The sequence below is a fragment of the Pseudosporangium ferrugineum genome (genome assembly GCF_003002065.1).
Taxonomy (GTDB): domain Bacteria; phylum Actinomycetota; class Actinomycetes; order Mycobacteriales; family Micromonosporaceae; genus Actinoplanes; species Actinoplanes ferrugineus_A.
This window is the reverse complement of record NZ_PVZG01000015.1, coordinates 113,224-169,307: the sequence shown is the minus strand read 5'-3', so window position 1 is coordinate 169,307 and position 56,084 is coordinate 113,224. Positions and strand designations below refer to the sequence as shown.

At 72.2% G+C, this 56,084-nt stretch carries 54 protein-coding genes (2 of these 54 only partly in view); 27 read left to right on the top strand and 27 right to left on the bottom strand.

The features are described 5' to 3' along the window. The 4 genes in view from CLV70_RS28295 to CLV70_RS28280 are tightly spaced (at most 57 nt apart) and all read right to left on the bottom strand, a layout consistent with a single transcriptional unit that may run on beyond the window. Positions 1 to 61 carry the start of a ribose-phosphate diphosphokinase gene (locus CLV70_RS28295; protein WP_106129641.1) on the bottom strand. Its footprint begins 878 nt before the window's first position, so the window shows 61 of its 939 coding nt (coding positions 1-61); it begins with the start codon at positions 59 to 61; the stop codon falls past the left edge of the window. Between the two features lie 50 nt (positions 62 to 111). Beyond that, complete coding sequence (locus CLV70_RS28290) at positions 112 to 1,119, bottom strand: magnesium transporter CorA family protein (protein ID WP_106129640.1); 1,008 nt, start codon at positions 1,117 to 1,119, stop codon at positions 112 to 114. 25 nt (positions 1,120 to 1,144) lie between these two features. Further along, positions 1,145 to 2,005, bottom strand: coding sequence for a hypothetical protein (locus CLV70_RS28285; protein ID WP_106129639.1), 861 nt, complete (start codon positions 2,003 to 2,005; stop codon positions 1,145 to 1,147). Positions 2,006 to 2,062: 57 nt separating this feature from the next. Beyond that, positions 2,063 to 2,437 (bottom strand): DoxX family protein, encoded by a 375-nt coding sequence (locus CLV70_RS28280; protein ID WP_106129638.1) that lies wholly within the window; start codon positions 2,435 to 2,437, stop codon positions 2,063 to 2,065. A 141-nt stretch (positions 2,438 to 2,578) separates the two neighbouring features. Here CLV70_RS28280 and CLV70_RS28275 point away from each other — a divergent pair, with 141 nt between their 5' ends. The 6 genes from CLV70_RS28275 (at position 2,579) to CLV70_RS28250 (ending at position 9,447) form a co-directional block, all read left to right on the top strand. Further along, positions 2,579 to 3,070: a DUF4396 domain-containing protein gene (locus CLV70_RS28275; protein WP_106129637.1), complete on the top strand. Its 492-nt coding sequence runs from the start codon at positions 2,579 to 2,581 to the stop codon at positions 3,068 to 3,070. 44 nt (positions 3,071 to 3,114) lie between these two features. Beyond that, a complete protein-coding gene (locus tag CLV70_RS28270) occupies positions 3,115 to 4,014 on the top strand; it encodes a DNA-3-methyladenine glycosylase family protein (protein ID WP_106129636.1) in 900 nt (299 codons plus the stop codon). A gap of 237 nt (positions 4,015 to 4,251) precedes the next feature. Further along, on the top strand, positions 4,252 to 5,247 hold the full coding sequence (locus tag CLV70_RS28265; protein WP_106129635.1) for a glycoside hydrolase family 11 protein: 996 nt from the start codon (positions 4,252 to 4,254) through the stop codon (positions 5,245 to 5,247). A gap of 189 nt (positions 5,248 to 5,436) precedes the next feature. Continuing rightward, positions 5,437 to 8,307 carry a M36 family metallopeptidase gene (locus tag CLV70_RS28260; protein ID WP_106129634.1) on the top strand — a complete coding sequence of 957 codons (2,871 nt, stop codon included), beginning with the start codon at positions 5,437 to 5,439 and terminating at the stop codon, positions 8,305 to 8,307. 288 nt (positions 8,308 to 8,595) lie between these two features. Next, positions 8,596 to 9,003: a hypothetical protein gene (locus CLV70_RS28255; protein ID WP_211303915.1), complete on the top strand. Its 408-nt coding sequence runs from the start codon at positions 8,596 to 8,598 to the stop codon at positions 9,001 to 9,003. Positions 9,004 to 9,033: 30 nt separating this feature from the next. Next, positions 9,034 to 9,447, top strand: coding sequence for a spore-associated protein A (locus tag CLV70_RS28250; protein WP_106129633.1), 414 nt, complete (start codon positions 9,034 to 9,036; stop codon positions 9,445 to 9,447). A gap of 4 nt (positions 9,448 to 9,451) precedes the next feature. Here CLV70_RS28250 and CLV70_RS28245 read toward each other — a convergent pair whose 3' ends face one another. From CLV70_RS28245 to CLV70_RS28225, 6 genes are all read right to left on the bottom strand, one after another. Beyond that, complete coding sequence (locus CLV70_RS28245) at positions 9,452 to 10,327, bottom strand: NBR1-Ig-like domain-containing protein (RefSeq protein WP_211303914.1); 876 nt, start codon at positions 10,325 to 10,327, stop codon at positions 9,452 to 9,454. Between the two features lie 90 nt (positions 10,328 to 10,417). Beyond that, a complete protein-coding gene (locus tag CLV70_RS39845) occupies positions 10,418 to 10,570 on the bottom strand; it encodes a hypothetical protein (RefSeq protein ID WP_158277840.1) in 153 nt (50 codons plus the stop codon). A gap of 55 nt (positions 10,571 to 10,625) precedes the next feature. Further along, complete coding sequence (locus tag CLV70_RS28240; RefSeq protein ID WP_211303913.1) at positions 10,626 to 11,246, bottom strand: vitamin K epoxide reductase family protein; 621 nt, start codon at positions 11,244 to 11,246, stop codon at positions 10,626 to 10,628. Beyond that, complete coding sequence (locus tag CLV70_RS28235) at positions 11,243 to 11,992, bottom strand: DsbA family protein (RefSeq protein ID WP_106129632.1); 750 nt, start codon at positions 11,990 to 11,992, stop codon at positions 11,243 to 11,245. Before CLV70_RS28235 ends, CLV70_RS28240 begins: the two co-directional genes overlap by 4 nt. Before the next feature lie 120 nt (positions 11,993 to 12,112). Beyond that, positions 12,113 to 12,568, bottom strand: coding sequence for a YunG family protein (locus CLV70_RS28230; protein ID WP_211303912.1), 456 nt, complete (start codon positions 12,566 to 12,568; stop codon positions 12,113 to 12,115). An 85-nt stretch (positions 12,569 to 12,653) separates the two neighbouring features. After that, entirely contained in the window at positions 12,654 to 13,811 is a 1,158-nt protein-coding gene (locus CLV70_RS28225; protein WP_158277839.1) for a PQQ-binding-like beta-propeller repeat protein, read from the bottom strand. 177 nt (positions 13,812 to 13,988) lie between these two features. Here CLV70_RS28225 and CLV70_RS28220 point away from each other — a divergent pair, with 177 nt between their 5' ends. The 5 genes from CLV70_RS28220 to CLV70_RS28200 are packed head-to-tail and all read left to right on the top strand — an operon-like array spanning position 13,989 to position 17,890. Next, positions 13,989 to 14,549, top strand: a complete 561-nt coding sequence (locus tag CLV70_RS28220) for an RNA polymerase sigma factor (protein WP_106129630.1) — start codon at positions 13,989 to 13,991, stop codon at positions 14,547 to 14,549. Further along, on the top strand, positions 14,546 to 15,466 hold the full coding sequence (locus CLV70_RS28215; protein WP_106129629.1) for a zf-HC2 domain-containing protein: 921 nt from the start codon (positions 14,546 to 14,548) through the stop codon (positions 15,464 to 15,466). Before CLV70_RS28220 ends, CLV70_RS28215 begins: the two co-directional genes overlap by 4 nt. Beyond that, complete coding sequence (locus tag CLV70_RS28210; RefSeq protein WP_106129628.1) at positions 15,463 to 16,158, top strand: hypothetical protein; 696 nt, start codon at positions 15,463 to 15,465, stop codon at positions 16,156 to 16,158. Before CLV70_RS28215 ends, CLV70_RS28210 begins: the two co-directional genes overlap by 4 nt. Next, positions 16,155 to 16,985 (top strand): hypothetical protein, encoded by an 831-nt coding sequence (locus CLV70_RS28205; RefSeq protein WP_106129627.1) that lies wholly within the window; start codon positions 16,155 to 16,157, stop codon positions 16,983 to 16,985. The genes CLV70_RS28210 and CLV70_RS28205 overlap by 4 nt, the downstream gene beginning before the upstream one ends. Before the next feature lie 44 nt (positions 16,986 to 17,029). Beyond that, positions 17,030 to 17,890 carry an ABC transporter ATP-binding protein gene (locus tag CLV70_RS28200; RefSeq protein WP_106129626.1) on the top strand — a complete coding sequence of 287 codons (861 nt, stop codon included), beginning with the start codon at positions 17,030 to 17,032 and terminating at the stop codon, positions 17,888 to 17,890. 2 nt (positions 17,891 to 17,892) lie between these two features. On the opposite strand, the gene CLV70_RS28195 is transcribed toward CLV70_RS28200, so the two are convergent. Next, the gene (locus CLV70_RS28195) at positions 17,893 to 18,855 is read right to left on the bottom strand and encodes an NAD(P)-dependent alcohol dehydrogenase (RefSeq protein WP_211303911.1); all 963 of its coding nucleotides are present in this window, start codon (positions 18,853 to 18,855) and stop codon (positions 17,893 to 17,895) included. After that, complete coding sequence (locus CLV70_RS28190; RefSeq protein ID WP_106129624.1) at positions 18,852 to 19,553, bottom strand: SDR family oxidoreductase; 702 nt, start codon at positions 19,551 to 19,553, stop codon at positions 18,852 to 18,854. Before CLV70_RS28190 ends, CLV70_RS28195 begins: the two co-directional genes overlap by 4 nt. A gap of 61 nt (positions 19,554 to 19,614) precedes the next feature. Between CLV70_RS28190 and CLV70_RS28185 the strand changes: the two genes are divergently transcribed. Continuing rightward, positions 19,615 to 19,989, top strand: a complete 375-nt coding sequence (locus tag CLV70_RS28185; protein WP_106129702.1) for a MerR family transcriptional regulator — start codon at positions 19,615 to 19,617, stop codon at positions 19,987 to 19,989. Positions 19,990 to 19,993: 4 nt separating this feature from the next. Here the strand turns inward: CLV70_RS28185 and CLV70_RS28180 are convergent, their stop codons facing one another. Further along, entirely contained in the window at positions 19,994 to 20,776 is a 783-nt protein-coding gene (locus CLV70_RS28180; protein WP_106129701.1) for an alpha/beta fold hydrolase, read from the bottom strand. Positions 20,777 to 20,892: 116 nt separating this feature from the next. On the opposite strand from CLV70_RS28180, the gene CLV70_RS28175 reads away from it, so the two are divergent. Next, positions 20,893 to 21,615: a polysaccharide deacetylase family protein gene (locus CLV70_RS28175; RefSeq protein WP_245908507.1), complete on the top strand. Its 723-nt coding sequence runs from the start codon at positions 20,893 to 20,895 to the stop codon at positions 21,613 to 21,615. 158 nt (positions 21,616 to 21,773) lie between these two features. After that, a complete protein-coding gene (locus CLV70_RS28170; protein WP_106129623.1) occupies positions 21,774 to 24,989 on the top strand; it encodes a LamG-like jellyroll fold domain-containing protein in 3,216 nt (1,071 codons plus the stop codon). A 45-nt stretch (positions 24,990 to 25,034) separates the two neighbouring features. Here the strand turns inward: CLV70_RS28170 and CLV70_RS28165 are convergent, their stop codons facing one another. Continuing rightward, complete coding sequence (locus tag CLV70_RS28165; protein ID WP_106129622.1) at positions 25,035 to 25,277, bottom strand: hypothetical protein; 243 nt, start codon at positions 25,275 to 25,277, stop codon at positions 25,035 to 25,037. A 179-nt stretch (positions 25,278 to 25,456) separates the two neighbouring features. On the opposite strand from CLV70_RS28165, the gene CLV70_RS28160 reads away from it, so the two are divergent. The 3 genes from CLV70_RS28160 to CLV70_RS28150 are packed head-to-tail and all read left to right on the top strand — an operon-like array spanning position 25,457 to position 28,030. Then, positions 25,457 to 26,458 (top strand): ABC transporter ATP-binding protein, encoded by a 1,002-nt coding sequence (locus CLV70_RS28160; RefSeq protein WP_106129621.1) that lies wholly within the window; start codon positions 25,457 to 25,459, stop codon positions 26,456 to 26,458. After that, positions 26,455 to 27,240: an ABC transporter permease gene (locus CLV70_RS28155; RefSeq protein WP_106129620.1), complete on the top strand. Its 786-nt coding sequence runs from the start codon at positions 26,455 to 26,457 to the stop codon at positions 27,238 to 27,240. The genes CLV70_RS28160 and CLV70_RS28155 overlap by 4 nt, the downstream gene beginning before the upstream one ends. A 1-nt stretch (position 27,241) precedes the next feature. After that, positions 27,242 to 28,030 (top strand): ABC transporter permease, encoded by a 789-nt coding sequence (locus tag CLV70_RS28150; protein WP_106129619.1) that lies wholly within the window; start codon positions 27,242 to 27,244, stop codon positions 28,028 to 28,030. A 46-nt stretch (positions 28,031 to 28,076) separates the two neighbouring features. Here the strand turns inward: CLV70_RS28150 and CLV70_RS28145 are convergent, their stop codons facing one another. Together CLV70_RS28145 and CLV70_RS28140 are read right to left on the bottom strand one after the other, a co-directional pair. Then, entirely contained in the window at positions 28,077 to 29,027 is a 951-nt protein-coding gene (locus CLV70_RS28145; protein ID WP_106129618.1) for an NADP-dependent oxidoreductase, read from the bottom strand. Positions 29,028 to 29,111: 84 nt separating this feature from the next. Next, positions 29,112 to 31,097 (bottom strand): substrate-binding and GGDEF domain-containing protein, encoded by a 1,986-nt coding sequence (locus tag CLV70_RS28140; protein ID WP_106129617.1) that lies wholly within the window; start codon positions 31,095 to 31,097, stop codon positions 29,112 to 29,114. A 324-nt stretch (positions 31,098 to 31,421) separates the two neighbouring features. Here CLV70_RS28140 and CLV70_RS28135 point away from each other — a divergent pair, with 324 nt between their 5' ends. Beyond that, on the top strand, positions 31,422 to 32,825 hold the full coding sequence (locus tag CLV70_RS28135) for an MFS transporter (RefSeq protein WP_245908506.1): 1,404 nt from the start codon (positions 31,422 to 31,424) through the stop codon (positions 32,823 to 32,825). Continuing rightward, a complete protein-coding gene (locus CLV70_RS28130) occupies positions 32,822 to 34,003 on the top strand; it encodes an FAD-dependent monooxygenase (RefSeq protein ID WP_106129616.1) in 1,182 nt (393 codons plus the stop codon). The genes CLV70_RS28135 and CLV70_RS28130 overlap by 4 nt, the downstream gene beginning before the upstream one ends. Here CLV70_RS28130 and CLV70_RS28125 read toward each other — a convergent pair. Genes CLV70_RS28125 through CLV70_RS28115 form a run of 3 tightly spaced genes read right to left on the bottom strand, consistent with a single transcriptional unit; the run spans position 33,991 to position 38,065 of the window. Continuing rightward, positions 33,991 to 34,671, bottom strand: coding sequence for a response regulator transcription factor (locus tag CLV70_RS28125; RefSeq protein ID WP_106129615.1), 681 nt, complete (start codon positions 34,669 to 34,671; stop codon positions 33,991 to 33,993). The two genes, CLV70_RS28130 and CLV70_RS28125, sit on opposite strands and share 13 nt — an antisense overlap. Beyond that, positions 34,668 to 35,903, bottom strand: a complete 1,236-nt coding sequence (locus tag CLV70_RS28120; RefSeq protein WP_211303909.1) for a sensor histidine kinase — start codon at positions 35,901 to 35,903, stop codon at positions 34,668 to 34,670. The genes CLV70_RS28125 and CLV70_RS28120 overlap by 4 nt, the downstream gene beginning before the upstream one ends. 53 nt (positions 35,904 to 35,956) lie before the next feature. Beyond that, on the bottom strand, positions 35,957 to 38,065 hold the full coding sequence (locus CLV70_RS28115) for an nSTAND1 domain-containing NTPase (protein ID WP_146164189.1): 2,109 nt from the start codon (positions 38,063 to 38,065) through the stop codon (positions 35,957 to 35,959). A 151-nt stretch (positions 38,066 to 38,216) separates the two neighbouring features. Between CLV70_RS28115 and CLV70_RS28110 the strand changes: the two genes are divergently transcribed. From CLV70_RS28110 to CLV70_RS28100, 3 genes are all read left to right on the top strand, one after another. Next, positions 38,217 to 41,363 (top strand): carboxypeptidase-like regulatory domain-containing protein, encoded by a 3,147-nt coding sequence (locus CLV70_RS28110; protein WP_146164188.1) that lies wholly within the window; start codon positions 38,217 to 38,219, stop codon positions 41,361 to 41,363. 110 nt (positions 41,364 to 41,473) lie between these two features. Further along, complete coding sequence (locus CLV70_RS28105) at positions 41,474 to 42,292, top strand: S1 family peptidase (RefSeq protein WP_158277838.1); 819 nt, start codon at positions 41,474 to 41,476, stop codon at positions 42,290 to 42,292. Between the two features lie 467 nt (positions 42,293 to 42,759). Continuing rightward, positions 42,760 to 43,650, top strand: a complete 891-nt coding sequence (locus tag CLV70_RS28100) for a hypothetical protein (RefSeq protein WP_106129611.1) — start codon at positions 42,760 to 42,762, stop codon at positions 43,648 to 43,650. A gap of 58 nt (positions 43,651 to 43,708) precedes the next feature. Here the strand turns inward: CLV70_RS28100 and CLV70_RS28095 are convergent, their stop codons facing one another. The 4 genes from CLV70_RS28095 to CLV70_RS28080 form a co-directional block, all read right to left on the bottom strand. Beyond that, positions 43,709 to 44,512: a hypothetical protein gene (locus CLV70_RS28095; RefSeq protein WP_146164187.1), complete on the bottom strand. Its 804-nt coding sequence runs from the start codon at positions 44,510 to 44,512 to the stop codon at positions 43,709 to 43,711. A 104-nt stretch (positions 44,513 to 44,616) separates the two neighbouring features. Continuing rightward, the gene (locus CLV70_RS28090) at positions 44,617 to 45,285 is read right to left on the bottom strand and encodes a response regulator (protein ID WP_106129609.1); all 669 of its coding nucleotides are present in this window, start codon (positions 45,283 to 45,285) and stop codon (positions 44,617 to 44,619) included. Further along, the gene (locus CLV70_RS28085) at positions 45,282 to 46,820 is read right to left on the bottom strand and encodes a sensor histidine kinase (protein WP_158277837.1); all 1,539 of its coding nucleotides are present in this window, start codon (positions 46,818 to 46,820) and stop codon (positions 45,282 to 45,284) included. Before CLV70_RS28085 ends, CLV70_RS28090 begins: the two co-directional genes overlap by 4 nt. A 54-nt stretch (positions 46,821 to 46,874) precedes the next feature. Further along, on the bottom strand, positions 46,875 to 47,243 hold the full coding sequence (locus CLV70_RS28080) for a hypothetical protein (RefSeq protein WP_106129607.1): 369 nt from the start codon (positions 47,241 to 47,243) through the stop codon (positions 46,875 to 46,877). 246 nt (positions 47,244 to 47,489) lie between these two features. On the opposite strand from CLV70_RS28080, the gene CLV70_RS28075 reads away from it, so the two are divergent. Further along, positions 47,490 to 47,993: a hypothetical protein gene (locus CLV70_RS28075; RefSeq protein WP_106129606.1), complete on the top strand. Its 504-nt coding sequence runs from the start codon at positions 47,490 to 47,492 to the stop codon at positions 47,991 to 47,993. A gap of 77 nt (positions 47,994 to 48,070) precedes the next feature. Here CLV70_RS28075 and CLV70_RS28070 read toward each other — a convergent pair whose 3' ends face one another. Genes CLV70_RS28070 through CLV70_RS28060 form a run of 3 tightly spaced genes read right to left on the bottom strand, consistent with a single transcriptional unit; the run spans position 48,071 to position 50,808 of the window. Further along, a complete protein-coding gene (locus CLV70_RS28070; protein WP_106129605.1) occupies positions 48,071 to 48,751 on the bottom strand; it encodes a response regulator in 681 nt (226 codons plus the stop codon). 46 nt (positions 48,752 to 48,797) lie between these two features. Beyond that, a complete protein-coding gene (locus tag CLV70_RS28065) occupies positions 48,798 to 49,934 on the bottom strand; it encodes a sensor histidine kinase (protein ID WP_106129604.1) in 1,137 nt (378 codons plus the stop codon). A gap of 34 nt (positions 49,935 to 49,968) precedes the next feature. After that, positions 49,969 to 50,808 carry a CPBP family intramembrane glutamic endopeptidase gene (locus CLV70_RS28060; RefSeq protein ID WP_106129603.1) on the bottom strand — a complete coding sequence of 280 codons (840 nt, stop codon included), beginning with the start codon at positions 50,806 to 50,808 and terminating at the stop codon, positions 49,969 to 49,971. A gap of 176 nt (positions 50,809 to 50,984) precedes the next feature. Between CLV70_RS28060 and CLV70_RS28055 the strand changes: the two genes are divergently transcribed. Together CLV70_RS28055 and CLV70_RS41295 are read left to right on the top strand one after the other, a co-directional pair. Further along, complete coding sequence (locus tag CLV70_RS28055; protein ID WP_106129602.1) at positions 50,985 to 51,731, top strand: phosphotransferase family protein; 747 nt, start codon at positions 50,985 to 50,987, stop codon at positions 51,729 to 51,731. Between the two features lie 70 nt (positions 51,732 to 51,801). Beyond that, complete coding sequence (locus tag CLV70_RS41295; protein ID WP_245908505.1) at positions 51,802 to 53,721, top strand: alcohol dehydrogenase catalytic domain-containing protein; 1,920 nt, start codon at positions 51,802 to 51,804, stop codon at positions 53,719 to 53,721. 6 nt (positions 53,722 to 53,727) lie between these two features. Here CLV70_RS41295 and CLV70_RS28045 read toward each other — a convergent pair whose 3' ends face one another. After that, complete coding sequence (locus CLV70_RS28045) at positions 53,728 to 54,780, bottom strand: zinc-binding alcohol dehydrogenase family protein (RefSeq protein WP_106129601.1); 1,053 nt, start codon at positions 54,778 to 54,780, stop codon at positions 53,728 to 53,730. Between the two features lie 102 nt (positions 54,781 to 54,882). On the opposite strand from CLV70_RS28045, the gene CLV70_RS28040 reads away from it, so the two are divergent. Together CLV70_RS28040 and CLV70_RS28035 are read left to right on the top strand one after the other, a co-directional pair. Continuing rightward, on the top strand, positions 54,883 to 55,770 hold the full coding sequence (locus CLV70_RS28040) for a LysR family transcriptional regulator (protein WP_106129600.1): 888 nt from the start codon (positions 54,883 to 54,885) through the stop codon (positions 55,768 to 55,770). 65 nt (positions 55,771 to 55,835) lie between these two features. Then, positions 55,836 to 56,084, top strand: the start of a protein-coding gene (locus tag CLV70_RS28035) for a MerR family transcriptional regulator (RefSeq protein WP_106129599.1). It continues 708 nt past the right edge of the window; the window shows 249 of its 957 coding nt (coding positions 1-249); the start codon lies at positions 55,836 to 55,838; its stop codon lies beyond the right edge, outside the window.

The window sequence follows — 56,084 nt, the reverse complement described above, 5'->3', positions numbered from 1 at the left end:
CGCAGATCTCCGCCGCCAATGCGGGATGGGCACTTCCGGTGAACACGGCGATGTCACGCACGGGCCCACCCTAATGTCCCGCTCCGCGACACGTACGGGCGACCAAGGTCCTCAGAGCCAGCCGCGCCGCTTCAGATAGATGTAGAGCCCTCCCGCGGAGACGACCATCAGCACCAGGCTGGCCACGAACCCGGAGACCCGCTCGTAGCCCCAGTACGGCACGTTCTGCCCGAAGAAGCCGGTCAGCGCGGTCGGTACGGCGATGATCGCGGCCCACGCGGCGAGCTTGCGGGTCACGTCGTTGAGCGCGTTGCTCTGCTCGGTGAGGTCGGCCTCCAGCAGGCCGTTGATCCGGCCGAGGGCGTGGTCGATGGTCTCCGCGGCCCGCCGGGCGTGGTCGTCGACGTCCCGGTAGTACGGCGCCAGGTGCTCGTCGACGAGCCCCTCCTCCAGGCGCAGTACCTGGGCGATGAGCTCCGGCATGGGCGCCACCGCCCGGCGCAGGGCGGCGAGGGACTTGCGCAGGCCGAAGGCGTACATCCGGACCGGGCGCGGGGCGCCGCCCTCCTCCAGCATCGTGTCCTCGGCCCGGTCCATGGCCTCGTCGAGGGTGCGGGCGGCGGCGAACTGCCCGTCCACGACGACGTCGAGCAGGCCGTACACGAGAAAGGCGACGCCGCCGTGCCGCGCCAGCTCGGCGTCGGCGTCCCAGCGCCGGGCCAGGCGGGAGACGTCGCCGGCCGACTTGCGGACGGTGATCAGCGCCCGCCCGGTGAGGAAGGCGCTGATCTCCACCTTGTGCAGGTGCGGCACCGGGCCGTCGGCGGAGACCCGCACGTCGTACACGTTCATGAAGAGGTGGCCCGGATAGCGGTCGAGCTTGGGCCGCTGGTGGTCGTGCACCGCGTCCTCGACGGCGAGCGGGTGCAGCCCGAACTGGGCGGCGACGGTCCGCAAGGCGTTCTCGTCCGGGTCGAACAGGTCGAGCCAGACCACGGCGTCCGGGTGCTCGTCCAGGAGCCCGGGGATGTCCGCCACGGCGAACCCCTCGGCCACCACGCCGCCGCCCTCGTAGAGCCGGGTGGTGGTGGGGCAGGCGGGCGCCGGAGGTGAGGTCACGACACATCACTATGCACCAGGGGCGTCAGGCCCGCCCGTACGACCGCAGCGTGCGCAGCGCCTGGAGGGTCACGATGCCCCGCCACTCCTGCCGCGCGGCGACGCCCGGCGGCTCCCAGGTGATCGGCCAGCCGCCGTCCGGCTGCTGGTCCGCGGCGAGGCGGTCGAGGTGGCCGTCCAACTGCTCCGCGGTGAACAGCCTGCGCCACCGCGACCCGGCGGCCGGGGCCACCACCAGCGGCGACAGCCCGTAGCCGGAGGCCGCCGGGTCGAGGTGGAACATCTCCGAGGCGACCAGCCGCTCGAGGACCGCGGCGGCGTGGCGCTCGGCGCGGTCCCGGTCGGGCGCGTACTCGAGGAAGACGAGCGTCTCGGCGAGGGCGTGCACCTCCTCCGGAAGGGCGCCCGCCTCCAGCCGGTCCCAGCAGTAGCCGGCGGCCCGCTCGCGCCACGGGTGCGCGAACCCGAGCCGGTACAGCAGGCCGACGAGTCCCGCGGTGGGGTTGAGGCCGGGCTCGTACGTCCACTCCGACCAGTGCCCGGCCCGCGGGTACGCCTCGATGACGGGAAAGGCGAGCGGCACGGCCCCGCGCTCGTCGGCGACCCGCGCCAGGAAGTCGCAGGCCGGGCCCAGCAGCGCGGGATCGGCGGCCCCGGCGGCGGCGAGGGCCTGGAAGGCGGTCTCGACGTCGATGGGCAGGCTGTCCGGGGTGCGCTTGTCGGGCTCCAGGCCGTGCCCGAAGCCGCCGTCCGGGTTGCGGTACGCCCGCACCGCATCGATTACCGCCTCGGCTCCCCCGTTCGAGAAGCACACCTGGTAGAGGCGCCGTTCGAGCAGCCGGGCCTCGGCCATCAGGAATCGTTGCGCGTTCGCGATGTCGGTCATACCCGGATGCTAGGGAGCACCCGGGCCGCCGGTCTTGAAGAAAACGGACGCCCGCGTTCAGAACGCGTACGGCCCGAAGCGGCCCCAGGCCACGAAGGCGACGAGCAGGAGCAGCACCACGTTGACGCCGATCGCCTGGTTCTCCCCGCGGCGGGCGTGCGTGACGATCGCGCCGATCATGATCAGGACCAGCCCGAGCGCGGCGAGCGGGACGAGCACCGGCGCGATGTCCAGGGCCGCGGGCAGGATCAGCCCGATCGCGGCGAGCACCTCGAGGGCGCCGATGAGCTTGATCGTGCCGGGGCTGAAGCTTTCGGCCCAGCCCATGCCGGAGGCGGCGAGCTTCTCCTTCGGCTGCACCAGCTTCATCACGCCGGCGCCGAGGAAGGCGACGGCCAGCACCGCGGCGACGACCCACAGCACCACATTCATGGACGTACCCCCCACGATCGTTCGCATCACTTCAACAGTTAACCGAACCGTAGCGATCGGCACTTAAGGAAGCAAGTGATCGACGCGCTTGGCAATGATACCCCCTGGGGGTATGTTGACGGGGACTCGAGGAGGGTTCCCATGGACCACGAACCGCACACCCACCACCACCCGCCGGCCTCCGCGACCGGGACGACGACCTGGGCGGCGGCCGCGACCGCGACCCTGCACTGCCTCACCGGCTGCGCCATCGGCGAGGTCCTCGGCATGGTCATCGGCACGGCGGCCGGCCTGCACAACGCCGCCACGGTGCTCCTGTCGGTCACCCTGGCCTTCGTCTTCGGCTACGCGCTGACCATGCGCGGCGTGCTGCGCGCCGGCGTGGACCTCCGCACCGCGCTGAAGGTCGCCCTGGCCGCCGACACGGTCTCGATCGCCGTGATGGAGGTGCTGGACAACACCGTGATCGTGGCGGTGCCCGGCGCGATGGACGCCGGCCTCGGCAGCCTGCTCTTCTGGGGCTCGCTGGCGGGTTCGCTGGTGGTGGCATTCCTGCTCACCACGCCGCTCAACCGGTGGATGATCTCGCGGGGCAGGGGCCACGCGGTGGTCCACCGGTACCACGCACACTGATCGTGGCGGACCACCGCTCTTCCCGGACCACCACGAGAGGCGACATGGGCGACCACCGGTTCAGCATCGAGGCGCGGGGGCCGTTCGACCTCGCCCGCTCGATCGACTTCCTGGCACAGTGGCCGGCGGCGCGGAACCCGCCGGACGGCGCGGCGCTGAGGTTCGCGTTCTGCCCCGACGACGACTGGCGGCCGGTCGGCGTACGCCTGACCCAGGCCGGGCCCCGGATCGAGGGCGAGGCGACCGGGCCGGGCAGCGCCGCCCCGGACCTCGCCGCCCAGGTGTCCCGCATCCTCTCGCTCGACACCGACGGCACGCCGCTCGAGGCGATCGCACGGCGCGATCCGCGGGTGGCGGCGCTCGTGCGGGCGGCTCCCGGCCTGCGCCCGGTCTGCTTCTGGACGCCGTGGGAGGCGGCGTGCTGGGCGGTGCTGACCCAGCGCAGCTCGATGCGGACGGCGGCGGCGATCAAGGAACGGACGGCTCTCGCGTACGGGGACAGAATCGCCGTCGACGGCCGCGAGCTGACCGCCTTCCCGTCTCCGCGGGCGGTGCTGGAGGCGCCGGGCCTGCCCGGGGTGAACCCGGTGAAGCTGGAGCGGATCCGGGGCCTGGCGACGGCCGCGCTCGACGGCGTCCTCACCGCCCGGGCACTGCGCGCGGTGCCGGCCGGGGAGGCGCTCGCCACGCTGCTCCGGCTGCCGGGCATCGGCGCGTTCTCGGCGGCGCTCATCCTGATCCGCGGCGCGGGCGCCCCGGACGTCTTCACCATGAGCGAGCCGCGGCTGCTGGCGCGGATCCGCTCGGCGTACGGCCTGCCGGCCGACGCGACGGACGACGACTACCGCGCGATCGCCGGGCAATGGCGGCCGCTGCGGTCATGGGTGGGCTTCCTGATCCGGGCAATTTCTGAAACTTCCGAGGATTTATCCGGCCCTGGATGATCCACTGTTCGGCGCCTCCGACCTGCGAAAACCGGACCTTTCTGCGGATCTCGACTGCGACTGTTTCCGGAACATTTCCGAAAAGTGTTGACGTCCGTGCGCGGCCGATCGAATACTTGTCGCCATCGCCGGACGTCGATTTCGTCCGTCCCGCCGCCACCGCCACGCCGCCCGGCTCCCCGCCGGCGGCGGCCGAGCCGGCCCCCGCCGGCCGCAGAAGGAGGAGGAAGCATCCCCATGAACGACGACCACCCGGTACGCCCCAGGCGCGGCCGCCTCCGGCTGCTGCTCGGCAGTGCCCTCACCGTGGCGCTGGTCGCCGCCGCCGCACTGCTGCCCGGTACGGCCCAAGCGGCCGTCACGTCGAACCAGACCGGCACCAACAACGGCTACTTCTACTCGTTCTGGACCGACAGCTCCGGAACCGTCTCCATGGAGCTGGGCTCCGGAGGCAACTACAGCACCTCGTGGCGCAACACCGGCAACTTCGTCGCCGGCAAGGGCTGGAGCACGGGCGCCCGCCGCGCCGTCTCGTACTCCGGCAGCTTCAACCCGTCCGGCAACGCCTACCTGACCCTGTACGGCTGGACGAGGAACCCGCTCATCGAGTACTACATCGTCGACAACTGGGGCACCTACCGGCCGACCGGCGAGTACAAGGGCACCGTCACCTCCGACGGTGGCACGTACGACATCTACAAGACCACCCGGGTGAACCAGCCGTCCATCGAGGGCACCCGGACGTTCGACCAGTACTGGAGCGTCCGGCAGCAGAAGCGCACCGGCGGCACCATCAGCTCCGGCAACCACTTCGACGCGTGGGCCCGCAACGGCATGAACCTCGGCAGCCACGACTACCAGATCCTCGCCACCGAGGGCTACCAGAGCAGCGGCAACTCGAACATCACCATCGGCGGCACCTCGGGCGGCGACACCGGCAACCCGGGCGGCGGCGGCAGCGGCAGCGGCGGCTGCACCGCGACCCTCTCGGCGGGCGACCGCTGGAGCGACCGGTACAACCTCAACGTCGCGGTCAGCGGCTCCAGCAACTGGACCGTGACGATGAACGTACCGTCGCCGGAGAAGATCCTCTCCACCTGGAACACCAGCCCGAGCTGGGACTCCAGCGGCCAGGTGATGACCGCCCGGCCGAACGGCAACGGCAACAACTTCGGGGTGACCATCCAGGCCAACGGCACCTGGACCTGGCCGACGGTCTCCTGCTCCGGCTGATCCGGCAACCAGGCACACGACGATGCGGCGGCCCTCGGGCCGCCGCATTTTCGCATTCCGAGCAGGAACATCGGGCGGTTGTTTAGACGAACGTGTCATTGGCGTGACGTCTGGTTACATCGATCGATGTGAGTATGCTGATTCGCGGGATCCCGTCTATCCAAGGCTCGTATCGACCTAGGGAGCAGCGTGAAACCCGCCAACTTCCCTGCCCGTCGCTCGCTCAGTGGCGCCTTCGTCGCGGCACTGGGCATCGCCCTCATCCCCGGCCTGGCCACCGCCGCGCCCGGCGGTGATCCGCCTCCCCCGGCGCGGCTGCGCCACGAGGTCACCCCGAAGCCCTTCTTCGACGCCCGCCGTACGGCCACCCCGGCCGGGCGCTCGGGCCGGGCCGCCACGCCGGTGCCGGCGGCCGTGACCAGGCTGCACGACTCGCTCGGCCGGCAGGGCATCGTCGACATCGACCCGGTGACGCACACTGCGCGCCGGGTGGCGCGCCTCGACGGCTTTCTCACCGGCCCGAGCCGCAAGCCCGCCGAGACGATCGCCAGGGCGTACCTGACGGCGCATCCCGAGGTCTTCGGCCTCAGCGCCGAGGAGGTCGCCGCGCTGCGGCTGCGCAAGGACTACGTCGACGTCGAGGGCACCCATCACCTGAGCTTCCAGCAGCTGGCCGGCGGGGTCGTCGTCTTCGGCAACGGGGTCAAGGCGGACGTCGCCCGCGACGGCCGGCTGGTCCAGGTCACCGGGTCGCCGGTGGCCACCACCCCCGCGGCGCTGGGCGCGGGAAGGCTGTCCGCCGCGCAGGCCCGTGACGCCGCGGCGCGGGACGCCGGTGGCACGTCGAAGACCTCCGTCGCCTCGGCCGCGCGCGGTGCGGACAAGGCGACCGTCTTCGCCTCGGGCGACCGGGCGAAGCTCGTGGCCTTCGCCGCGCCGGGCGGCATGCGGCTCGCGTGGCAGGTCCTGACCCTCGGCGAGGGCTACCTGCACGTGGTCGACGCGGCCACCGGCCGGGTGCTCTACCGGCAGAGCCTGCGCGTCTCCGACAACGCTCCCTCCACGCTGGCCTGGCCGCACTACCCGGGGGCGCCGGCCGGCGGCACGCAGCAGGTGCGCTCGCTCGGGCGCTGGATGGCCCCGGGCGCCACCACGCTGACCGGCACCTCGTCGCACGTGTTCCTCGACGTCAACGACAACGACGTCGCCGACGCCGGCGAGGAGGTCGGTCCGCGGGCGCCCGGCGACTGGCGGTTCCCGTTCAAGGACTTCACGTCCCAGGTCGGCGCGCCCTGCACGCCCACGGCCCGATGCTCGTGGGACCCGGAGGTCGCCTACTCCTGGCGCGACAACGCGGCGCAGAACGCCGCCCAGCTGTTCTGGTTCACCAACACGTTCCACGACCACCTGGCGGCCCGCCCGATCGGCTTCACCCGGGCGGCCGGCAACTACGACCTGGCCGATGGCGACCCCATCGAGGTCAACGCGCTCGACGGCGCCGACACCGCCGAGGGCCTCCCGGACTTTTACCACACCGACAACGCCAACATGATGCCCACGCCGGACGGCGTCCCGGGCCGCATGCAGATGTACCTGTTCAAGGATCCGAGCTGGCCCGACGACCCGTTCCTGGCCGGCAACTCCGGCGACGAGGCCGACATCGTCTACCACGAGTACACCCACGGCGTGTCCCACCGGCTGGTGTCCGACGCCGACGGCAACTCGGCGCTGACCGGCCTCCAGGGCAACGCCATGGGCGAGGCGTGGAGCGACTGGTACGCGTTCGACTTCCTGGCCGCCCAGGGCCTGCAGCGGGACACGGCGGCGCCGGGCGAGGTGCTCGTCGGCCGCTACGTGGCCGTCGGCCAGAACCTGATCCGCACCCAGCCGCTGGACTGCACGGTGGGCGCGGACGCCGCGGTGTGCCCGGGCGCGGGTACGGCCGGGCCGGGCGGCTACACGTACGGCGACTTCGGCAAGATCCTCGGCTTCCCGGAGGTTCACGCCGACGGGGAGATCTGGGGCGAGACGCTGTGGGACCTGCGTACGGCGCTGGGGTCGAAGCTCGCCGAGTCGCTGGTGACCCGGGCGATGGAGTTGTCGCCGGGCAACCCGTCGTTCCTGGACATGCGCAACTCGATCCTGATGGCGGACCGGGTCGTGCATCGCGGCGTACACCAGGGCACGATCTGGAAGGTCTTCGCCGCCCGCGGCATGGGCTGGTTCGCGGCGGTCGCCGACGGCAACGACATCACCCCGATCGAGGACTTCTCCCTGCCGCCGGCCCCGAACGCGCCGCTGACCTCGGTCCACGGCACGGTCACCGACGCCGACTCGCACGCGCCGCTGCCGGGCGCGACCGTGGTCTTCCCGGGCCACGACTCGGGCTTCGGCGGCTCGTACTCGGCGGTGGCGGACAGCGCCGGCCGCTTCACGATCCGCAACGTGCTTCCGGGCACCTATCCCGAGGTCACCGCGTCGGGTCCGGGCTACGACCAGATCATCCGGGACCTTCCCGTACGCCGGGGACCGAACCGGGCCGACTGGTCGTTGCGCCGCAACTGGGCGACGGTCAGCGGCGGCAGCGAGGTCCTCGAGGCCAACGGCGACGACTACAGCCTCATCGGCTGCGGTCCGGACGCCGCGCTCGACGCCTCGCAGTCCACCGGCTGGAGCACCGACGCGACGGCCGCGGGTGACGGCATCGAGCCGAGGCACGTCGTGGTCCGGCTTCCGGCGGCGGTGGACGTGTCGTCGATCGCCATCAACCCCTCCGGTACGTGCGGCGACGACCCGACCTCGTCCACGGGCGACTACCGGCTGGAGACGTCGGCCGACGGCACCACCTGGACCGTGGCGTCGGAGGGCCACTTCGGCCCGGCCGACCGCGACCGGATGAACCCCCTGACCCTGGCGGGCACCACCACGGGCCTGCGCTACCTGCGCTACACGATGCTCGGCACACAGACGGCCGACGAGGGTGTGACGTGCCCGGACGGCTACAGCGGATGCTTCTACGTGGACACGGTGGAGATCGGCGTCTACGGCAACGCGCGCTGACCTCCGCCCGACGGCCCGCCCCCACCCGGAGGCGGGCCGTTTCCGCGTCGTTCACCCGACCGGTCCAGGTTCGCGCGGGTAGCCGAACGAGGGGCGCCCCGCATGCGCACACCGTCCATCACCCGAGCAACCACCGCGACGGCCGGTACGTCACCTTCACCCTCGGCTGACCTGCGGATGTTTTGTCCGAGCCGTCCATTGGACGAACCGCGGACGACGAGCGCCTGGTAGGGGGCCGGGCCGCCTGACAACGTCGGGACGGTCCCAATCCGACAGAAAGGCTTCCTCGTGCGCATCTCGAAGATCGCCGCGCTGGGCATCGCGACCGTCGCGGTCACGGCGGGAACCGTGGCCGTCGGCGCGCCGGCGCAGGCCGCGCTCTACGGCGGGCAGTGCGGCTCCGGCTACGGCGTCGTCAACCTCATCGATCTGCCCGACAACCGGGGGACGGTGTACCTGACGTACAGCTCGTCGTCGGGCCGGAACTGCGTCGTCACGCTCCGGGAGAACCCGGGGGCGGCCACGCTGATGGAGGCGTACGTCCGCCGCTCCGGCGCCTCCTCGTGGATCAAGGACAGCGGCAACTTCACCACGTACGCCGGACCGGTCTATGTGTCCGCGGCGGGTGCGTGCGTCGACTGGGGCGGAACGATCGGCACCGCCTCGAAGACCCGCTACGGCACCAACTGCGGCTGACCCCCCACCCCGACCCGGAAGGAACCTCTCATGAAGATCGTCAAGACCGCCGCCGCGACCGCCGCCGTCGCCGCCACCGTGGTGGCCGGAGCCCTGGCCGGCCCCAGCCCCGCGTTCGCCGCGAGCTACGGGGGCGAGTGCGGCAGCGGCTACGGCGTCGTGAACTCGGCCTCCATCGGCTCGAAGGGCACGGTGTTCCTCACCTACAGCGCGGCCACGGGCAAGAACTGCGTGGTGGCGAAGCGGAACAGCGCCGGCTCGGCGGTGCTGGTCGAGGCCGGCCTCGGGCTCAACCCGGTGGGCAGCCACTGGCCGGCGTACGACGGCGGCTACTTCACGTCGTACGCCGGTCCGATCTACCTGAACGCCGCGGACCGGTGCGTCGACTGGATGGGGCGCATCAGCGGCACCGAGGGCGGCAAGCGCGGCACCAACTGCGGCTGACGGCTCAGCCCTTGCCCACCCGTACGTCCAGGAAGATCGGCCGTTTCATCGGGAAGAGGGTGCGTCCCTGCTCGTCGGCCATCTTCCAGTAGATCTTGCACCGCCCGGGCCCGCCGGGGGTACGGACCGGCACCTCGATGTCCACCGTCTCCCCCGGCAGGGTCTGCGGCACCGGTACGGCCTGCGGCGCCTGGCACGGCGTCTCGTTGACCCGCGCGAGGAACCGGTTGGCCCACGCGACCGTGCCGGTGTTGCGCAGCCGCCAGATCTTCGTGAACGACGAGTCCGGCGGCACCAGCGTTCCGTCCGGATAGGTGATGTCGCCCTCGAACCGGGAGTCGTCGCGGTCGGGCAGGGCGGCGACCGCGGGCGTGGCACCGGCGTCGCCTCCGCCCGGCTTCCGGTCGAGCACCACGACCGTGAGCGCGGCGCCGGCCAGGGCCGCCGCCACGGCTGCCGCGGTGGCCGCTCCGAGGTGCCGGCGACTCCGCGGTTGCGGCGCCGGGGTCTCGGCCTCGGCCGGCGGCGCGACGGCGTCCTCCGCCTCGGCCGCCCGGGCCCGCGTCCAGTGTTCCCGCCATTCCTTCTCAACGTCGGCGGCGTCGCGGCCCAGCCGGTCGACGGCGAGCACCCGGACGAACTCCCACGTGGTCTCCCAGCTGGGCAGCGTCCGGCCCTGCGCCGCGGCGGCCAGCGACGACTTCGAGGCCGCGGCGCGCAGGCGGCCGGCCATCTCGCCGTACGAGGGGTCGCCCGCCTCCTGTCTGAGCCGCCACAGCCGGTCGGCGAAGGCACCCACCGGGCCGGATCCGGGGTCGGGCCGTGCCGGGCGCCGCCCCCGCCGTCGTACCCGCTGCTCAGCCCGCGTCTCGTCGGCCACGTCCCCCACCTCGTCAGCACCTGCCGTTCCGGTACGCCGGACAACCGGCGCACCGGGGCACAATATCGGCAGGTATCGACGCGGCCGGGGTCAGTCGGGGGGCTCGGCGCTCCCCGCCTCCGGCTCGTCCGACGTCTCGGGGCCGACCCGTACGTCGTCTCCTGCCGGAACGGGCGGCGCGGAGCCTTCGTCGGCCCGGGCCGCGGGCGGTGCCTCGTCGGCGGGTTCCTGCTCGGCACTCATGTGCTTCCCCCTTCGTCAGGGTCCGGATACCCGCGCGGCGGCGCGGTAAGCGGGGTCAGGAGAAGAGCTGGGAGCCGTACTTGGTGAGCACGAGCAGGGCCAGGACGAGCAGCCAGACGGTCACCGCGATGGCGTCGAGGTCGGCGTCGATCGCGGAGGCGAGCACCGGCCGCAGCCGGCCCGGCAGCGGCAGGTTGCCGTCGCGCAGGTTGACGTGGGTCAGGGTGGCGAATACGAGGGTGGTCGAGACCGTCACCAGCAGGCACCACGGGCAGAGCGCCCCGATGTGGACCATGGACTGGTAGAAGAGCCAGTACGCGAAGATCACGCCGAGGGTGTAGACGACCTGCGCGGAGAACATGAACCAGCGCGGGAACCGCACCCCGCCCAGGCTGGCGACGGCGATGGTGATCACCACCGGTTCGGCGATCAGGCCGAGGAACGCGTTGGGGAAGCCGAACAGCGAGGCCTGCCAGGACGTGGCGACCGTGCCGCAGCTGATCACCGCGTTGATGTTGCAGGACAGGGCGGTGTCCGGGTTCTCGGCCAGGCGCACCGCGTCGATCGACAGGACGAACGAGGCGAGCAGGCTCAGGCACGCCGAGAACAGCATCGTGCCGTAGATCCAGGCGTTCGAGTGCCGTACGCGGCGCAGCCCCGCGAGCGTCACGCTCACTGCCGGCCCTTCGCGGCGACGAGGGCCTGGGTCAGCGGGCCCGGGGCGTACAGATCGCCCTTGAAGACCTCGCCGTTGATCTTGACCGTGGGGGTTCCGGTGATCCCGGCGGCGAACACCGCCTCGGTGGACTTCGCGATCCACGGCTCGAAGATCCGGTCCCGGAACACGTCCACGACGTTCTGCGCGACGCCGGCCTGCGTGGCCAGCTCGGCGATCCGGTCGTCGGACAGCCCCTCGGTGCCCTCCTCCGGCTGGGCACCGAAGAGCGCCTCGTGGAACGCCATCGCCTTGCCCGGCTCCCGGTCGAACACGGTGACGACCGCGTTCGCCGCCCGGGTCGAATACCGCGAGCCCTGCGACATCCGGTCCAGGAACGCCAGCGGATAGAGCTCCAGCCGTACGGTGCCGTCCGCGAGGAGCTTGTCGATCTCCGCGCTGTTCGCCTGCTCGAACCGCCCGCAGTACGGGCACATGTAGTCGAGGTACACCTCGAGCCGGACCGGCGCGGCGGCCTGCCCGACGGCCAGCGCCCCGGCCGCGGTGGCACCCCGCGGCGTGACCAGCGCGCCGTTCCTGGCGTCCGACCCGCTCCCGCTCATCGCGTTGACCACGACCACCGCGATGGCGATCAGCAGCCCCACGATCACCACCACGCCACCGAGCACCAGCGGCCGGCGCCGATCGGCGATGGCCGCCTGCGCCTTACGCATCTCCCGGGACCGCTCCCGCGCCTGCTTCCCCACAACGCCACCCCTCGTGACCAGCGACTTCCTCGCTGTTCCAGCCTGCCGGAAATCGGCCATGCCAACAGGGCGAAAGGTCCATATCTGCCGGGACCTTGGGGGTGGGTCAGGCCCCGAGGATTACGACGGCCCGTACGTCGACCGCCCGATCCTCGCCTCTCCGGTGCTGCCCCGCTCGGTCGAGCCGGCCCCGGCCCCGCAGGGCGGCACGGCGCTCAGCACCCGGCGCCGGAGCAGCTCATATTGCTCCCGGCACCGCCGAGGAGCCCCCGGCGGCCGCTGCTGCACCGTCCCGCCCACCACGACCTCACCCGCAAAGAACTGGTCGACGGTGAAGTCGACGTCCCGGCCGCCCGGCAACCGGTTCCAGTAGTGGTAACCGACCTTGACGCCGTCGACCAGGACCTCGGCGAGGACGAGCTCCCCGCCGAGCAGGTCCTGAACGACAAGGGCGGTCACTCCGCACTGTCCGCGCCCGGGATTCTCCGGCCGCCACGTGTCCGCATCGTGCGGGTCACAGGTGTCGGCCCCCCAGGCGGCCCGCAGCACCGGCCGCAGCTGTTCCACATCAAGCACGTCCCCACCTCCGTAGCGTTGTCCTGCCGCCACGATGAGGCCTCGACCTGGTCGAGAGTCAACGCCACCTCGGATCCGGGGACGGTCAGGGCGCGTACGCCTCGATGGTGTCGCCGCGGACCATGAGCAGCCGGCCGCCGGCGACGACCACGGTGTCGTCCGGCGTCGCACCGAACGGCGAGCCGATGGCCGGCACGCCGGTGGCCGCACTGAGGATCCGCAGGCCCTGACCCTCGACCTCGGTGTAGAGGAGGCCGCCGGCGCGGACCGGCTGGTAGGCGCCCGACCCGAAGCGGTGGCTCCACTGGAGCTTTCCGGTGCGGTCATCGAGGGCCTGCATCGAGTTCGAGAAGCCGCGGTAGACGCGCTTGCCGTCCGTGGCGACCGCGCCACCCGTACCGTTGGCGCCCCAGACCTTCGCACCGTTGGCGGACTTCAGGCAGACCAGGCCGCCATCGTCGTCGGCGACGAGGAAGGTGCTGCCGTCCGGGTTCGCCGCGACAGCCGTGTAGAGGTACGGCTTGCTCCACAACCTCTTGCCGGTGGCGATCGCCAAGGCGGCGATGCCCTGGTCCCGGGTGCCCTCGACCAGCAGCCTGCCACCCGCCGAGACCCCGGCCGACCAGTAGTCCCGGACGGTCCAGCGGAGCTTGCCGTCGCTCACCCGGTAACCGCGGACGGCGGCCGGGGACGACTCGGACCAGCCGGCGACCGCGACGATGCCCTTGTCCACGACCAGCGACGCGACCGGTCCGTTCCCGCCGGCACTCCACTTCTTCCTGCCCGTGGCAACGTCCAGAGCGACGATCCCGCCGTGGGGATCGCTCTGCGACTGGCATTCCGTGTTGCCGGCGATCAGCAGCTTGCCGGACACCGCCAGGTGCGGCGTGCGCTCGTTGTCGGGCAGGTCGAAATCGTAGTGCCACAACGGCGCACCCGTGGTGAGCCGGTAGGCCCCGATCCCGGTCTCGTCGGTGACGAAGACCCGGCCCCCGGCGACCAGCGGCGCCGACGGTCCCGTACACGAGTCCTCTTCGATGGTCGGCAGCTCGGTGGCCCACCGCAGCCGGACCCCGGAGATGCTGCCGCCGTTGATGACCGTCTCGTGCGGGTTGTAGAAGGTGCGACCGGAGCCGTATCCAGGGTGGGTCCAGCCCGGATCGGCGGCGGCCCTGGCCGGGACGGCAACCGCGACGTTCAGCACCGTCAGCACCGCTCCCGCGGCGAGCACGCGCCTCCGCAAGCGTCGTACCATCTGGGTTCTCCTCTTCTCGGCGCGCGCCCGGCCCCGGCAGATTAAGCCCGGATGATCATCCGAACGCCGTTCCCCGGCACCGGCAGCGCGTACGGGTGACGCGAATCGGCGTGAACCGTGCGGGCGGGTGGTCGCTACTCACCTTGGTGGAGGGGTGGTGGGCGGATGGCGCGGCGGGTCGAGCCGGGCGGTGATGCGGAGTTGCTGCGGTTGGTCGCGGCCGGGGATGCGGCTGCGTTGGCCCGGTTGTACGAGCGGCACGCCGGGGCGCTGTTCGGGTATCTGCAGAGGCTTGCCGGGGATCGGATGACCGCCGAGGAGATCCTGCAGGACACCATGCTGGCCGTCTGGCGGTCGGCCGGGGCGTTCGAGGGGCGGGCGAAGGTGACCACGTGGCTCTTCGGGGTCGCCCGGCGGCAGGCGCACAACCGGCTGCGGGGGCGGGCCGCGCCGCTGCCCGCCGGGGCGGAGTTGCCGGACCGGCCGGACGGGGGTGCCGGGCCGGAGGAGCTGGCCATCGCCGCCGCCGGGGGCACTCCGGTGGCCGCCGCCATCGATCGGCTGCCCGAGCATCATCGGGAGGTGATCGCGCTGGTGTTCGTCGCCGGCCTTCCGCTCGCCGACGTCGCCGAGGTGCTCGCCGTTCCGGTCGGCACCGTCAAGAGCCGGCTGTTCCACGCCCGGGCCGCCGTCGCGGCGGCGCTCACCGAGAAGGTGGCCGAATGAAAGATCTGCTTCCCGCGTACGCGGCCGGCTCGCTGGCCGGTCCGGAGCGTGACCGGGTCGGCGCGCACCTGGTGGAGTGTGCGAGCTGCCGCGCCGAGCTCGCCGGCTGGCGGGCGATCGGGGACGCCGCGGCGCCCGCCGGTCCGCCGCCGGATCCGGCCCGGACGGTACGGGCGGCGCTGACCCGCAGCGCCCTCGAAGGCTCCCCCGCACCGTCGCGTGACGGGCGGCTGGTGCGCCGCCTGCGGCACCTCGGCTCGCTGCTGGTGGCCGAGGCGCGGCTCGTGCGGCCGGCCGTACCGCTGGCGTCCGCCCTGGTGCTGGCGCTCGGGGTGGCGCTCGTGCTGCTGCCGGGCGACGCCGCGCCCGACGGTGGCGCCGACCTGGTGCTGGCGCTGGTCACGCCGATGGTCGCGGCGGCCGGGATCGCGGGCACGTACCGGTCGCGGCGGGATCCGGCGGCCGAGCTCGTCGCCGCCACGCCGTTCTCGGGACGGCTGCTGCTGCTCGTACGGATGGTGCTCGTCTTCGGGGCCGACCTGGTCCTCGCCCTCGCCGCGTCCGCCACGCTGACCGCCCTCGGCGCCGCGGGGGCGACCGGCATGCACGAGCTGGTCAACTCGTGGCTGGGCCCGATGGCGTTGCTGTCCTCGCTCAGCCTGCTGATGGCCGTCTGGTTCGGACCGGACGCCGCGCTCGGCGCGGCGGCCGGGGTGTGGGCCGTCCGCGTGCTGGCGGGCGGCGTCCTCGTGCCCGACGAGTGGCCGTCCCGGCTGATCCTGGAGGCCTGGTCGACGAACGCGCCCGTCCTGACCGTCAGCGCCGCCGTCGCGGTCGCCGCGTTCGCGACGGCCGGGCGCACCGGCTCGTTCCGCGGTGAACCTCGCGCGGACCGGCGCGCTACTCACCGGATGTGAAACCACTGACCCTCTGGCGGTACGAGATGCGCCGGGCGGGCTGGGCGGCGCTGCTCGGCCCGCCCGTCGCCCTCGCCGTCGGCCTCGCCGCCGCCCTCGCCAATCCGCTGCCGGGCGAGGCGTCCACCGCCCGCATCCTGCTCGGCTCGCTCGAGATGGCGGTCCCGCTCGCCGCCGGTGTCGCCTGCGCGTCGCTCGTCGGCCGGGATCCCGCCGTGGAGCTCCAGCTCACCTCGCCGACGGCGTACCGCGTCACGCTGCTGCGCCGGATGGTGGTGACGCTCGGCTGGACCGCCGTGGTCGCCGCGCTGGCCGCCGTCGCGCTGATCGTGACCGGCTGGTGGGCCCGCTGGCCGGCCCACCACGGGGTGCTCGCCGGGCAGCTCACCTGGCTGGCGCCGACCCTCGGCCTGAGCAGCCTCGGCTTCGCGGCCGGCGCGGTGTTCCGCAGCCCCGCGGCGGCCGGCTCGCTGGTCACCACGCTCTGGGCGATCCAGCAGTTCTTCGCCGAGCTCAGCCAGCAGCACCTGCCCGGCCGGCTGCTCTACCTGTTCGCGACGACCCGGGGAGCGGTGCCGGGCGACTGGACCGCCAACCGGCTGACCCTGCTCGGCGCCGCCGCCGCACTCACCGCGCTCGCACTGGCCGTGCTGCGCCGCTCGGAACGCCTCATCGGCGAGGAGGACGAATGATCACCCAGGCGCTGCCGGTCTTCGGCGCGAGTCTCCGGTACGAGTTCCGGATGCAGATCCGCAAGCGGTCGGTGTGGCTCGTGCCCGCGCTGACGCTCGTGCTGTTCCTGCTGATCGGGGGCAGCCTGCTGCGGGACCTGTTCGACGCCGCCGAGCGGCCGGCCGAGGCGAGGGTCGCCGTGGCCGGGCTCGCGGTGCAGATCCACGTGCTGCTGACCATCGGCTTCGGCTGCCTGCTCGCCGACCGGCTCGTCCGCGACGACCGGCTGCGGGTGGCGCCGCTCCTGGACGCCACGCCGGCCTCGCCGGTCGCCCGGCTGCTCGGCAAGTATCTCGGCGCGGGTGCGGCCACCGCCGTGCCGATCCTGGTGGCGTACTTCGGCTTCACGCTCGCGTACGCCGGGTACGTCGGCGCCCCGGAGGCCGTCGGCTGGGCGCTGGCCACCTGCGCGGTGGTGCTCGTCCCCGGCATGCTGTTCGTGGCCGCGTTCGCGCTGGCCGTACCCCTGCTGATGCCGGCGCCGCTGTTCCGGGTCCTGTTCGTCGGCTACTGGCTGTGGGGCAACGTGGTCGCGCCGGTGATGATGCCGACGCTCGCGCAGACCCTGATCCACCCGCTCGGCGGCTACCCGCTCACCGCGCTGCTCGACTTCCACGGCATCGACGGGCACGACAACTGGGCCGGTCCCGAGCCCGGCGCGACCCTGAACTTCCTGCGGCCGGAGCCGACGCCCGCGATCGCCTGGCTGTCCATCGCCGTGCTGCTGGCGCTCGCGGCCGCCGCCCTCGCGGGCGGTCACGCACTGCGCGCCCGGCGGGCCCGATGACCCGCCCCGACCCGACCCGATTCGAGAGACGAGAAGGAAGCCCCATGCGGATCGAGATCTCCGGCCTGACGAAGACGTACCGTGGCGGGGTGGCGGCCCTCGACGGCCTGGACCTGGTCGTGCCGACCGGCATGTTCGGCCTGCTCGGCGCGAACGGCGCCGGCAAGACCACCCTGATGCGCATCCTGGCCGGCATCGTGCGCCCGACGTCCGGCCGGGTCACCGTCGGCCCGCACGACCTCGGTACGGGCGCGGGCCGCACCGCCGTGCAACGCGAACTCGGCTACCTGCCCCAGGATCTGGGCGTCTATCCCGACCTGACGGCCCGGCAGTTCCTCGACTACGTGGCGCTGCTCAAGGGAATGGACGACCGGTCGGCGCGGCGCCGGCGCGTCGGGGAGCTGCTGGAGATGGTGGCGCTGACCGCGCAGGCCGACCGCCGGCTGCGCGGCTTCTCCGGCGGCATGCGGCAGCGGGTCGGCATCGCCCAGGCGCTGCTCGCCGATCCCCAGCTGCTGATCGTCGACGAGCCGACCGCGGGCCTCGACCCGGAGGAGCGGATCCGCTTCCGCACCCTCCTCTCCCAGTTCGCCGGGTCCCGCACGGTGCTGCTGAGCACGCACATCGTGGACGACATCGCGCAGACCTGCCGGGAGGTCGCGGTGCTGGCGAGCGGCCGGCTGATCTACCGCGGCACGGTCGAGGAGCTGACCCGCCGCGCCGCGGGAAAGGTCTGGTCGCTGGTCACGGACGGGCCGCCGCCGGCCGAGGGCACGGTGGTGTCGGCGCTGCCGCACGAGACGGGCATGCGGTACCGGATCGTGGCGCCCACGCCGCCGGGCGCCGGGGCGCGCGCGGTGGAGCCCGGCCTGGAGGACGGCTACCTCGCCGTCACGACCCACTGAGGTCAGGCGGTCACGTCGATGACGTACCTGCCGCGGACTCCGCCCGCCTCGATGCGGCGGTGCGCCTCGGCGGTCCCCGCCATCGGGAGGACCGTGTCGACCACGGGCCGGACAGCTCCGGCGTCGACGTAGCGGGTCAGGTCGGCGAGCGTCCCGCGGTCCGGGTCGTTGCTGAAGCTGACGACCCGGCGCGACCGGCCGAGCGCGCCCCTGGCCAGGAACAGGACGTTCCTGGCCAGGCGCGCGGGGTCCAGGGCCAGCGCAATCATCCGGCCGTCGCGGGACAGCATCCGGCGGAAGGCCGGCAGGTCGGTGCCGACCAGGTCGAGGATGACGTCGTACGGGCCCAGCCCCGCGACCGCGTCGCCGCGGTAGTCCACCGCCTCGTCGGCGCCGAGGTCGCGTACCCGTTCGGCGGCACCGGTGCTGACGAGGGCGGTGACGTGCGCGCCGAGATGCTTGCCGAGCTGTACGGCGACGGTGCCGACGCCACCGCCGGCGCCGCGCACGAGCAGCCGCTGCCCCGCCCGCAGCCGTGTCCTGACGGTCAGCGCGGTCAGCACGGTGGTTCCCGCCGAGGGCAGCGCCGCGGCCTCGACCAGGTCGATCGTGCGGGGCGCCGGGGCCAGCAGCCGTTCGGGGACGGCCACGTACTCGGCGGTGCTGCCGAAGGTGAGGTGCGGCATCAGGCCCCAGACCGCCTCTCCCGCGCGCAGGCCGCTGACCCGGGCGCCCACCGACTCGACGTGGCCGGTGAACTCGTTGCCGACGCCCGCCGGTGGCCGGTGCCGCAGGACGCGCCGCAGCCTGCCGGCCCGGATCGCCGGCTCGCCGCCGCCGACGCCGGCCGCGCGGACCTTCACCAGGACCTCGCCCGGCTCGATGGCGGGTACCGGCACGTCGGCGACGTGGAGCACGTCCGCCGGCCCGAACTCGTCGTAGCGCACCGCACGCATCGTTCTCATGCCCCGATCGCGGAGTAGAAGGCCTGAGGGTCGCCCGCGAGCGATCCCTTCACCATCGCCGCCGTCTCGTCGGCGAGGACCTCCCACCGCCCGGCCTCCAGGCCGTCCAGGGCCGCCCCGACGACCGCCGCGGGATCGGCGAGCAGGTGTTCCGGCACGTCCTTGCCGGCCGTCATGTCGGTGGCGGCGGCGCCGAGGAACAAGCCGGTGACCTGGGTACGCTGCGCGGCGAGCTCCCCGCGTACGGCGTTGGTCAGGTTCCATTGCGCGGCCTTGGCCGAGGCGTACGCGCCGTTGCCCGGTGAGGCGAACCACGACAGCGCCGACAGCACGTTGAGGATCGCGCCGCCGGCGAGGCCCGGGGCGAAGGCGCGGATCACGGACAGCGTGCCCCAGAAGTGCGTGTCCATCTCGGCGCGGATCAGGTCGAGGTCGCCGCCGACGAGCTCGGCACCGGTGGCGATGCCCGCGTTGTTGACGAGCAGATTCACACCGGTGGCCGTCCGGGCGGCGGCGGCCACCGAGGCCGGGTCGGTGATGTCCAGCCGGACCACCTCGGCGCCCGGGACGTCGACGAGTTCCGGGCGCCGGGCGGCGGCGTACACCGTGGCGCCGCGCGCGAGGAGGTTCGTCGCGAAGTGCCGGCCGAGGCCGCGGTTGGCCCCGGTGACGAGGGCAGTTGCTCCTGAGATCCGCATGCCTCGTACGCTAGAACCTGACATTGATGGAAGATTCAAGACCGTTGTGGCGGAGGTCATCATGCGCATCGGCGAACTGGCCGCCCGCACCGGCGTGAGCGTGCGCTCGCTGCGCTACTACGAGGAGCAGCACCTGCTGCCCGCCGTCCGCAGCAGCGGCGGCCACCGCCACTACCCCGAGCCCGCCGTCCACCGGGTCGCACTGATCCAGCACCTGTTCTCGGCCGGACTGTCCAGCCGGACCATCGGGGAGCTGATGGTCCACATCGACGCCGGGGTCAGCACCCCGGAGGCACGCTCGCGGCTGATCGCCGAACGCGACCGGATCGAGCGGCAGATGACCGAGCTCGCCGAGGCCCGCGACCGCCTCAACGAGGTCATCGAGGTCTCCTACGACCCGGACGCCGGCTGCTCGTTCCGCCCCGGCCCGGCCTGAGCGCTCACCCTGTTCGCACCCTGCCCTTCTCGTCGAGGAAGCCGGCGATGAAGGGCAGGATGCGCCGGAGCGGACCGTCGCCGCCGGCCGCCGAGGCCAGTTCGCCGAGGTAGTCGCCGTGATTGCCGGGGACGATCAGCAGGCGGGCGCCGGGGATGAGCGAGGCCAGCTGCACCGCGTGCGCCGGCCGGACCACGTCCCGGTCCGCGGCGATCACGAGCGTCGGCGCGACGATCGAGGCGACCAGGGCCTCGGGCCAGTCCGTGAAGCCGGTGAGCATGAGGTCGCGGTCGAGCCGGAACATCTGCTCGGCGTGTGCCGGGTCGCCGCTGACCGCCAGGTCCGCCTCGCGGTAGGGCTGCGGGAGGTCGGCGTACGTGGCCGCGGCCATGCCGTCCCAGAATCCCTCGATCATCCCGTCGCGGCGGAAGGGCGCGGAGGCGACGACGAGCCGGCGCACCGCCCCGGGGTGCCGCGCGGCGAGTTGCATCGCGACCTGGCCGCCGTTGCTGAAGCCGAGCACGTCGACCGGGCCCACGGCGAGCTCCGTGAGCAGCCCCGCCACGTCGTCCGCCGACCCCTCGAACGACGCGGGCCCGTCGCCCGCCCCCGTACGCCCGTGCCCCTGCAACTCCACGGCGAGGATCCGGCGCGACTCCTCCAGCGCGGGGATCAACCGGCCCCAGTTGGATTCGATCGTCGAACCGCCACCGTGGATCAGGAGCAGCGGGAACGGCGAGGCGCCCGGTTTGCCGTGCCATTCGTAGTAGAGCCGCAGACCAGTCATGCGGGTCAGCATAGGCCGGAAGTTGCTGGAAGGTTTCCGGAAGTTCCGGTTGCTTCTATTGACGGGTTTCGGTGTTGCTCCTAGCGTACGAATCGCCCGCACCCCAAGGAGGAGCCATGACCGACCGTCTTCGTTCCCGGGTCACCGCCCTGCTGGCGGCCTCCACCCTCGCCGTCTTCGGCTTCACCGGCGCGTCGCCGGCCCAGCCCGCCGCCGCGCACCAGAAGCCGTGCCGCAACGGGTACGTCGGCCTGACCTACGACGACGGTCCGAGCGCGACGACCGATCAACTGCTGGCCGCGCTGCGCGCCCACCGCCTGCGGGCCACCTTCTTCAATCAGGGCAACAACTCCCTCGACCGGCCCGAACTGGTCCGCGCCGAGCAGCGGGCCGGGATGTGGATCGGCAACCACACCTTCAGCCACCCGCACCTGCCCCAGATCGGCGAGCCGGCGACCTTCCAGGAGATCGCCAGCACGCAGTGGGTGCTGCGCGACATCACCGGCCGCGAACCGACCCTGTTCCGGCCCCCGTACGGCGAGACCGACGACCAGGTGCGCGCCGACGCGGCCCGGATGGGCCTGCTCGAGGTCCTGTGGACGGTGGACTCGCGCGACTGGGCGGGAGTCACCGCCGAGGAGATCGCCGCGGCCGCACACACCCTCCAGCCGGGCGGCATCATCCTCATGCACGACTGGCCCCCGGCGACGATCGAGGCGGTGCCCCTGATCGCGAAGGACCTGGCCGCACGCGGCCTCTGCGCGGGCCGCATCGCCTACACCCCGACCGACATACCGTACGGCGACCAGGTGTTCCACGCCGTGGCCGTACGCCCCTAGCGCACCCGCCGACACCCGAGCCCGGTGGTCCGAAACGGACCGCCGGGCTTCGTCGTGCGCGCCGAGCGAATGTCCGTACTTGTTTCTTTGTGTTGACGTCATGCATGTGAATGGTTGATTGTGGTCGCAACCCATCGTTGATCGAAGGGAAACACTCGATGCCACGATCGCCCCTGCGACCACTGCTCCTCGCGGTCCTGCTGGTCGTCTCCGTTCTCGCGGTGCCCACCGGCGCCGCCTCCGCCGCCCCAGCGCCCGAAGCGGCAGTGACCGTGCACGGTCTCAAGGGCGAGTACTTCCGCATGTCCGCCCCCGGCGCCCGCGACTTCGCGGAGCTCGGCGGCACCCTGCTCGACTCCAACATCGACCTGCCCGGCCTGGTCGGCACGTTCCAGACGCTGACCGGGCGCTCGGAGCACACCACCGCCCGCTGGACCGGCAAGCTCACCGCGCCGGCCACCGGGGACTACACGTTCTCCATGATCGGTGACAACGGATTCCGCTTCCTGCTCGACGAGAAGCCGGTGATCGACCACTGGGTCGGCGACTGGGACGTCGAGCAGACCAGCGCGCCCGTGCGCCTGGAGGCGGGGGTGGCGCACACCGTACGCATCGAGATGTTCCAGGATGTCGGCGGCGCGAACCTCTTCCTGCGGTGGGCCGGGGCCGGCCTCGCCAAGCAGATCGTGCCGGAGTCGGCGTTCACCCCGCCGGACGGCTTCCAGGTGTACCCGGTCGCCTTCGAGGTCGGCGAGGACGGGAAGACCGTCGTCGCCGACTTCGACGGCCGGGTGAATGACCTCGCGCAGTTCGCGTCCCACCTCACGGTCGAGGTGGACACCACCCCGTTCCCGATCGCGTCCGCGCGGGTCGACCGGCGCGATCGCACCAGGATCGTGGTCACGCTGGCTGAGCCCGTACAGAAGAAGCAGAAGGTCCGGGTCAACTACGACGGCAACGGCGGCCTGATCGTGGGCGGGGAGGCCGTGCCGCAGGTCAGTCGCACCGCCACCAACCTCTCCACGCACCGGCTGACCACCCCGTGGGGCGACCGGCTGGACCGCCGGCACCCGCTGCCGGAATACCCCCGGCCGCAGCTCGTCCGCAAGGACTGGCTCAACCTGAACGGCCCGTGGGAGTTCGCCGGCGCCGAGGCCGGCGAGCAGCCGGTCTTCGGCAAGAAGCTCGGCGAGCGGATCATCGTGCCGTTCCCGGTCGAGTCGCAGCTGTCCGGCATCGAGCGGCGCGAGGACCACATGTTCTACCGCAAGGTGGTCACCGTCCCCAAGGGCTGGTGGAACAAGCGGGTCAAGCTGAACTTCGGCGCGGTCGACTACCAGGCGAAGGTCTGGGTCAACGGCAAGCTCGTCACCGAGCACACCGGCGGCTACAACGCCTTCACCGCCGACATCACCGGCGCGCTGCGCGGCCACGGCCCGCAGGAGATCATCGTCGGCGTCACCGACGTGACCGGCCCGAACCAGCCGAAGGGCAAGCAGTCGCTGAACCCGGGCGGCATCGTCTACGAGCCGTCGTCGGGCATCTGGCAGACCGTGTGGCTGGAGCCGGTCTCCGCCGCCTCGATCGACCAGGTCGTCAGCACCCCGGACGTGGCGACCGGCTCGGTCGTCGTGAAGGTCGCCTCGGCCACGGCCTCGCCGCGGGCCCGCGTCACCGTCACCGTCCTGGACAAGAAGGGCAAGAAGGCCGGCAGCGTCACCGGTACGGCCAACAGCGACCTCCGGCTGAAGATCGCCGGCCCGCGGCTGTGGAGCCCGGACGACCCGTACCTGTACGACCTGGACGTCAAGCTGACCGACGGGCGCAGCAGTGACAGCGCCCGCAGCTACTTCGGCCTGCGCTCGATCGCCGTACAGAAGGTGGGCGGTTTCCCGAAGCTCGTCCTCAACGGCAAGCCGATCTTCTCGCTGGCCACGCTGGACCAGGGTTTCTGGCCGGACGGCCTCTACACCCAGCCGAGCGACGCGGCGCTGCGCTTCGACCTCGAGGAGACGAAGAAGTTCGGCTTCAACGCGGTCCGCAAGCACATCAAGGTGGAGTCCGCCCGCTTCTACCGGCACGCCGACGAGCTCGGCCTGATGGTCTGGCAGGACTTCGTCTCCGCCGACATCAAGGGCACCGAGGGCCAGCAGGCGTTCCTCAGCCAGGGCCGGGAGATGATGCAGCAGCTGCACAGCTTCCCGTCCATCATCGGCTGGATCGTCTTCAACGAGGGCTGGGGCGAGTGGAACCGGGAGGAGACCGGCCGCATCGCCGAGCAGATGAAGGCGGCGGACCCGTCCCGCATCCTCAACGCCCACAGCGGCGTGAACTGCTGCGATTCCAAGGGTGACTCCGGCAAGGGCGACGTGATCGACCACCACGACTACGTCAACAACGACCCGCCGTTCCCGGACGCCACCCGCGTCGCGATGGACGGCGAGCACGGCGGCTTCACCCTGCGCACCCCCGGCCACATGTGGCCCGGCGCGCCGGCCAACATCTACAGCGGCGTCCCGGACAAGGCCGCACTGACGGCCAAGTACGTCGACAACACCCGCCAGTTCTACGTGGAGGCGGCGCGGGCGGAGCTGTCCGGCTCGGTCTACACCCAGATCACCGACCTGGAGAACGAGCTCAACGGCCTGTGGACGTACGACCGGCGCGAGATCAAGGTCGACGCCGCGGCCGTACGGGCGGTGAACCTCGAAGTGATCAAGGCCGGAGCCACCGCCGGCAACCCGGCGGCCTTCCCCGGCCGGGGCGACTGGAGCCTGGACGAGGGCACCGGCACGACGGCCCGCGACACCAGCGGGAGCAACGCCCACCTGACGCTGACCGGCGACACCTCGTGGATCGCCGGCAACCGCGGCAAGGCGCTGAAGTTCGACGGCGACGGCGACTACGCCGACACCGCGGCGCCGGTCCTCGACACCACGAAGGACTACACGGTGTCGGCCTGGGTGACGCTCGACAAGCTGCCGGGCAACTACGCCACGGTGGTCAGCCAGGACGGTCGCGCCCAGGAGAACCCGTTCTACCTTCAGTACGGCCAGGGCGCCTTCGCCTTCAGCACCCCGGGCGGCAACCGGGCCCGGCTGGCGGTCACCCCCGACCTGAACCGCTGGTACCACCTCGCCGGCGTCCGCGACCACGCCACCGGCGAGGTCCGGCTCTACGTCGACGGCCGGCGGGTCGCCGCGGTCCCGGCCGGCCCGGACGTGGCGAGCACCGGCCCGCTGTCGGTGGGCCGCGCCAAGTACGCCGGCAACCGCACCGACTACTGGTCGGGCGCGATCGACGAGGTCCACGCGTACAACCGCACCCTCACCGACGAGGAGATCACGGCGCTCTACACCGCGGGCGCCCGCTGATCGAACGGCAGTGAGAGGCCCGTCCCGCATCCCGCGAGGCGGGCCTCAGTCGTGCTTGCGGCGGTACATCAGGAGGCCGAAGAAGCCGCCGAGGAAGCCGCTGAGCAGGCCGGAGATGGCGTGGTTGAGGACGTTGACCGCCGTGCTGCCCGGCAGGCCGACGAGCGCGTAGTTGACCAGGGCGCTCATGGCTGCCCCGATCAGGCCCCCGATGAGGCCGGCGGTGACCGCGACGCGCACCGCGGACGGCGGGTGAGGGGCGGGGCCGGTGTCTTCCTCGGCGGGCATGAGGGCTCCTCTGCTGCGGCCGTGGTGCACGGGACGGGAGGACATGGTCCATCGGCGACCCGTGCACATAGGGGCACGGTCGCGCGTCCCACGGGCACGGTAATTGGATTGCGGTCCGGAAGCGGTTCCGTACGGTGGTGTCGGTCGATGTCGTGCACGGTACGGGGGGTTGCTGACGCATGCCGATCGTCGAGGCGAAAGCCCTCACCAAGGTGTTCCGCCGGCCGGACAAGGGTCCCGGGCTGGGCGGATCCGTGAAGCACCTGTTCGCCCGGCGGTTCACCGACAAGGTCGCGGTCGATCACGTCGACCTGTCGATCGAGGCGGGCGAGGCGGTCGCGTACGTCGGCCCGAACGGCGCCGGGAAGTCGACCACCGTCAAGCTGCTGAGCGGGATTCTGGTGCCGACCTCCGGCGAGGTACGCATCGACGGCCTGCACCCGCAGCGGGACCGGATGACCGTGGCGCACCGGATCGGGGTGCTGTTCGGGCAGCGTACGCAGCTGTGGTGGGACCTGCCGGTGGCCGAGTCGCTGGCGGTGCTGCGTGACCTCTACGGCATCGACCGGGCGACGTACCGCAAGCGGCTGGCCCGGTTCGACGAGGTGCTGGCGCTCGGCGAGATCCTGCCGGTGATGGGCCGGAAGCTGTCGCTGGGTCAGCGCATGCGCGCGGATCTCGCGGCGGCCCTGCTGCACGCGCCGCGGGTGGTCTACCTCGACGAGCCGACCATCGGGCTCGACCTGGCGGTCAAGGACCGGGTGCGGGAGTTCTTCCGCAGCGTCCGGGACGAGGGTACGACCGTGATGCTGACCAGCCACGACCTCGCCGACATCGAGGGCTTCTGCCGCCGGTTGGTGATCATCGACGAGGGCCGGATCATCTTCGACGGCGACCTGGAGGCGGTGAAGGACCGCTTCGCGCGGGAGCGGATCCTGCACATCGAGACGGCCCGGCCGGCGCCGCTGGAGACCCTGCGGGCGTCGCTGCCCGGCGCGGAGGTCACGGTCGAGGACACCCCCGTCCGGTACGCGGTGCGCTTCGACCGCTTCGCCATGACGGCCGGGCAGGTGGTGACCGCCCTCGCCGGGCTCGCCGAACTGGTGGACATCCGGGTGGACGAGCCGAGCATCGAGGACGTCATCCGCCGGGTGTACTCCGGTGAACTGGTGCTCGGATGAGGGGCTACCGGGCCCTGATCCGGGCCACCGCGCGGGCGGCGCTCGCGTACCGGTTCAACCTGCTGCTCGGCCTCGGCGGCGTGCTCATGCAGCTGGTCGCGCTGCTCGCGGTGTGGCGGGTCATCCTCGCGGACTCGCCGGTGAACGGCTTCACCTGGCCGCAGATGCGGGCGTACCTGCTGGTGGCGTTCGCGGCGGGGACGGTGGTGTCGATCATGGGCGACTTCCGGATGGCGTTCCGGATCCTGGACGGGGACGTCGCGCTGGACCTGGTCAAGCCGATCGACTACCAGCGGGCCCGGTTCGCCGAGGCGCTCGGCGGGCTGTGGATCGAGGTCGTGCTGATCGCGGTGGTCGTCGGCATCGCGATGGCCCTCACCGGCGGCGTGGACGTCCCGGCCGCGCCGGGGCTCGCCCTGTTCGCGGTCAGCATGCTGGTGCTCGTACCGTTGAAATTCTTGATCGTCTATGTCAGCACGCTCGCCTGCTTCTGGACGCAGAACTTCATGGGTGTGCAGTGGGCCCGGCTGGCCGTGGTGAACCTCTTCTCCGGCGCGCTGATCCCGCTCGCCTACCTGCCGGGCTGGCTGGCCGGGGCGGCCCAGTGGTCGCCGTTCGCCGGGCTCACCTCCACCCCCGCGCTGATCTTCCTGGGCCGGGTCGACGGGCGGCACGCCCTGGTGCTCGTCGCGGTGCAGGCCGGCTGGGTCCTCGCCCTCTGGTTCGGCGCGCGCCTGGTGTGGCAGCGGGCGCTGCGCCGGCTCACCGTCAACGGAGGCTGACATGCGTACGCCACGGCTCTACCTCCGCCTGCTCGGCGCCCACTTCCGCTCGATGCTGGAGTACGAGGCCGACTTCGTGATCCTGGCGCTGGCCACCGTGCTGATGCAGGTGGTCAACATCGTCTTCCTGGCGGCGCTGTTCGCCAAGGTGCCCGACGTGCACGGCTGGACGTTCTGGTCGGTGCTGATCATGTTCGGCGCGGTGGCCCTGGCCGAGGGCTTCTGCTCGCTGTTCTTCGACGGCATGTGGAGCCTGGCCTGGCAGATCAACCGGGGCGACCTGGACTACTTCCTGGTCCGCCCCTACCCGGTGGCGCTGCAGTCGAGCAGCGCCAACGTCGGCATCAACGGGCTGAGCAACATCGTCATGGGCGGCATCATGATCGGTACGGGCCTGGCGCACGCGGACATCCCGTGGACGCCGTGGCGGGCGCTGCTCGGCGTCATCCTGCTGATCAGCTCGGTGGTCATCAAGCTGTCGATCAACCTGGCCACCAACGCGGTGTCGTTCTGGCTGTCCAGCCCCACCCCGATGTTCGCCTTCGCCATGCACCAGGTCGGCGACCTGGCCCGCTTCCCGCTCTCCGTCTACCCGGTGGCGCTCAAGGCGGTGCTCGGCGCCGTGCTGCCGTTCGCGTTCATCAGCTTCTTCCCGACGGCGTACCTGCTGGACACCGGCCAGTCGCGGTGGCTCGGACTGATCACCCCGCTGGTGGCGGCGTACTGCGCCGGCGCGGCCGCGCTCGTCTTCAAGCGCGGCCTGCGCCGCTACGAGAGCGCCGGCAACTGATCGGCCCGCCGGCCCCGACGGTCGCGCGGACGCATCCGTGCAGCGGTCAGGTGAGCAGCACGATCCGCCCGCATGCGTGGCGGGTCTCGCTCAGCTCGTGTGCCGCCGCGACCTCGGCCAGCGCAAACGTCGCCGCGACCGGGATCCGCAGCCGCCCCGATCCGGCGAGCCGCACCGCGAGCCCGAGCCCGTGGACGGCGAGCGGATCGGCGCCGGAGCCCACCGCCTCGCCCGTCTCGCCCGAGGGTGCGCCGTGGGACAGGTGGACGCCGTACGAGGCCGCCTCGAAGTCGGCGATCGTCACCACGCGGGCCGCGTCCCCCGCGATGGCGATCAGGTCGGGCAGCGCCCCTCCGGCGCAGTCGAACACCGCGTCCACCCCGCGCGGCGCCAGCTCGCGGACCCGGTCCGGCAGCCCTTGACCGTACGTCGTGGGCACCGTGCCGAACGCACGCAGGAAGTCGTGGTGATGCTCGCTCGCCGTACCGATGACCGCCGCACCACGGGCGGCCGCGAGCTGCACCGCGACGCTGCCGACCGCCCCGGCCGCGCCGTGCACGAGAACGGTGTGCCCGGCGCCGACCCCCAGCCGATCCAGCACCCGGGTGCCGGTCTCGACGCTCCCGGCAGCGCCACCCGCCTCCGCCCAGCTCCACGCGGCGGGCCGGGGAGCCCACGCGCTCAGCACCGCGTACTCGGCGTTGGTGCCCCGCGCGGCCGGCGATGCCATGCCGAACACCTCGTCGCCGGCCGCCACCCCGGCGACCCCGGCACCGACCTCGTCGACCACCCCGGCGGCGTCGAACCCGGTCCGCCACGGGAACACGACGGGCACCACGTCACCCAGCCGCCCGGACCGGATCAGCACCTCCCCCGTCGACAACCCGGACGCCCGCACCGCGACGCGAACCTCCCCGGGCCCGGCATGCGGCGCGTCGACCTCGGCCACCCGCACCACCCCGGGCGGCCCGAACTCGGAGAAAACAACAGCTCTCATGACCCGCAACGTAACGGGACACCCCGTCCGGCCGGCCCGAAGTGAGAGCGCCGGCGACCCAAGTGAGAGAACGGCGGTGAACCGTCAGCAGGCGCCGTCGACGGGCGGGCGGGTGGAGATGCCGTCGTGCATGCAGGGTTCGAAGACCGCGCGGCTGCCCGTGCGGCGGGACTTGGCCCAGTACATCGCCGTGTCCGCGTCCCGGACCAGGGATTCTGCGTCCGTCACCGGGGTGTCGTGGGCGAGGGCGACGCCGATGCTGGCCGTCACCATGAGGTGCTGGCCGGCCAGCCGGTGCGGGCGGTTGAGGGCGGCCTGGAGCCGCTTCGCCATCGTCATCGGGGTGTGGCCGTCGTCGAGGGCGTCCAGCAGGACCAGGAACTCGTCGCCGCCGAAGCGGCCCGCGGTGCCGTGGCCGCCGAGTTCGGCGCGGAGGCGGGCGGCGACCTCCACCAGGATCTGGTCGCCGACCGCGTGGCCGTACGTGTCGTTGATCAGCTTGAAGCCGTCGAGGTCCACGAAGAGCACGGCCACGTCGGGCCGGCGCTCCGGTCCGGGTGCCATCGCGGTGGCCAGCAGCTGGAGGAAGTGGGCCCGGTTGGGCAGGCCGGTGAGGTGGTCGTAGAGCGCGCTCTCGCGCAGCTGTTCCTTCTGCTCCCGCAGCGTCCGCAGCACCGCCTGGTAGTCCAGCGCGACCGTCAGCAGCGCGGCCCACTGGTTGATGGGCTCGCGTCCGGTGGCCGCCTGCAGGTCCACCCGGTCCACGGTCGCGAGCAGCCCCCAGTCGCGGTTGCGGACGCGGACCGGGACGACGAACGTCAGCGAGCCCGGCTCGGCGCGGGCCGCGTGCAGGATCTCCTTGGGCGGGAAGCCGCTGGCCTTGACCGGCGGGAGCGGGGCCGCCGGCAACGCCGGGTCCGGCGCCGCGCGGTGGAAGTGCCCGACGATGTCGAGGGTCTGGTCCCCGGCGTCGGGCGTCTCGGTCCAGAGGCCGAGGCAGCCGGCGCGGGCCGACGTACGGCGCAGCCAGCCCAGCTTGCGGGGATCCTCCTCGTGGCTGCGCAGCAGGTCGAGGCTGATGTCGTACTGGCTGCTCAGGAACCGCTGGAGCCGGGTGCGTTCGCGGTACTGCATGCGGCCCTGCGCGCGCAGCGTCTCGGGCGAGCGCACGGCGTCGGCCTCGCTGTCCGGGAACTCCGGCGTGGGGCAGCCGCACGACTCGCGGACGACCAGCTGCGTCGCCACCTGATGCCGTTCGGGTGCTCCGCCCGTACCGTCGATGGCCGACAGCAGGACCCGCGCCGCGGTGGAACCGACCCGGAAGAGCGGCTGCCGCACAGTCGTCAGCCGCGGCTCGGTGAACGACGCGTCCGAGAGGTCGTCGAAGCCGACGATGGCCTGGTCGTCGGGGAGGCGGCAGCCGGCGCCGGTGAGCACCCGGATCACGCCGATCGCGTTGAGGTCGGTGCCGGTCACCACCGCCGTGGACGGCAGGCCCGCCGCGAGCATGGCGCGGGCGGCACCCTCCCCGCCGGCCCGCTGGTTGTCGGTGGCCTCGAAGATCAGGGCGGGATCGGGCGTGATGCCGTGCGCGAGCAGCGTGCGCCGGTACGTCTCGCAGCGTTCCCGCTGGTCCTGCGCGCCCATGAAGCCGGCGAACGCGATGCGCCGGTGCCCGTGCCGGATCAGGTGTTCGACGGCGGCGCGCACCCCGACCCGGTTGTCCGGGAACACGGTGTGGCAGTCCAGCTCGGGGAACTCGTGGCTGACCACGACGACCGGCCGGCCGGTGGCCTGGATCTCGTGCAGGTACTTGGCGCTCGCCGAGTTCACGATCACCACGAAGCCGGCGGCGTGCTCCCAGGCGAGCGGGTGCGGCGGGTGCGGCGGCTCGGCGAGCTCCAGCTGATCGGTGCCCGCGTCCAGGGTCTGCATGGCCACCACGGCCGCACCGGCGTCGGCCGCGACCTGCGCGACCCCCTCTATGACGCCACCGAAATACCAACCGCCGAGGAAGGGGGAGAGTACACCCAGGACGAGCCCGTCGCCGGGCCCTCCACTCTCGACCATCGTGCCCCTTCCGCGAGCCCTGGAGTAGTACGGAAGCACCCTGCCGACCGGCGCGCCGGCGCGCACGCATGGTACTCGCGACTACGCAGAGGAGACGATAACGCTACGGGCGTGTACCTCCGGCTGGCAAGGAGATGACACGTTGTCCCTTCAATGTCGCGTGTCGGACAGCATCTCGCGGGTGGTGCGTACGCACCAGGAACCGCTGGTGGCTCGTGCCGTCGCACCAGGCGGAGACAGTGACGGATGACGATGCCGCGCGGGACGTCCGGCGGAAGTGTGGAACGCGTCAGATCCTCAGCCCTCAGGTGGAAAGGAACTTCCGTGTCCACAACAGCGGTTCCCACGGCACCGCCGGTCTCCCCGGCCCGTCCCGGGAGGCGGGCCATCGGCGCCCTCGGCGTACTGGCCCTCTCCCTCGGCACCCTGCAGTCGGTGGTGGAGCCCGCGCTCCCGATGCTGCAACGCGAGCTGGGCGTGAGCCCCGCCGAGGGGGCGCTCGTCTCCAACGCCCTGCTCATCACCGGCGCGGTCCTCGCACCGGTCGCCGGCAAGCTCGGCGACCGCTACGGCGGCAAGCGGGTGCTGCTCTGGCTGATGGCCGTGGTCTCGACCGGCGGCCTGCTGGCCGGCCTGGCGCCGAACCTGCCCACGTTGCTGGCCGGCCAGGTCCTGCAGGGTGTCATGGTGGGCGCGCTGCCGCTCTCCTTCATCCTGGTGCGCAAGCATCTCTCGACGGGTGAGTCGCAGGCGGCCATTGGCGTGGTCCTCGCGCTCTTCACCGGCGGCGGCATCATCGGTACGTCGGTCGCCGGGCCGATCGCCCACGCGCTGTCCTGGCAGTGGATCTTCGCCCTGCCGACGATCGTGATCCTCACCGCGACGGCGGCCGTGGCCCGGCTGATGCCGCACGATCCCCCGGCGCCGTCCGACGAGCGGATCGACTGGCTCGGTGTGGCCCTGCTGAGCGTCACGCTGCTCGCGCTCATGGTGGGGCTCGTCGCGGTGACCGGCGGCCTGCCGCCGATCGGGATCGCCGCCGTCGTGGCGGTCGTGGCCGGCCTCGCCACCACCTGGGTGTTCGTCGAGCGCCGGGCCGCCTCGCCGATGGTCGACCTGCGGATGCTGGCCCGGCCGGCGATCCGGAGCGCGTTCGTCCTCACCTTCATCACGTCCGTCGCCTTCGGCATGGTGGTCCTCCTGCTCCCGCAGCTGTTCGCGGTGCCGGGCGACGGCCACGGCTTCGGGCTCAGCACCACCGACATCGGGCTGCTCCTGCTGCCCGGGGCGATCGCCGGCGCGGTCAGCGACTCGATCGGCGGCCTCGCCGCGCGGCGCTTCGGCTCGCGCGCCGTGGTCCTCACCGGCATCGGTGTCACCGCGGCCACGATGATCGTCCTGTCGTCGCTGCACGACGCGCCGTGGCAGCTCGCGGTCGCGAAGGTGCTGGCCGCGTTCGCCGCCGGCGCCGGCACCACGGCGCTGCTCGCCGGCACCGCGTCCACCGTCGACGCGAAGGACACCGGCATCGCCACCAGCCTCCTCGTGGTCACCCGGGTGTTCGGCATCATCGTCGGCTCCCAGGTCGCCGGCTCCATCCTCGTCGCCGGCACCGATCCGCTGACCGGGCTGCCGGCCGAGCCGGCGTTCGTCACGGGCTTCCTCGTCGCCGGCCTCATCACCACGCTGTCCATCTTCTTCCTCCGCAGGAACGGAGCCCGGTCATGACCACGGTTCTCATCTCAGGAGCCAGCATCGCGGGCCCCGCCCTGGCCTACTGGCTGCGCCGCGCCGGATTCGCCGTCACGGTGGTGGAGAAGGCGGACGCACCGCGCGACGGCGGATACCCGATCGACATCCGCGGCAGCGCGGTGGAGATCGTGCGGCGGATGGGGATCCTCCCGCGGCTGCGCGACGCCCACGTCGACATGCGGCGCGCCACGTTCCTGCACGCCGACGGCAGCGAACTGATCTCGCTGACCCCGGGCGGCGACGCCGGGGAGGGAGACCTGGAGGTGCGTCGCGGAGACCTCACCGCGAGCCTGTACGCGCTGGTCCGCGACGACACCGAGTTCCTGTTCGGCACCTCCGTCGACACCTTCGACCAGTCCGCGCACGGGGTCGACGTGACCTTCCGGGACGGGCGGCAGCGCACGTTCGATCTGGTGGTGGGCGCCGACGGCATGCACTCGCGTACCCGGGCCTCGGTCTTCGGTCCCGAGGAGCGGTTCCACCGCTACCTCGGGTACGGCTTCGCCATCTTCACCATGCCGAACAGCTTCGGGATGTCCCACGAGCTGGCCGTGTGGGCCACTCCCGGCCGGGCCGCCGCCCTCTACGCCGTCGGGGACGACGGCGAGCTGCACGCGTTCCTGAACTTCCACCGGCCCGAGCCGCCGTCCGCGGCCCTGCGGAACCCGCAAGCCCAGCGGGAGCTGGTCGCCACGACCTTCGCCGGCGCGGGGTGGAAGGTGCCGGCCATGGTCGAGGCCATGCGCGACGCCGATGACCTGTTCTTCGACACGGCGGGCCAGATCCGAATGCCGCGCTGGTCCAACGGCCGGGTCGCGCTCGCCGGGGATGCCGCGTACGCGCCGTCGTTCCTCACCGGCCAGGGAACGAGTCTCGCGCTCGCCGGCGCGTACCTGCTCGGCCATGCCCTGGCCACCGAGGACGACCACACCGCCGCCTTCGCCGCCTACGAGCGGGGGCTGCGCCCGTTCGTCACCCTGAACCAGGCGCTGGTCGACAACGGCGCGGCCACGCTGTTCCCCACCACCGAACGGGCCCTGGAACAGCGCAACACGATGCTTCGCGGCCTGCGAACCCTGCCGTCCGCCACGGCGCGGCCGGCCCACTCGGCCCTCGTGCTGCCCCCGCCGCCCGGCGGGGCTCAGGATTCCTGATCGGGCGTGGCCCGGACCAGGCCCGACCGGTACGCGATGACGACCAGCTGGGCCCGGTCCCGCGCCTGGAGTTTCGTCATGGCGCGCTGCACGTGGGCGCGGACGGTGAAGGGGCTGAGGAACATCCGCTCGGCGATCTCCTGGTTGGAGAGTCCGGTGGCGACCAGGGACACCATCTCCCGCTCGCGCGCGGTGAGCACGCCGAGCCGCTCGGGGATCCGGTGCGCCGGCTCCTCCGGCGTCGCCAGGAAGCGGGCGACCAGCGAGCGGGTCGCGGCGGGCGACAGCAGGGTGTCGCCCGCCGCGACCGTACGCACGGCGTCGAGCAGAGCCTCCACCCCGATGCCCTTGCCGATGAAGCCGCTGGCACCCGCGCGCAGGGCCCGGGCGACGTACTCGTCGCTCTCGTACGTGGTGAGCACCAGCATGCGGGTGGCCCGCAGGTCCGGGTCCGCGCAGATCTCCGACGTGGCGGTGAGGCCGTCGACCTCCGGCATCCGGATGTCCATGATCACCACGTCCGGGCGCAGCTCCCGCGCCAGCCGCACCGCCGCGCCCCCGTCGGCGGCCTCACCGACCACGGTGATGTCGGCGGCGCTGTCGAGGAGCAGCCGGAACGCCTCGCGCAGCAGGGCCTGATCGTCGGCGAGCAGCACCCGGAGCGTCACGGCGCTCCCCCGCCGGCCCTGCCGGGGGCGAGCGGCAGGCGGGCCCGGACGAGGAACCCGCCCTCCGCACGGCGGCCCGCGGAGAGGGTGCCCCCGGCCGCGGCGGCCCGTTCCCGCATTCCGATCAGGCCGTAACCGGGCGCATGGTCCGGGGCCGTACGGGCGCCCTTCCCGTCGTCCTCGATCGTGATGGTCACCCGATCACGCTCCCACGTGAGGCCGACGCGGGCCTCGCCGGCGCCCGCGTGCTTAGTCACGTTGGTCAGCGCCTCCTGCACGATCCGGTACGCCGTGAGGTCCGCACCGGGCGGCAGAGGCCGGGCCGTACCCTCCTGACGCACCGAGACCTCCAGGCCCGCGCCCCGGAACGAGTCGAGGAGCGCGGGCAGCTGGGACAGCCCGGGCGCCGGATCGGCGAGCGCGGCGGTGTCCCCGGACTGCCGCAGCAGACCGACCGCCGCCCGCAGCTCGTCGAGGGCCTGGCCGGTGGTCTCGACGAGCTGGCCGAGGCTCGTGCGGGCCTGCTCCGGGCGGACGTCGAACAGATGGGCGGCGACCGCGGCCTGCGCGTTCGCCAGGGTGATCTGATGCGCGACGAGGTCGTGCAGCTCCCGGGCGATCCGCAGCCGTTCCCCGGCCACCCTCCGCCGCGCCTCGCTGTCCCGGCTCTCCTCGGCCCGCCGGGCCCGGTCCTCCACCGCCGCCAAATACGCCCGCCGGTTCCGCACCGACCGCCCGAGCATCCCCGCCACCAGTGGAAACGCGGCCACCAGACCCATCCTGCTCGCGTCCTGCCAGGACAGCTGCGCGAGCGAGGAGAAGGCGGAGGCGACCAGCAGCGCCGCCGAGACGGCCAGCACGACCCCCACCGCGCGCCGCTCCACCCGCTCGGTGAGCGCGTAGTGATGGACGGCCACCACGGCGGGCGCGGCCACGAGCGGCGACAGGAAGAGCCCCGCCGGCTGGGCGAGCACCCCGGCCCCGGCCGCAACGACCACCACGGCCAGCGGCGCCCGCCGCCGCATGGCGAGCACTCCGCCCGACACCCCGGCAACGAGATACGCGGCCACCGCCGGCGCCGCGAGCGTGCCGTCCGCCTGCACCGCCCCGCCGAGCAGACACACCGCGAACGCCGAGGCCACGACCGCTGCCTCCCGCCACCACACCCCACGGGGCGGCGGCCCGCCCTCCCAGTCCAGCGTGGACGGATCAGCGCCCCCGAGTGCCCGCACAGTGACTCATCCCCGATGTCGGAATTGGCCGTACCCGTCAGAGGATATGCGGGTCAGGGAAGGGGTGTCAGGCGGAAGGCGGTGGCGTCCTCGGGGGACGTGGCGGTCGCGTCCAGGACGCCGGTGTGCCGGGGTGGGCCGCCGCGGCGGGCCGCCAGGTAGCGGTCGCGGCCGACCGAGAACAGCAGGGCCGTGCCGCCCGCCGCCGGGATCGTTCTCAGCCATTCGTACGGGCCCTTGCTCGCCGTGGAGAGCCGGACCGCCGCGTCCCCGGGCAGGCGGGGGCGGGCCGACACGAAACGGCGGTGCGCGGCGAAGCCTCGCAGCAGGAAGCTGTCCGGCCGGCGCGGGAAGCGGCACATCTGGAACTGCTCCCACGTGCCGTACGTGTCGGGGCGGGTCCGCGCCCGCAGCACCCCCGCGTCCGGTCCCTGATAGCCGTCCTCCGCGGCGACCAGCAGGCCCGTACGCACGTCGAGCAGCCCGACGGCCTCGCGCTCGCAGCGCATCGGTTCGATCATCCGGGCGCCACCGGCCGGCGCGACCAGGGCCAGCAGGCCGGTCAGGGCCGACGACAGCAGGCGGCGGCGGGAGCGGCGGCGGCGCAGGCGTTCCGCCTCGACGGCCTCGTGGGCGATGCTCTCGTCGACGAACCGGCGCTCCAGCGGGGTCAGCGCCGACCGCCACGACGGCGTGGCGGTCCAGCGGCGGGTCTGCGCGAGCTGGCTGCCGCGGTACAGGCTGCCGCGGTCGTACCCGAGCTCCTGCCAGACGGCCGCGGAGTCCGCGAGCCGCCGGTGGGCGCGCAGCGTCGCACGGTCCTCCTCCACCCAGCGGCGCAGCCGCGGCCACGCCCGGATCAGCGACTCGTGCGCCAGCTCGACGCTGCCGTGGCCGGTGGTGAGCAGCCGCGCGTCCACCAGCCGGTCGATCGGGTCGGCGGCGTGGACGTGCGACCGCGGTACGCGCCGGCCCCGTACCCCGGAAAGGTCGTCGAGGTCGACCATCCGGAGCAGGAGCCGGCGTACGGCCAGCCGCTCGCCGGCGTCGAGGTCGCGGTAGATGCCCTCGGCGGTGGCCGCGACCGCGCCGTCCACGCCGCCCGCCGCCTCGTACCCGTCGAGGGTGATCGTGGTGCCGCGGCGCCGGCGCCAGGCCTCGAGCAACGCGTGCGACGCCAGCGGAAGCGCGCCCGGGCGGCCGGCCACCTCGGCCACGATGGCGGAGACCAGGGCGCCTTCGACGCGTACGCCGACCCGATCCGCCGGTTTGACGACGGCCTCCCGCAGTTCGGCGGGGCTCATCCCGCCCACCAGCAGCTGCCCGTCCTGCATCGCGGCGAGCAGGTCGGGGAACTCGGCGAACCGCGGGTAGTGGTCGGCGCGCACCGCGAGGACCACGCGGGTCCTGTTGCCCGCCCGGCTCAGGGCGATCAGGGCGGCGAAGAAGGCCGCCCGTTCGCCGTCGGGCACGCCGGCGGAGAACGCGTTCTCGAACTGGTCGACGACCAGCAGCAGCTCGGAGGTCCCGCCGAGCAGCGCCTGCCGCACCACCAGCCCGGCGTGCGACGGATCGCCGGTCAGGTCGTCGAGCAGCGCCCCGGCCGGGACGCGGGCCAGGTCGGCCAGGCGCAGCGCGAGATCGGTCAGCGGGTGCTCCCCCGGCACCATCAGCACGGCCGGCCGGGGCATCGCCGCCATCAGCCCCGCGCGCACCAGCGAGGACTTGCCGACGCCCGACGGGCCGAACACCGCGACCAGCCGGCGCCGGGAGACCCGCCGCACCAGGTCGGCGACGAGCGCCGTACGGCCGAAGAACAGCTCGGCGTCGTCCTCCTCGAAGGGGGCGAGTCCGGCGTACGGCGGAGTGCCCGCGACCGGCTCACCCGGCTCGGCGACGTCCGTCCTGGCCAGCGCGCGCCAGCGGCTCTCCCACTCCGCGACGTCTCCGTGGCACGCGCGCACGTACGCGAGGGTGACCTGGAGGGTCGGGAGCCTGCGCCCGGACGCGGCCGCCGCGAGGGTCGCCGCGGAGAAGTTCGCCAGGACGGCCAGCGACCGGTACGACGGGTTTCCGGCCTTCTCCCGCAGGCACCGCAGTCCGATGGCGAACTGCACGAGGGGGTCACCGTTGTCGCTCAGCGCGCGCTCGGGCCGCGGCATGCCCACCTCCGAGGGGTCGTCCAGTTGCGTTCCGCCCCATTGTCCAAATAGGGCACACACCCGTTCCGCGTACGGCCAATCGCACGCGTCGATGCCTCCGAATCTCGGGTGCGCCGGTCGCACGAGCGGCCGGCGGGACGAGAGGTGGCGCATGTCCAGACTACGGAGCAGGCCGGCGACGGTCTGCGCGCTGGTCGCCGCGATGGTGGCGACCGGGGCGGCGGTGGCGCTCGGCGCCGGCCCGGCGGCCGCCGCGGAGGCGGACCAGTGGGGTTACGCGATGGTCGACGGCCGGTCGGTGGCGGCCGGCACGACGTTCACGCCGAGCGCGGCCCGGCGTGACAGCAGCACACACGGCGACATCCGGGCGACGAAGCGGGGCGTCGGTGACACCGTCGTACGCTTCGCCGGCCTGGCCACCCCGACCCTGGGCGTCGCACATGTCAGCCCGGTCGTGAACGCCTCGGCCGGCATCGTGCGCGACTGCCGGATCGGTGGCCCCTACGGCAGGGACGGCGCCGACGTCGTGGTGCCGGTGCAGTGCACGGATCTGCAGGGCAACCCGGCGGACGCGGCGTTCTCGGTGGCCTACACGGTGGCCACCGGCACGCTCACCCCGAACCCGGGCGCGTACGCCTACCTGGTCGCCGACCAGCCGGCCTCGGCGTCGTACCGGCCGGCGATCTCGGCGACCACCGGCACCGGGGTGGAGGCCGGCCGCACCGGCGTCGGCCTGACCCGGATCACGCTCAGCGGGGCCGATTTCCTCTCCGACGGCGGCAGCATGCAGATCACCGCCTACCAGGACGCCGCCCGGTGCGCGATGGTGGCCTGGCAGCGGTCGCCCGGCGGCGCGCAGTCGATCCAGATCACCGTCAAATGCGTGGACGTCAACCGCAACCCGGTCGACGCGCGCTTCACGTTCACGTTCATGCGGGGGCGTTCCGTTCTCGGCACGGCCGCCGGGACGTTCGGCTATCTGAACACCGACCGGGCCACGAACTCGCCCGACTCCTTCAACTCGAGCGGGGCGCTCAACCGCGTCTACCAGTATCCGAGCACCGACGACGTGCAGTTCCCCTTCCCGTCCGGCGGTGGCGGGCCGTTCCTGGTGCTCACGACGGCGCAGGGCACACCCGGCACGGTCTGCGGCAGCGACGACTGGAGCTTCCCGGCCGGACCGCCGTCGAACGTGAACGGCCGCACGTTCTGCGCCAACAGCACCTCGATCATGACGCCGGTCTTCGTCGCCGTCGTCGCCACCCAGGCGCCCCCGCTGGACCCGGACGTCGACGACCGGTCCAACCTGCGGCTCGACCTGGTCGGCCTCTACAGCAAGGCGTTCAACCCGGTGAACAAGGTGGTGCGGTACGAGCTGTTCGGTGAGGAGTTCTACCGGGACCCCGCGTTCACCAGGCTGACCGTCAACGGCACCGCCGTACCGGCCGGCAAGATGGCGGTCAACCCGACGGACGTGCAGTTCACCGGCGCCCTCGTCGACGGCCGCAACGTGCTCGAGTTCGACTCGATGGACTACCACGGGCGGCCGCTGCACCTGAGCCGCACGGTCTGGGCCGGCTCGTACACGCTGCACACCACGGTCCTGGAGGCGTCCGGCGCGCCGTACCAGGGTTTCGTCGAGGTCACCTTGACCACTGTGGACGACCAGTCGGTGTCGGCGACCGTGACGAGCACCAACGGCGTCGTCGACCTGCCGGACGTGCCGGCCACGACCGTCAACGTCAGCGCCCGCGCACTGAGCGGCGCCTACCGCGTCGGCGCCGCGGGCACGATGGGCAACGCGGGGTCAGTCACCGTGGTCCTGCAGGACATGGGCACGCCCAGCACCGTGGCCAACAACGACTTCAGCCAGGGGTACGCGGGCTGGGACGTCAGCAAGGCCCCGGTCGCGCTGGTCAACCACGTGGAGGGCAACTACCAGCCGGCCGCGGTCAAGGCGATGAGCGGCGCCGCCAAGATGGGCGGCGTGACCGCGAAGGCGGCGCCCGCGGGCAAACGGTCCGGCAGCCCGCCGATGAAACCCGCGCCCGTGTCGCCCACGAGCGGCAAGACCTCGAAAGCGGCTGCGGCCGGCGACGTGGATCTTGCCGTTTTCACGTACGGCCAGGGCGAACGGAGCGTGGTCCGCACCTTCCGCACGACTCCGGGCACGACCGATGTCCGCGTACGGTATCGCTTCATCACCACCGAGGTCCCCTACGGCTGGTACGGCAGCCAGTTCAACGACTATTTCCGGGTCCTCGCCCGCTCCCAGAGCTCGCAGGGGCTCGTCGGCGAGACCAACAGCATGAACGGCCTCGGCCTGTTCGCCTTCGACTATGCGACGGGCGCGACCGGCTGGCGCGACGTCCGCCTGCCGGTCAACCCCAACGGCGACGTGGTCCAGGTGTACGCCGGAGTCGCCAACGTCGCGGACCCCTACTACGACTCGGCGGTCGTCGTGGACATCGTCCAGGAGGCGGTCGGTCAGGTGACGCCGCGCCTCTCCTGGAATCCGAACAGCGGCGGACTCGACCTTCGCTACGCGGTCGATTACGGCAAGCTGACGCAGAACGCGCGGATCGACGTCTACTGGGCCCGGGGCACCGGGTACGAGAACCGGATCGGCAATGCCGTGCACAGCGTCACGGTGCCGGCCGGAACGGATGTCGGCACGTACACCCAGAACATTCCGGGAAGCAGACTCGACGGCGACCCGGACGGCGAAACGCATCTGATCGCGGTGGTGAGCCCCACCCGGGTGGACGCGATAGCCGACGTGGCGCTGGACCTGAGCGCCGTCGCACGCCATCCGAACGACACCGGGCTCGTCGACGCGATCAAGGACGGCATGCGGGTCGCGGGCCAGGCCGGCGCGACGGTGACCAGCGCCCTGCGTACCCCGCAGGATCAGGCCCGGGTCATGTTCAACAACCTGACCAACACCTCCCGCACCCTCGCCCAGAACATCCAGGCCCAGAAGAACATCTACGGCGCGGCGGGCGACGCGGTCATCGACGTCTTCGCCTCCCAGACCGCCTCGATGACCACGGTCCAGCAGGCGATCGCGGCCCGGGCGACGATCGAGGCGGCAATGCTCGCCAAGATCAACGAACTGGGCTGCCGAAACGTGTCCACGCACTGCGGAGACCCCGCGAAGACAACGGTCTTCGACGTCGCGTCGGCGCAATTCGGCACCAATGCCCAGCGCTTCATCGACGCGGTCACCCCCCGCGTCACCCGATTCCTCGATGAGCGGTCCAACAACGGCTGTTTCCACTTCGAACTGACCAACTGAACCACGTACCCGGTCCGCGACCTCGCCCTCGGGGTCGCGGACCGGCCGCCTGTGACCTGTATCACTGCTCTTTCCGCATCGTCCTCCGGATCACCGTCGTCTTGCCAACCGTGAGCCGATCGCCGGAACGAAGCATTGTCACGCGGGCCATAGCCATTGCCACGACGGCACTGTGCGCACTGGTCGCGGTCTGGCTGGCACCGTCGGCCGACGCCATCGTCGGCGGCAAGCCGGTCACCCGCGCCTATCCGTGGCTCGCGAACCTGAGCATGTCCGGCGTCCCCGACGCCGAGTCCCACATCTGCGGCGCCTCGATGATCACCGACCGGTGGGCCGTCACCGCCGCCCACTGCGTCGACTTCGGCGCCGAAGAACTGGCCCGGATCGAGGTACGGATCGGCAGCAACAACCGCCTCCGCGGCGGCGAGGTCCGCCGCATCCGGACGGCCGTCCAGCACCCCACCTTCCACGTCGACGAGGACACCGAGAAGGTCACGGGGGACATCGCCCTGATCCGGCTCTCCGCTCGCGTCGCGACACCGGCCGTACCGCTGGCCGGCAAGGTCCCGGCCGGAACCCGCACCCGCATCCTCGGCTGGGGAAACACCTGCTCCGACCCGCAACCCGAATGCGACGTCTTCCCCGCCGAGGCCCGGGAGACCGGCTCGTCCGTCGCGAAGGCGAACCGCTGCGACAACATCGACCCGGCCAAGGAAATCTGCACCGCCTACCCGGCCAAGGGAACCGGCGCCTGCTCGGGCGACTCGGGCGGCCCCCAGATCGTGGCCGACCGCAGCGGCCACTGGCACCTCGTCGGCGTAACCAGCCGCTCCGGCCACGGCGAAACGACCTGCGGCCAGGGAACCTCCATCTACACGTCGGTCGCGGCCTACCGCACCTGGATCACCGAGACCATCAAGCGCAACTGATCCCCGAAGCTCATCCACCGCACCCCGGGGAACTCGCCGCCTCGGTCGGTATGGGCACGAACCGGTGGCGCGGCCCCGGGAAGCGGCCCTCCAGGCATTCCACCATGCGCGCACCCGGGACCACGTCACCCGCCGAACCAGCGAGGGCCGCACGAACGCGGCACCATGGGCAGCCTGAAGCGCTACACCAGCAACCGGCCCTTTGGACCCTGCACGGTGCCGACTCGGTCGTCAGCGGCACGTGACAGCTACGGATGCATCTCGGTGCGTCAACACGATTCAGCAGAACGTGTGAGGGGTTCCGGGATGTGGGTAAGATCCCGTACGCCGAGGCGACGCCGGACGGGGCCGGCGACGGAATCGCGCTTCCTCTCGCTCACCGGCCACGGCGGCACCCGCCGGTGAACCTTGGCTATCTCCTGTCCGTTGCCCGTGGACGCAGCCGAGCGGAGCGGAGGCCTCGCGGAATGATGCAGCACGGGTTCACCCGGGTGCCTTACCAATTCCTGTTTCGGCTCGGCGAGATCGATCAGGCCGGCCTGGACGGCTTCGATCGGTTATATGACGCTTCGCCGACTCTGCGGGCGCACATCGCGGCGCTGAGTCGGTTCGACACGGTGCGGGGGGGGGTGATCACCCTGCCCCTCAAAGCGTCTGATCGCGGCACCTATCTCAGCGGCGACGGAACTATATTCGTCGATCGCCACGCGGCGGCGGCAGGCAGTCCGGTGGACCTGACACACGAGAGCTTTCATCTGCTCAGGCAATTCCAGGGCAATTCGGCTGTCATCCGGGCAGCAACAGATCGGACCATTACGGCGGAGGAGTTCGTGGAGATCGCGGTCGCCGAGGAGGCGGGAGGGATCGCGTTGGAGATGGTCGTTCAGCACGAGGCCGACCCCTCAGGGGTCAGCCACGACGAAAAGACCCGTTCGTTCTTCGACATGATGTACGCCCACTTCCCGGAGTCGACGGTAAACAGCGAGCTCATTGAGTCCGCAGCCTTTGTCTACTCATTCAGGCAATTGTTCGAGAATCCGAACTGGCGAAACAATGTGGAACTCAGCTCATTACCCGAGCATTACTGGCTCGAGTATCACGACTGGGTCGGACAGGATCCACCGCCGCTGCCGCGTTCCTTGCGTTCGGCACCGCCGATCAAGGATTTGTATCCGGTTCCCCGTGGGGTCGAAACCGTTCCCCGGCACCGAGACCCCGCGGTCCTGGGAGAATCCCTGACCTACGCCGCACGCCAACGTAGCTCGAGGAGGCCGGAGACGGAGCAACCAGCCCTCCCGGGCCGATCCGGTCAAGTCCGGGCATCGCCCAGGTCACGACACCCTCGCCGGTACTCATGACAAGACACCAGTTCACGCAGTTCGAGCGGCAGGCCTCTCCATCGACCTCAGCCTACGTTCACCGGGGCCCCGGATCACGCAGGGCCCGCACCAGATACCAGACACCGCCGAGGGCGGCGGGCGCGGCGATCAGCCAGGCGGCCCACCACACGCCGTCGCGCTGCCAGCCGATGAACGCCTGCACCGCGATGCTCAGGCCCACGAGCAGGCCGATGATGCGGGCCGGGCGGGTACGCCAGAACGGGTCCTGGCGGACGGGCTCGTCCTCCTGCAACCGGCGGGCGTACTCGGCGGCCGGGCCGAACAGCTCCGCGGGCGTGCGGCCGGACTCCTGCGCCCGGGTCCGGGCCTGCTCGGCGAGCTCGGCGGCGCGCTCCGGCGGCAGGTCGTAGCGGCCGATCAGCAGACCGGTCAGCCGGCCCGGCCAGTCCTCCGCGGAGTCCGGTCCCGCCGGCGCCTCCGCCTCCTCCTGCTTCGAGGAGCGCAGTTGCAGGGCCACGGCGATCGCCGCGACCGCCACGACGGCCGGTACGGGCACCGGGAAGAGGCGCTCGCGCTCCAGCGTCATGAACGCCGCCGCCGCGGCCGCGCCGAAGAGCACCGCCCCGAGGTAGCTGTACTTCACGAGGTGGGGGCGCCCGGAGGCGCGTACCGCCTGGGGAATGCCGGCGCCGCAGAAGAGCGCCACGACGAGCAGCGCGGTGCCGGCGAGGCCCGCGGCGGTCGCCGAGAAGGTCCACGTACGGTCGATCGCGGCGACGAGCAGGGATCCCGGGATCACCAGCACCGAGAGGTTGAACAGCTGTCCGCCGAGGTAGTCGCCCGGGGTCATGCCCTCGCGGTCGACAGGCGTTGTGGTCATCGTGCCTCCGGTCGCACTCGAAGTGATGACCCGAGTCTGGCCGCGGGCCGGGCCCCCGCGCGTCTGCCGCGCGTCGGTGCCCACCACAACGAAAGTGCGAGCCGTCAGGCCGGCGGGGTCTCCAGCAGGCCGGCGCGCTGGGCGAACATGGCGGCCTGGACCCTGTTCTCGCAGCCGAGCTTCGCGAACACGTGATAGACGTGCGTCTTGACGGTCCCCTCGGAGACGAAGAGGAGCCGGCCGATCTCGGCGTTGGACAGGCCCTGGGCGAGCAGGATGAGCACCTCGCGCTCCCGTTCGCTGAGCATGGCGACCTTGGCCAGGTCCTCGCTCGGCGCCGGGCGCGCGGCCGGGAGCCGGTCCAGGACCTGCTTCGTGATCTTCGGGGACAGGTACGCGTTGCCGGCCGCGGCGGCGCGGATCGCGTACTCGAGCTCGTCCGCGGCGGACTCCTTGAGCAGGAAGCCGGCCGCCCCGGAGGCCAGCGCCTGCGCGACGTAGTCGTCCTGGCCGAAGGTGGTCAGCACGACGATCCGCACGGCGGGCACCAGACGCCGGATCTCGCGGAGCGCGGCCAGGCCGTCGAGGACCGGCATCTGGATGTCCAGCAGCGCGACGTCCGGCCGGTGCCGCAGGGTCAGATCGATCGCGGCCCGGCCGTCGGCGGCCTGGGCGATCAGCTCGATGCCCTCCGCCGGCCGCAGGATGGCGTCGATCGCGGTCCTGATCAGCGAGTCGTCGTCGGCGAGCAGCACCCGCAATGGCTCGGTCATGACGGCTGCCCCCGGATGATCTGCTTGTCGACCAGCATGTCGTCGCGGAAGCAGAACCGGTAGCTCAGATCGCCGGTCTCCTCCCGCAGTTGCTCCGGGAAGGATGCCATGTAGTCGAGGCAGTCCGTGCCCGGCACCGGGGTGCCGGCCCCTTCGTCGGGGAGCATCGCCCGTACCTCCCGCTCCGATTGACCGACCCGGACCGCCTCGTAGGTGTCCCGGTCGACGACGACCGTCACCGAGATCAGCCAGATCCCGGCCCCGCACAGCAGGAGGAACGCCGCGAGGGACAGCGCGGTGACGGCCAGGACGATCCGGGACCGGCGGCTGTGCCGGTCGATCACGTCCTCGAAGTCGGCCACCACCGGCGGAGCCGGGCTCTCCGCGGCCGCGGGAGCGGCCTCGTCGCTCAGGTGGGGCAGCGTGGCGGCCAGCCGGAAGCCGCCGTCCGGGGTCGGCCCGTGGTAGAGCATGCCGCCCGCGATCCGGACCCGTTCGGCGAGCCCCAGCAGCCCCTGCCGGCTGCTCGCCCGCACCACCCGCTGCCCGGCCGTGTTGGTCACCGCGGCGATCAGCGCATCGGGCTCGTAGCGCAGCAGCAGGGTGATCGCCCCGCCCTGCGCATGCCGCAACGCGTTGGTCAGACCCTCCTGGATCACCCGGTACGCGGCGTGCTCGGTGAGCGACGCCTCCGGCCGCGGCTCACCCTCGCGGACCAGCTCCACCCGGGCGCCCGAGGCCCGCGCCTGGGCGGCCAGCGTGTCGAGGCCGGTCAGGGGGCGTACCGACGTCTGCGGGTCGTCCTGGCCGAGCAGGCCGAGGATCTGGCGCAGCTCCGACATGGCCGCGGAGGAAGTCTGCCGTACCAGGTCCGCGGTCTCGGTGTTCCGCTCCCCGTCGGCGGTGCGCAGCATGGACGCGTACAGGGAGATGAGGGTGAGTTTGTGGCCCAGCGAGTCGTGCATGTCGCGGGCGATCCGCGCCCGTTCCCGGGCCTGCGCCTGCCGGGCGATCTCCTGCTGCTCGCTGTGCAACTGCACGTTGCGCCCGTGCATCGCCGCGATCAACGCGCGCCGGCGCCGCACCAGCCGGGCGATCCCCGCGGGCAGCACCGCCAGCACGACGAAGAACGCGGAGTCGAAGACGACCCAGTCCAGGGTCAGCGGCTCCTGCCAGGCGGTGGCCGCCGTGTAACAGACCCACGCCACGGCCAGCCCGGTGGCGATCTGCCACCACCGGGCGACGCGATAGCTGAACGAGGCGCTCAGCACGATCAGCATCAGCACGCCCGATCCGCCCGTGGCGAGGCCGACGACGGCCGCGGCGAGATAGGCGGTCAGGGGATGCGTCAGCCGCAGCACCATGATGGCCGGCGTGGTCACCCCGACCAGCCAGGGCGCGAGCGGATACCAGCCGGCGGCGACCGACGGCACCACGGCCGCGACGGTCATCAGCGCCACCAGGCCGGCCTCGTAGAACAGCCGCCACGCCGTGGTGACGCCGGCGCGCTCCCGCCACCGGGCGATCGTGGTCAAGGTGGTCCCGTCCTTTCGACTGCCTGGCATTGTGACCGGCGGATGCCGCTGCCGTCACTCGGGGATGGTGAGCGGGCTCTTCTTGACGAGCTTGCCGTCGGCGAAACAGAAGCGCCACAGCTCCGCGCCGTCGGCGGGGAACGGCTTGATCGTGTGGTAGATGCACGTCGCCCCGGCCGGCAGGCCACCCCGCCCGGGGTCGCCGGGGTAGAGCTCCTCGTCGCTCAGATCGGTCAGCGGCTCGGGCAGCGCCGCCCGCACCGCGGCCTCCGGGGCGCCCACCTTCTGGGCGTCGAACTGCTGCTGGGTGACCCCGGTCTTGACCAGCTCACGACCGAGATCCACCGCGCGGTAGACGATCAGGCCGAGGCCGCCGCAGACGACGGCGAGTACGACGGCAACGACGATTAGCGCTTTCCGCATGGCATTTCCTCCGTTGAGGTCCGATGCCACAAGCCTGTCGGGAAGCGGCCCGCGCGTCGTCAGGACTTCGGGAGAACCCGGCCGCGGGACCGCACAACGAAAGTCGCAGGGGCGGGCGCCGCGAGTTGTCCGGCGTTGTCTGACGTCCGTTGTCAGGCGGTGCCACCCGGAAGCAAGACAACCCGCCGCTCGCTAGACATGCACCCAGCGGGGGCGCAGCGCCTCCCGCCGATCAAGGGGGAAACAATGATTCGCAGACGGCTCGGCGCGCTCCTCGCGACGCTGGCCCTGGGCCTCGCCGGCGGCACGGTCGCCGCGGCACCGGCGCAGGCCGCGTCCTTCTCCTGCGGGGCCCGGTACTTCCTCAAGGCCGCGGCGGTCGACCGCTACCTGTCCGTCGAACCGTCGGACGGATTCGTGTACGCGGACCGCACCGACCGGGGCTGGTGGGAACAGTTCCAGGTGTGCCGTGACTCCTCGTGGAGCTCGCAGTTCTTCGTCCTCAAGTCCGAGGCGATGAGTTCGAAGGAGGGCGGCGCCGCGTACATGGAACGGATCGCCGGCTCCGTCCAGGTGTCCCGCCACACCCTCACCGGCAACGACCTGTTCCAGTGGAGCGGGGACGGCAACCCGTACCGCGGCCTGGTCCACGCCGAGACGGGCAAGTACGTCACCGCCGAACGCCCGCAGATGATCACCCTGGGCCCGGCCAACCTCGGCTGGTATCAGGCGCTCTACCGCGAGTCCTGACAGGGCGGGGCCGCCGCGGAGGGGCCGGCGGCCCCACCGGGCCGGGTGCGTGCCGCAGCGCGTGGCGCGCACCCGGCTCAGCCGTCGTCCGGTCCCAGGCCGATGCGGTACGCGAGGATGGCCACGTGGACGCGGTCCCGCAGGCCCAGCTTGGCGAGGATCCGGGACACGTACGTCTTGACCGTCTCGAGCGAGAGGACCAGCCCGGCGGCGATCTCGGCGTTCGAGCGGCCGGCCGCGATCTGCTTGAACACGTCGACCTCGCGCGCGGTCAGCGCCCCGATGACGGTGTCCCGGGCGGGCGACGAGGTGTCCGGCCGGAGCCGCTCGGCGAAGTGCCCGATCAGCCGGCGGGTGACGGCGGGGGCGAGCAGCGAGTCGCCGCCGGCCACGGTACGGATGCCGTCCACCAGCCGCTGGTACGGGGCGTCCTTGAGGAGGAATCCGCTGGCACCGGCGCGAAGGGCCGCATAAACGTACTCGTCGACGTTGAACGTGGTGACCACGAGCACCTTGACCGGCTCGGCGACCTCGGGGCCGGCCAGGCACCGCGTCGCCTCGATGCCGTCCATGACCGGCATCCGGACGTCCATCACGGCCACGTCCGGCCGCAGCAGGCCGGCCAGCCGCACCGCCTCGTGTCCGTCCGCGGCCTCGCCGACGACCTCCAGATCGGGCTCGGCGGAGAAGATCGTGGCGTACCCGCTCCGGACCGTCTCCTCGTCGTCACAGAGCAGCACCCGGACCGGGCCGGTCATCGGGCCTCCCCCGCCGGAGTCGCGGGCCGCGTCCGGACCGGGCCGGTCATCCGGCCTCCCCCGCCGGGATCACGGCGCGCACCCGGAAGCTGCCGTCCGGGCCGAACCCGGACACCAGTTCCCCGTCGAGCTGGCGGACCCGCTCCCGCATCCCGGCCAGTCCCCTGCCGCCGGAGGCGGGCACCGCCGCGGTGGCCGCCACGCCGGTCGTGGTGACCTCGATCTCGACCTCCCGGCCGCCGTTGCGCACCAGCACCGTGGTCGGCTGCCCGGTGGCGTGCCGGGTCGCGTTGGTGAGCGCCTCCTGCACGACGCGGTACGCGGCCAGCTCCACGGCGACCGGCAACGGGCGCTCCCCCTCCGGTCCGGCCCACTCGACCGGCTGCCCGGTCAGCCGCGCCTGCTCGACCAGGTCGGCGATCCGGCCGCCGGCGGGCACCCGGTCCGGCGGCGGTTCCTCGCCGGTGGCCTCGAGGGTGTCCAGCAGGGCGCGCAACTCGGTCAGCGCCCGGCGGCCCGTCGTGCTGATGCCCGCCAGGCCGTCGGCGGTGCGGCCCGGCATCCCCCCGAGCTGCACCCGCGTCGCATCGGCCTGGATCACCATGGCCGTGACGTGATGGGTGACGACGTCGTGCAGCTCGCGGGCGATCCGGGACCGCTCGGCGGCGGAGGCCACCTCGGCCGCCAGGCGGCGATGCGCGGCCTGCTCCGCACGCCACCGCCGGACCCCGCCCCCGATCCACCAGATCGCCACCAGCACGAGGTAGAACGCCGTGAAGTCGAGGACGTGCTGGGCTGATCCGCGTGCGTGCAGCACCAGGCACAGCACGACGTAGGTCGCGCTGACGGCCACGGCGAAGGCGCTCCGCCGTGCGGCCAGGTGCGCGCCGGCGGCGTACACGGCGAACAGCATGGCCGTCTTCGCGAACGTGTCGGGATGTCCGAGGACCTGGCCGGCCGCCCAGGAGCCGCCGCTCAGCGCGAGGCAAACCGCCGGGAAGCGGCTGCGCACCGCCAGCGGCAGGCACATGCCGAGGATCAGCGCGACGTCGACCGCCGCCGCGGCGGCACCGGGCGCCCGGGCGTCGGGAAGGTCGCCGATCTCCGGGCCCAGGTGCGACACCGTCGGCACGAAGGCCAGCAGGGTCACCACGGCCGCCAGCGCGACGTCCTTCAGAGACATCGGGAGGGTCCGCCATCGCCGCACCCGAGGGAGTCTAGTGAGGGGCTTGACCCCGGGATACCAGACGGCCGCGGCGGCGGGCCGCGAGCAGCATCGGTACGGCGAGCAGCAGGCTCACGAGGACCGGGACCAGCGACGCCTCGAGCCCGAAATCGCCTCCGGTCAGCAGTTCGGGCCCGGTCGGCCGGGTGACGAGCACGCCGTCCGCCGGGTGACCGGACACCGGGATGCCCAGCAGCCCCACCGCGGTGTTCCAGGCGAAGTGCAGGCCCACGGCGAACCAGAGGTTGCGCCGCCACAGGAACGCGGCCCCCAGCAGGACACCGGCCTCGACGGCGATCGCGATGGAGCTCCACAGCGTCGCCCCCGGGTTGGCCAGGTGCAGCAACCCGAACAGCAGCGCGGTGACGCCCAGCGCCACCCAGCTGCCGGCCATCCGCTCCAGGGCCTGCAGGAGCAGACCGCGGAACATCAGCTCCTCGGTGACCGCCGCACCCAGGGAGGTCGCCGCCATGCTCGCCGTGACCGGCACCAGATCGCCCGCGGACCGGCTGAACTCGAACTCGCTGAGCACCGCCAGGATCGACACCCCGATGAACAAGACCCCGAACAAGGACCCGAACAAGAATTGGGGTACGGCGTGCCGCCCGGCGATCTCTGGAGTCTCCCGGCGCGCGACGCGGTGCATCACCAGCCGGTAGACGACGACCGCGGCGACCGCGCCGACGAGACCGAGGACCGGCCCGCCGAGCGAGAACGTCGAGGCCGCCGCGACGCCGACGATGCCCACCAGCATCCACACGACCGGCAGCCGCAGCAGGCGTCCGTCCCGCCCCGGCCGGCCCTCCGTGCCCGGCCTCGACAACGCGCTCATCCACTGCCTCCCGTCGAGCCTGAGGCGCGCCCGGTCCGGCGGCCCGTCGCTGGACTCTAGGGAGACATCCGGCCGGGCGAGTCACCCGCGGGAGGACATCCGGGGTGGCACTTTCGAGCGACCCGCCGCCCGTAAATCCGGCGACATCGGCGGCCGTCCCCCGTCAGGATGGCCGGGTGGAAGAGGTCGAGGTCGTCGTCGCCCACAGCCAGCGCGCGACGCTGCGTGTCGGCGACGTGTTCCTGAAGATCGACGGCGATCCGGCGCACGCCGCCGTCGAGGTGCGGGCGATGGCCACGGTGCCGGTGCCGACCCCGCCGGTCCTCTGGCACGAGCCACCGGTGCTCGCGATCGCCGCCGTACGGGGAGAGGCCCTCGGTGTTCTCGGCGAACCGTCGCCCGCTTCGCCGGCGGCGTGGGCCGCGGCGGGTGCCGCCGTACGGAAGCTGCATGATGCGCCGTTGCCGCCGTGGCCCGGCACGAGGCTCGACGACCTCGCCGCGGAGCTCGACACCGAGTGCGCGTGGCTGCTCGCCTCCGGCGTCCTGCCCGCCGAGGTGGTCCGGCACAACCGGGAGATCGCCGAGGCCGCGCTCCGCCCGTGGAACCCGGTGTTCATCCACGGCGACCTGCAGATCACCCACGTGTTCGTCGACGGCGACGAGGTCACCGGCATCATCGACTGGTCCGAGGCCGCCCCCGGCGACGCCATGTTCGATCTCGCCACCCTCACCCTCGGCCACGAGGAACGCCTCGACGACCTGCTCGCCGGCTACGGCGACGACGTGGACCGCGAGGTGATCCGCGGCTGGTGGTCGCTGCGGAGCCTGACGGCGTCGCGCTGGCTGATCGAGCACGGCTTCGACCCGGACTCGCCCGGCTGCGAATTCGACGTACTCAGGTCCCGCCTGCGCGACGCCTGACTCACCACCACCTTCCGGACACCCGCCGTACGCCATGCCGTTCGTGCATGCCGCGGATACGGAACAGGTCTTGGACGCGTACGCGGGAGCGTTCGTAGCGTCTCCCCATGGCATCCCCTCTCGATTCCGGAACGGCGCTCACGAGTTCTTCGAGCAGCTCGACTGGTTCCGGCGGGAGGACTGCGAGCGGCTGCCCGAGGAACTCGCCTGGGCGCGCCGGGAGTGCCCGGTCGTGCCTTCGGGGTTCGACGGCGGCCAGTATGTGGTGACCCGCTACGACGACCTGCGGACGGTAGGCGAGCACCCGGAGATCTTCAGCTCCACGACGCCGGGCGTGCAGCACGTGCCGGTGGCGCTGCCCCCGCTGGACCTCGATCCGCCGCTGCACCGCGATTTCCGGCAGTTCCTCAACCCGTACTTCTCGCGGTCCTTCCTGAGCCGCTACCTCCCGCGGATGCGGGAGCTGGCCGATTCCCTCATCGACGGAGTGATCGATCGGGGCCGGCTCGAATTCGTCAGCGAGTTCGCCATCCCGTTCACCGCCGGCTCCCTCGCCCGGGTCGTCATCGACGACGACGATCCGGACCGCATGGAGCGGGCCGTTCAGGCCGTCACGGGTGTGGCCACCGGCGACCCGAGCGCGTTCGAGAGGGTGGCCGGAGCCGCCGCGGAAATCCTGTCGGAGCGCTCCGCCGGACCGGCCGGCCACGACGACGTCCTGCAGTCGCTGATCACCGCGCGCGTCGGCGAGGGCCGCCCGCTCACCCTCGACGAGCAACTCGGTGTGGTCACGGTCCTGCTGCTCGGCGGGCTGGACACGACCCGTGGCGCGATCGCCCACATCGGCCGGTTCCTCGCCCAGCTACCCGGTTTCGAGCAGCGGCTACGCCGGCCGGAATGGGTCAGGAGGGACCTGGAGGAGATCCTGCGGCACGCGTCGACCGTGTCGGTCATGGGCCGCACGGTCGTCGAGGCTACTCAGATGCAGGCTGTCGTCGTACCCAAGGTGAATGCCCGCTGGGAACTGCAGAGCGTGGGCCGGCCCGAGGCCGGCCCCAATCAGGTGCTGGTACGCGTCCACGCCTGCGCCATCTGCGGTACGGACGTGTGGATGGCGAACGGCACGTTGTCGTTCCGCGAGTTCCCGCTGGTCCTCGGGCACGAAGGCGTCGGCGAGGTGGTGGCGGTCGGCGCGGGCGTCACCCAGCGCAAGATCGGCGACCGGGTGGGCATCCCGATGGTGCAGAAGCGGTGCGGCAAGTGCGACTTCTGCCGCGAGCAGCACCCGAACAGCTTCGTCACCGCCGCGAACTGTGCCGCCCCGATCCTCACCGGCGTCAACGTCGACGGCGCCCACGCGGAATACATCGCCGCCGACGTCGACGGCACGGTGCTGTTGCCGGACGCCGTGCCGTACGAGCTGGCCGCGCCGACCCTGTGCGCCGGCTTCACCGTCTGGGCGGGGCTGCGCCGAGCGGAGGTCAAGCCGTCCGGCCGGGTCGCCGTCGTCGGCATCGGCGGTCTCGGCCACCTCGCGATCCAGTACGCGAAGGCCGCCGGCTATCACGTCACCGCGGTCACCCACAGCCTCGGCAAGCGGGACCTCGCCCGGCAGCTCGGCGCGGACGAGGTCGTCACGGACGGGGCGGGACTCAAGGCCGCCGGCGGCGCCGACCTGATCATGCACACGAGCAGCAACCACGCCGCCGTGGCCGGCGCGATGGAGGGCCTGCGCCCGTGGGGCAAGGTCGTCATGATGGGCATCGCCACCGATGAGATGACGCTGCCTGCGCTGCCGCTGGTGTCCCACAGCTACCAGATCATCGGCTCCGCCCACAACGGCTTCGAGTACCTCGCCGAGGCCCTCGACTTCGTCGCCCGCGGCGCGGTCACCCCCATGATCGAGGTCTTCACCAAGGAGCGCGTCGCGGAGGCCTACGAGAAGGCCGCCAACGGCGACATCCGGTTCAAGGCAGTGGTGACCTACTGACCACCGTCAGAGCGTCACGACGATTTTCTGGGCGCAGACGCCCCGGCGCAACCGATCGAGGGCCACGGGAATCCGGTCAAGACCAACCCCGACGACCATTGCTTCGGGTACGGCCCGGAAGCGCTCGGCGGCCAGGGCGGCCGGCAGGTAATCGGCGTAGATGCCGGGTCCCACCTCGTTCCCCTTGAGCGTGCCACCCCAGATGCCGCTCACCGTGACGCCGCGACGGCGCCGGCCGAGCAGGCCGAGCCGGATGACGATCGCCGGCTGGGCGGACGCGACCCGCCGGCGGCCGGGCACTCCGGCCGCGACGGCGAGGCAGCGGGGCAGCGACCCGGCACCGATGGCCAGGACGCCGGCCAGGGGGCTGTCGCCGATCGCGGCTATCACCCGGCCGGCGGCGTCACGGCCGTGATAGTCGGCGACCTCCGCGGCGCCCAGGGCGCGGAGGCGGTCGAAGTTGTGGGGAGAGGCGGTGGCCACGACGCGGTAGCCGGCGGCCCGGGCGAGCTGAATCGCGTTCATGCCCACGCTGGTCGAGCCGCCCCAGACGAGGACGGTCTCGCCGCGCTCGGGCGGCTCGGCCGTGGGCAGCGGCAGGCCGAGATGATCCGCCTGGAAAAGTCCGGTGGCGGCGGTGGAAAGGGCCAGCGGCAGCACCGCGGCCTGTGCGAAGGAAAGCTCGTCGGGAATGGGGGAAACCATGTGCGCCAGCAGTACGCAGTAGTGCTGGAAAGCCCCCTCGGCGGCCCGGTTGCGATCACGTTCCACGCCCACGGCATGGCCGACGACGCGGTCGCCCGTACGCAAGCGGGTCACGCCCGCACCGACCTCGACGACCTCGCCGGCCACGTCCGAACCGATGACCGCGGGAAAGGTGAGCCACGGAAAGACCAGGCGATACGCGACGCCGGGGCTGCCGTCGACCGGGTTCACGGCGACGGCGCGGACCCGCACCACGACCTCGCCCGGCCCGGCGGGCGTGCGGGGTGCGGGTCCGACCCGGAAAGCGGCTCCCGGCCTGCGGAGCCACAGCGCGGTATTGCTGATCGAAGGCATGGAGAAGACCGTAGAAGTGCTCGCGCGTACGCGTCCAAGACCTGTTCCGTATCCGTTTTATGCGCGAAGCGCATGTTGTGCCCCTAGCTAAAATGTGGAGTCATGCCGGATCTCGACCTGCGGTTGGTGCGGTATTTCACCGTCGTCGCCGGACACCAGCACATCGGCCGGGCAGCGGCCGAACTACACGTCGCGCAGCCCTCGCTGAGCCGGCAGATCCAGCGCCTCGAGGAGCAACTCGGCGTCCGGCTCTTCGACCGGAACGCCCACGGCAGCCGGCTCACCCCCGCCGGCCGCGTCTTCCTCGCCCAGGCGAAAGACCTGCTGGGCGCCGCCCGCCACGCCGTCACCAGCGTACGGGCGGCAGCGACGTCGGGAGCGATCACGATCGGCTACACGCCCGGCTTCACCATCACCCCGGCGGTCCGCGACCTGCGCGAGCGGTACCCCGCGGCGGAGATCCACACCCGCTACCTGACCTGGGAGGACAGCCGCTCCCTACAGGAGCACCGGGTGGACGTGGTGGTCTCCTGGCAACCGTTCGCGTTCCCCATCGAGGGCTGCCGCATCACGGTCCTCTACGACGATCCGCGGGTGCTCGTCGTCCCCCTGTCGCACCGCCTGGCGGGACGTGCCTCGGTCACCCTGGCCGACTTCGCCGACGAACCGATGGTGGACTTCGTCATTCCCGGCGCCACCGCGGAATGGCTGGCCTTCTGGTGGCCGCAGCGCCCGGACGGCGGCCGGCTCCTCGCCGGCCCACCCGTGCACACCGCCCAGGACAAATTCGAGCTCGTCGCGAGCGGCCGGGCCATCGCCATGCACCCGCGAGGAGACCAGCACATCCTCATCCGCCCCGACCTGACCACCATCCCGATCGACGGCATCGCACCCTGCCAGGCGGTGATGCTGACCCGCCCGGTCGACGACAACGCCCTGGTCGAGGAATTCAGGAAATCGGCCCAGACCTGCCTGCCCGCCCAGGACTAGCGTCCTCCACGGTTCGCTCGAAGGCGGTTGACTCTCCAGTCGCTTGAGACGCGATAGTGGCTGCCATGGAAGATACGTATTCGATCGGGGAGGTCGCCCGCCGTACCGGCCTCAGCGTCAGTGCGATCCGGTTCTACTCCGACGCGGGGATCGTCGCTCCCACCGGGCACACCGGAGCCGGCTACCGGCGCTACGACCTCCGTGCCGTCGCGGGCCTCGAACTGGTTCGTACCCTCCGGGAACTGGGCGCGAGCCTCGACGAGATCCGCCGGCTGCTGGCCGACAAGATCACGCTGCCGGAGCTCGCGACGGCC

Coding starts and splice junctions, on each gene's coding strand:
- CLV70_RS28170 (WP_106129623.1), top strand. CDS start 21,774: ATGCCACGATCGCCCCTGCGACCACTGCTCCTCGCGGTCCTGCTGGTC.
- CLV70_RS28080 (WP_106129607.1), bottom strand. CDS start 47,243: ATGCGGAAAGCGCTAATCGTCGTTGCCGTCGTACTCGCCGTCGTCTGC.
- CLV70_RS28190 (WP_106129624.1), bottom strand. CDS start 19,553: ATGCGGATCTCAGGAGCAACTGCCCTCGTCACCGGGGCCAACCGCGGC.
- CLV70_RS28220 (WP_106129630.1), top strand. CDS start 13,989: ATGGCGCGGCGGGTCGAGCCGGGCGGTGATGCGGAGTTGCTGCGGTTG.
- CLV70_RS28205 (WP_106129627.1), top strand. CDS start 16,155: ATGATCACCCAGGCGCTGCCGGTCTTCGGCGCGAGTCTCCGGTACGAG.
- CLV70_RS28130 (WP_106129616.1), top strand. CDS start 32,822: ATGACCACGGTTCTCATCTCAGGAGCCAGCATCGCGGGCCCCGCCCTG.
- CLV70_RS28250 (WP_106129633.1), top strand. CDS start 9,034: ATGAAGATCGTCAAGACCGCCGCCGCGACCGCCGCCGTCGCCGCCACC.
- CLV70_RS28065 (WP_106129604.1), bottom strand. CDS start 49,934: ATGTCTCTGAAGGACGTCGCGCTGGCGGCCGTGGTGACCCTGCTGGCC.
- CLV70_RS28215 (WP_106129629.1), top strand. CDS start 14,546: ATGAAAGATCTGCTTCCCGCGTACGCGGCCGGCTCGCTGGCCGGTCCG.
- CLV70_RS28045 (WP_106129601.1), bottom strand. CDS start 54,780: ATGCCTTCGATCAGCAATACCGCGCTGTGGCTCCGCAGGCCGGGAGCC.
- CLV70_RS28180 (WP_106129701.1), bottom strand. CDS start 20,776: ATGACTGGTCTGCGGCTCTACTACGAATGGCACGGCAAACCGGGCGCC.
- CLV70_RS28090 (WP_106129609.1), bottom strand. CDS start 45,285: ATGACCGAGCCATTGCGGGTGCTGCTCGCCGACGACGACTCGCTGATC.
- CLV70_RS28115 (WP_146164189.1), bottom strand. CDS start 38,065: ATGCCGCGGCCCGAGCGCGCGCTGAGCGACAACGGTGACCCCCTCGTG.
- CLV70_RS28285 (WP_106129639.1), bottom strand. CDS start 2,005: ATGACCGACATCGCGAACGCGCAACGATTCCTGATGGCCGAGGCCCGG.
- CLV70_RS28110 (WP_146164188.1), top strand. CDS start 38,217: ATGTCCAGACTACGGAGCAGGCCGGCGACGGTCTGCGCGCTGGTCGCC.
- CLV70_RS28275 (WP_106129637.1), top strand. CDS start 2,579: ATGGACCACGAACCGCACACCCACCACCACCCGCCGGCCTCCGCGACC.
- CLV70_RS28265 (WP_106129635.1), top strand. CDS start 4,252: ATGAACGACGACCACCCGGTACGCCCCAGGCGCGGCCGCCTCCGGCTG.
- CLV70_RS28200 (WP_106129626.1), top strand. CDS start 17,030: ATGCGGATCGAGATCTCCGGCCTGACGAAGACGTACCGTGGCGGGGTG.
- CLV70_RS28165 (WP_106129622.1), bottom strand. CDS start 25,277: ATGCCCGCCGAGGAAGACACCGGCCCCGCCCCTCACCCGCCGTCCGCG.
- CLV70_RS28095 (WP_146164187.1), bottom strand. CDS start 44,512: ATGACCACAACGCCTGTCGACCGCGAGGGCATGACCCCGGGCGACTAC.
- CLV70_RS28040 (WP_106129600.1), top strand. CDS start 54,883: ATGCCGGATCTCGACCTGCGGTTGGTGCGGTATTTCACCGTCGTCGCC.
- CLV70_RS28140 (WP_106129617.1), bottom strand. CDS start 31,097: ATGGTCGAGAGTGGAGGGCCCGGCGACGGGCTCGTCCTGGGTGTACTC.
- CLV70_RS39845 (WP_158277840.1), bottom strand. CDS start 10,570: ATGAGTGCCGAGCAGGAACCCGCCGACGAGGCACCGCCCGCGGCCCGG.
- CLV70_RS28185 (WP_106129702.1), top strand. CDS start 19,615: ATGCGCATCGGCGAACTGGCCGCCCGCACCGGCGTGAGCGTGCGCTCG.
- CLV70_RS28100 (WP_106129611.1), top strand. CDS start 42,760: ATGATGCAGCACGGGTTCACCCGGGTGCCTTACCAATTCCTGTTTCGG.
- CLV70_RS28070 (WP_106129605.1), bottom strand. CDS start 48,751: ATGACCGGCCCGGTCCGGGTGCTGCTCTGTGACGACGAGGAGACGGTC.
- CLV70_RS28195 (WP_211303911.1), bottom strand. CDS start 18,855: ATGAGAACGATGCGTGCGGTGCGCTACGACGAGTTCGGGCCGGCGGAC.
- CLV70_RS28270 (WP_106129636.1), top strand. CDS start 3,115: ATGGGCGACCACCGGTTCAGCATCGAGGCGCGGGGGCCGTTCGACCTC.
- CLV70_RS28150 (WP_106129619.1), top strand. CDS start 27,242: ATGCGTACGCCACGGCTCTACCTCCGCCTGCTCGGCGCCCACTTCCGC.
- CLV70_RS28280 (WP_106129638.1), bottom strand. CDS start 2,437: ATGAATGTGGTGCTGTGGGTCGTCGCCGCGGTGCTGGCCGTCGCCTTC.
- CLV70_RS28160 (WP_106129621.1), top strand. CDS start 25,457: ATGCCGATCGTCGAGGCGAAAGCCCTCACCAAGGTGTTCCGCCGGCCG.
- CLV70_RS28175 (WP_245908507.1), top strand. CDS start 20,893: ATGACCGACCGTCTTCGTTCCCGGGTCACCGCCCTGCTGGCGGCCTCC.
- CLV70_RS28155 (WP_106129620.1), top strand. CDS start 26,455: ATGAGGGGCTACCGGGCCCTGATCCGGGCCACCGCGCGGGCGGCGCTC.
- CLV70_RS28145 (WP_106129618.1), bottom strand. CDS start 29,027: ATGAGAGCTGTTGTTTTCTCCGAGTTCGGGCCGCCCGGGGTGGTGCGG.
- CLV70_RS28075 (WP_106129606.1), top strand. CDS start 47,490: ATGATTCGCAGACGGCTCGGCGCGCTCCTCGCGACGCTGGCCCTGGGC.
- CLV70_RS28060 (WP_106129603.1), bottom strand. CDS start 50,808: ATGAGCGCGTTGTCGAGGCCGGGCACGGAGGGCCGGCCGGGGCGGGAC.